At 58.5% G+C, this 57,671-nt stretch carries 49 protein-coding genes and 1 pseudogene (2 of these 50 cut by a window edge); 29 read left to right on the forward strand and 21 right to left on the reverse strand.

What is annotated here, in order from left to right; translation table 11 throughout:
- From PAQ31011_RS03085 to PAQ31011_RS03115, 7 genes are all read left to right on the forward strand, one after another.
- Window positions 1–74, forward strand: the end of a protein-coding gene (locus PAQ31011_RS03085) for an alpha/beta hydrolase (protein ID WP_150574418.1). 874 nt of this gene lie to the left of the window's left edge; the window shows 74 of its 948 coding nt (coding positions 875–948); its start codon lies off the left edge, out of view; it ends in the stop codon at window positions 72–74.
- Window positions 75–102: 28 nt separating this feature from the next.
- Window positions 103–1,455 (forward strand): efflux RND transporter periplasmic adaptor subunit, encoded by a 1,353-nt coding sequence (locus PAQ31011_RS03090; protein ID WP_150574419.1) that lies wholly within the window; start codon window positions 103–105, stop codon window positions 1,453–1,455.
- A 91-nt stretch (window positions 1,456–1,546) separates the two neighbouring features.
- Complete coding sequence (locus PAQ31011_RS03095) at window positions 1,547–4,732, forward strand: efflux RND transporter permease subunit (RefSeq protein ID WP_150574420.1); 3,186 nt, start codon at window positions 1,547–1,549, stop codon at window positions 4,730–4,732.
- Window positions 4,733–4,744: 12 nt separating this feature from the next.
- Window positions 4,745–6,307: an efflux transporter outer membrane subunit gene (locus tag PAQ31011_RS03100; protein WP_150574421.1), complete on the forward strand. Its 1,563-nt coding sequence runs from the start codon at window positions 4,745–4,747 to the stop codon at window positions 6,305–6,307.
- A 527-nt stretch (window positions 6,308–6,834) separates the two neighbouring features.
- Window positions 6,835–7,242, forward strand: a complete 408-nt coding sequence (locus PAQ31011_RS03105) for an RcnB family protein (protein WP_343031659.1) — start codon at window positions 6,835–6,837, stop codon at window positions 7,240–7,242.
- A gap of 439 nt (window positions 7,243–7,681) precedes the next feature.
- The gene (locus tag PAQ31011_RS03110; RefSeq protein ID WP_174989899.1) at window positions 7,682–8,797 is read left to right on the forward strand and encodes an HPP family protein; all 1,116 of its coding nucleotides are present in this window, start codon (window positions 7,682–7,684) and stop codon (window positions 8,795–8,797) included.
- 166 nt (window positions 8,798–8,963) lie between these two features.
- Complete coding sequence (locus PAQ31011_RS03115) at window positions 8,964–9,788, forward strand: hypothetical protein (protein WP_150574423.1); 825 nt, start codon at window positions 8,964–8,966, stop codon at window positions 9,786–9,788.
- A 90-nt stretch (window positions 9,789–9,878) separates the two neighbouring features.
- Here the strand turns inward: PAQ31011_RS03115 and map are convergent, their stop codons facing one another.
- From map to PAQ31011_RS26855, 3 genes are all read right to left on the reverse strand, one after another.
- The gene (gene map / locus PAQ31011_RS03120) at window positions 9,879–10,706 is read right to left on the reverse strand and encodes a type I methionyl aminopeptidase (RefSeq protein ID WP_174989901.1); all 828 of its coding nucleotides are present in this window, start codon (window positions 10,704–10,706) and stop codon (window positions 9,879–9,881) included.
- Window positions 10,706–10,960 carry a ParD-like family protein gene (locus tag PAQ31011_RS03125; protein ID WP_150574424.1) on the reverse strand — a complete coding sequence of 85 codons (255 nt, stop codon included), beginning with the start codon at window positions 10,958–10,960 and terminating at the stop codon, window positions 10,706–10,708. The genes map and PAQ31011_RS03125 overlap by 1 nt, the downstream gene beginning before the upstream one ends.
- A 93-nt stretch (window positions 10,961–11,053) precedes the next feature.
- Window positions 11,054–15,169, reverse strand: coding sequence for an autotransporter outer membrane beta-barrel domain-containing protein (locus tag PAQ31011_RS26855; RefSeq protein WP_281349975.1), 4,116 nt, complete (start codon window positions 15,167–15,169; stop codon window positions 11,054–11,056).
- A 425-nt stretch (window positions 15,170–15,594) separates the two neighbouring features.
- Here PAQ31011_RS26855 and PAQ31011_RS03135 point away from each other — a divergent pair, with 425 nt between their 5' ends.
- From PAQ31011_RS03135 to PAQ31011_RS03145, 3 genes are all read left to right on the forward strand, one after another.
- Window positions 15,595–15,990 carry a DUF2946 domain-containing protein gene (locus PAQ31011_RS03135; protein ID WP_150574426.1) on the forward strand — a complete coding sequence of 132 codons (396 nt, stop codon included), beginning with the start codon at window positions 15,595–15,597 and terminating at the stop codon, window positions 15,988–15,990.
- A 216-nt stretch (window positions 15,991–16,206) separates the two neighbouring features.
- Complete coding sequence (locus tag PAQ31011_RS03140) at window positions 16,207–18,348, forward strand: TonB-dependent receptor (protein ID WP_150574427.1); 2,142 nt, start codon at window positions 16,207–16,209, stop codon at window positions 18,346–18,348.
- A 133-nt stretch (window positions 18,349–18,481) separates the two neighbouring features.
- The gene (locus PAQ31011_RS03145; RefSeq protein WP_246179308.1) at window positions 18,482–19,411 is read left to right on the forward strand and encodes a pirin family protein; all 930 of its coding nucleotides are present in this window, start codon (window positions 18,482–18,484) and stop codon (window positions 19,409–19,411) included.
- Between the two features lie 37 nt (window positions 19,412–19,448).
- Here PAQ31011_RS03145 and PAQ31011_RS03150 read toward each other — a convergent pair whose 3' ends face one another.
- Entirely contained in the window at window positions 19,449–21,032 is a 1,584-nt protein-coding gene (locus PAQ31011_RS03150; RefSeq protein ID WP_150574428.1) for an MFS transporter, read from the reverse strand.
- Between the two features lie 100 nt (window positions 21,033–21,132).
- Here PAQ31011_RS03150 and PAQ31011_RS03155 point away from each other — a divergent pair, with 100 nt between their 5' ends.
- The gene (locus PAQ31011_RS03155; RefSeq protein ID WP_150574429.1) at window positions 21,133–22,038 is read left to right on the forward strand and encodes a LysR family transcriptional regulator; all 906 of its coding nucleotides are present in this window, start codon (window positions 21,133–21,135) and stop codon (window positions 22,036–22,038) included.
- A gap of 7 nt (window positions 22,039–22,045) precedes the next feature.
- Here PAQ31011_RS03155 and azu read toward each other — a convergent pair whose 3' ends face one another.
- Both azu and PAQ31011_RS03165 read right to left on the reverse strand, forming a co-directional pair.
- The gene (gene azu / locus PAQ31011_RS03160) at window positions 22,046–22,606 is read right to left on the reverse strand and encodes an azurin (protein WP_246179309.1); all 561 of its coding nucleotides are present in this window, start codon (window positions 22,604–22,606) and stop codon (window positions 22,046–22,048) included.
- Between the two features lie 332 nt (window positions 22,607–22,938).
- The gene (locus PAQ31011_RS03165) at window positions 22,939–23,580 is read right to left on the reverse strand and encodes a hypothetical protein (RefSeq protein ID WP_150574430.1); all 642 of its coding nucleotides are present in this window, start codon (window positions 23,578–23,580) and stop codon (window positions 22,939–22,941) included.
- 204 nt (window positions 23,581–23,784) lie between these two features.
- Here PAQ31011_RS03165 and PAQ31011_RS03170 point away from each other — a divergent pair, with 204 nt between their 5' ends.
- The 4 genes from PAQ31011_RS03170 to PAQ31011_RS26665 all read left to right on the forward strand — a co-directional run bounded on the left by PAQ31011_RS03170 (window position 23,785) and on the right by PAQ31011_RS26665 (window position 26,880).
- The gene (locus PAQ31011_RS03170) at window positions 23,785–24,099 is read left to right on the forward strand and encodes a DMT family transporter (RefSeq protein ID WP_039397911.1); all 315 of its coding nucleotides are present in this window, start codon (window positions 23,785–23,787) and stop codon (window positions 24,097–24,099) included.
- Window positions 24,100–24,141: 42 nt separating this feature from the next.
- Entirely contained in the window at window positions 24,142–24,423 is a 282-nt protein-coding gene (locus tag PAQ31011_RS26275; protein ID WP_174989903.1) for a hypothetical protein, read from the forward strand.
- Between the two features lie 12 nt (window positions 24,424–24,435).
- Window positions 24,436–24,795 (forward strand): NADH-quinone oxidoreductase subunit A, encoded by a 360-nt coding sequence (gene ndhC, locus PAQ31011_RS03180; RefSeq protein ID WP_150574431.1) that lies wholly within the window; start codon window positions 24,436–24,438, stop codon window positions 24,793–24,795.
- A gap of 1,761 nt (window positions 24,796–26,556) precedes the next feature.
- Window positions 26,557–26,880 (forward strand): site-specific integrase, encoded by a 324-nt coding sequence (locus PAQ31011_RS26665; RefSeq protein ID WP_150574432.1) that lies wholly within the window; start codon window positions 26,557–26,559, stop codon window positions 26,878–26,880.
- Between the two features lie 544 nt (window positions 26,881–27,424).
- Here PAQ31011_RS26665 and PAQ31011_RS03190 read toward each other — a convergent pair.
- The 4 genes from PAQ31011_RS03190 to dcm all read right to left on the reverse strand — a co-directional run bounded on the left by PAQ31011_RS03190 (window position 27,425) and on the right by dcm (window position 31,056).
- Window positions 27,425–27,721: a hypothetical protein gene (locus tag PAQ31011_RS03190; protein WP_150574433.1), complete on the reverse strand. Its 297-nt coding sequence runs from the start codon at window positions 27,719–27,721 to the stop codon at window positions 27,425–27,427.
- A gap of 189 nt (window positions 27,722–27,910) precedes the next feature.
- The gene (locus PAQ31011_RS03195) at window positions 27,911–29,227 is read right to left on the reverse strand and encodes an MvaI/BcnI family restriction endonuclease (protein WP_150574434.1); all 1,317 of its coding nucleotides are present in this window, start codon (window positions 29,225–29,227) and stop codon (window positions 27,911–27,913) included.
- Window positions 29,202–29,741 (reverse strand): very short patch repair endonuclease, encoded by a 540-nt coding sequence (locus PAQ31011_RS03200; RefSeq protein ID WP_281349976.1) that lies wholly within the window; start codon window positions 29,739–29,741, stop codon window positions 29,202–29,204. Before PAQ31011_RS03200 ends, PAQ31011_RS03195 begins: the two co-directional genes overlap by 26 nt.
- On the reverse strand, window positions 29,683–31,056 hold the full coding sequence (gene dcm / locus PAQ31011_RS03205; RefSeq protein ID WP_150574436.1) for a DNA (cytosine-5-)-methyltransferase: 1,374 nt from the start codon (window positions 31,054–31,056) through the stop codon (window positions 29,683–29,685). Before dcm ends, PAQ31011_RS03200 begins: the two co-directional genes overlap by 59 nt.
- Window positions 31,057–31,637: 581 nt before the next feature.
- Between dcm and PAQ31011_RS03210 the strand changes: the two genes are divergently transcribed.
- The 4 genes from PAQ31011_RS03210 (at window position 31,638) to PAQ31011_RS03225 (ending at window position 34,410) form a co-directional block, all read left to right on the forward strand.
- A complete protein-coding gene (locus PAQ31011_RS03210) occupies window positions 31,638–32,318 on the forward strand; it encodes a hypothetical protein (RefSeq protein ID WP_150574437.1) in 681 nt (226 codons plus the stop codon).
- 10 nt (window positions 32,319–32,328) lie between these two features.
- The gene (locus PAQ31011_RS03215) at window positions 32,329–33,012 is read left to right on the forward strand and encodes a hypothetical protein (RefSeq protein ID WP_150574438.1); all 684 of its coding nucleotides are present in this window, start codon (window positions 32,329–32,331) and stop codon (window positions 33,010–33,012) included.
- 539 nt (window positions 33,013–33,551) lie between these two features.
- Window positions 33,552–34,058 carry a rolling circle replication-associated protein gene (locus PAQ31011_RS03220; RefSeq protein WP_246179312.1) on the forward strand — a complete coding sequence of 169 codons (507 nt, stop codon included), beginning with the start codon at window positions 33,552–33,554 and terminating at the stop codon, window positions 34,056–34,058.
- Window positions 34,051–34,410, forward strand: coding sequence for a hypothetical protein (locus PAQ31011_RS03225; RefSeq protein ID WP_150574439.1), 360 nt, complete (start codon window positions 34,051–34,053; stop codon window positions 34,408–34,410). Before PAQ31011_RS03220 ends, PAQ31011_RS03225 begins: the two co-directional genes overlap by 8 nt.
- 222 nt (window positions 34,411–34,632) lie before the next feature.
- Here PAQ31011_RS03225 and PAQ31011_RS03230 read toward each other — a convergent pair whose 3' ends face one another.
- From PAQ31011_RS03230 to PAQ31011_RS03255, 6 genes are all read right to left on the reverse strand, one after another.
- A complete protein-coding gene (locus tag PAQ31011_RS03230; RefSeq protein ID WP_150574440.1) occupies window positions 34,633–35,529 on the reverse strand; it encodes an anti-phage nucleotidyltransferase in 897 nt (298 codons plus the stop codon).
- A 9-nt stretch (window positions 35,530–35,538) separates the two neighbouring features.
- Window positions 35,539–36,543 (reverse strand): anti-phage phospholipase, encoded by a 1,005-nt coding sequence (locus PAQ31011_RS03235; protein WP_246179313.1) that lies wholly within the window; start codon window positions 36,541–36,543, stop codon window positions 35,539–35,541.
- Between the two features lie 69 nt (window positions 36,544–36,612).
- Complete coding sequence (locus PAQ31011_RS03240; protein WP_150574441.1) at window positions 36,613–37,068, reverse strand: hypothetical protein; 456 nt, start codon at window positions 37,066–37,068, stop codon at window positions 36,613–36,615.
- Window positions 37,068–37,667 (reverse strand): Cap15 family cyclic dinucleotide receptor domain-containing protein, encoded by a 600-nt coding sequence (locus tag PAQ31011_RS26975; RefSeq protein ID WP_425495075.1) that lies wholly within the window; start codon window positions 37,665–37,667, stop codon window positions 37,068–37,070. The genes PAQ31011_RS03240 and PAQ31011_RS26975 overlap by 1 nt, the downstream gene beginning before the upstream one ends.
- Before the next feature lie 246 nt (window positions 37,668–37,913).
- Complete coding sequence (locus PAQ31011_RS03245; protein ID WP_150574442.1) at window positions 37,914–38,918, reverse strand: tyrosine-type recombinase/integrase; 1,005 nt, start codon at window positions 38,916–38,918, stop codon at window positions 37,914–37,916.
- Window positions 38,919–39,916: 998 nt separating this feature from the next.
- On the reverse strand, window positions 39,917–40,972 hold the full coding sequence (locus PAQ31011_RS03255; protein ID WP_150574444.1) for a hypothetical protein: 1,056 nt from the start codon (window positions 40,970–40,972) through the stop codon (window positions 39,917–39,919).
- 590 nt (window positions 40,973–41,562) lie between these two features.
- Between PAQ31011_RS03255 and PAQ31011_RS03260 the strand changes: the two genes are divergently transcribed.
- From PAQ31011_RS03260 to PAQ31011_RS03295, 8 genes and pseudogenes are all read left to right on the forward strand, one after another.
- Window positions 41,563–42,297, forward strand: coding sequence for a Cap15 family cyclic dinucleotide receptor domain-containing protein (locus PAQ31011_RS03260; protein WP_217424832.1), 735 nt, complete (start codon window positions 41,563–41,565; stop codon window positions 42,295–42,297).
- 2 nt (window positions 42,298–42,299) lie between these two features.
- On the forward strand, window positions 42,300–43,427 hold the full coding sequence (locus PAQ31011_RS03265) for a nucleotidyltransferase-like protein (protein WP_150574445.1): 1,128 nt from the start codon (window positions 42,300–42,302) through the stop codon (window positions 43,425–43,427).
- Window positions 43,428–43,662: 235 nt separating this feature from the next.
- Complete coding sequence (locus PAQ31011_RS03270) at window positions 43,663–44,403, forward strand: hypothetical protein (RefSeq protein ID WP_150574446.1); 741 nt, start codon at window positions 43,663–43,665, stop codon at window positions 44,401–44,403.
- A 225-nt stretch (window positions 44,404–44,628) separates the two neighbouring features.
- Window positions 44,629–44,964: a helix-turn-helix domain-containing protein gene (locus PAQ31011_RS26980; protein ID WP_425495082.1), complete on the forward strand. Its 336-nt coding sequence runs from the start codon at window positions 44,629–44,631 to the stop codon at window positions 44,962–44,964.
- A gap of 560 nt (window positions 44,965–45,524) precedes the next feature.
- Window positions 45,525–45,728, forward strand: a complete 204-nt coding sequence (locus tag PAQ31011_RS03280) for a hypothetical protein (protein WP_150574448.1) — start codon at window positions 45,525–45,527, stop codon at window positions 45,726–45,728.
- Between the two features lie 78 nt (window positions 45,729–45,806).
- Window positions 45,807–46,049, forward strand: a complete 243-nt coding sequence (locus PAQ31011_RS03285; RefSeq protein WP_150574449.1) for a helix-turn-helix domain-containing protein — start codon at window positions 45,807–45,809, stop codon at window positions 46,047–46,049.
- 701 nt (window positions 46,050–46,750) lie between these two features.
- Window positions 46,751–46,858, forward strand: a pseudogene (locus tag PAQ31011_RS03290) (integrase core domain-containing protein); the annotation flags it as partial.
- Window positions 46,859–46,983: 125 nt separating this feature from the next.
- Window positions 46,984–47,301: a 3'-5' exonuclease gene (locus tag PAQ31011_RS03295; protein WP_246179314.1), complete on the forward strand. Its 318-nt coding sequence runs from the start codon at window positions 46,984–46,986 to the stop codon at window positions 47,299–47,301.
- A 284-nt stretch (window positions 47,302–47,585) separates the two neighbouring features.
- Here PAQ31011_RS03295 and PAQ31011_RS03300 read toward each other — a convergent pair whose 3' ends face one another.
- From PAQ31011_RS03300 to PAQ31011_RS03320, 5 genes are all read right to left on the reverse strand, one after another.
- Window positions 47,586–49,505 (reverse strand): alkyl sulfatase dimerization domain-containing protein, encoded by a 1,920-nt coding sequence (locus PAQ31011_RS03300; protein WP_150574450.1) that lies wholly within the window; start codon window positions 49,503–49,505, stop codon window positions 47,586–47,588.
- A 516-nt stretch (window positions 49,506–50,021) separates the two neighbouring features.
- The gene (locus tag PAQ31011_RS03305; RefSeq protein WP_246179315.1) at window positions 50,022–51,311 is read right to left on the reverse strand and encodes an anaerobic sulfatase maturase; all 1,290 of its coding nucleotides are present in this window, start codon (window positions 51,309–51,311) and stop codon (window positions 50,022–50,024) included.
- A gap of 59 nt (window positions 51,312–51,370) precedes the next feature.
- Window positions 51,371–52,456, reverse strand: coding sequence for an HAD family hydrolase (locus tag PAQ31011_RS03310; RefSeq protein ID WP_150574451.1), 1,086 nt, complete (start codon window positions 52,454–52,456; stop codon window positions 51,371–51,373).
- Window positions 52,457–52,562: 106 nt separating this feature from the next.
- Window positions 52,563–54,251: an arylsulfatase gene (locus tag PAQ31011_RS03315; RefSeq protein ID WP_246179316.1), complete on the reverse strand. Its 1,689-nt coding sequence runs from the start codon at window positions 54,249–54,251 to the stop codon at window positions 52,563–52,565.
- A gap of 386 nt (window positions 54,252–54,637) precedes the next feature.
- Window positions 54,638–55,390, reverse strand: a complete 753-nt coding sequence (locus PAQ31011_RS03320) for a hypothetical protein (protein WP_150574452.1) — start codon at window positions 55,388–55,390, stop codon at window positions 54,638–54,640.
- A 572-nt stretch (window positions 55,391–55,962) separates the two neighbouring features.
- On the opposite strand from PAQ31011_RS03320, the gene PAQ31011_RS03325 reads away from it, so the two are divergent.
- Together PAQ31011_RS03325 and PAQ31011_RS03330 are read left to right on the forward strand one after the other, a co-directional pair.
- A complete protein-coding gene (locus tag PAQ31011_RS03325) occupies window positions 55,963–56,598 on the forward strand; it encodes a response regulator transcription factor (RefSeq protein ID WP_150574453.1) in 636 nt (211 codons plus the stop codon).
- Window positions 56,595–57,671, forward strand: partial view of a sensor histidine kinase gene (locus tag PAQ31011_RS03330; RefSeq protein WP_150574454.1) — the 5' portion only. Its footprint extends 852 nt past the window's final position; the window shows 1,077 of its 1,929 coding nt (coding positions 1–1,077); its start codon is at window positions 56,595–56,597; its stop codon lies beyond the right edge, outside the window. Before PAQ31011_RS03325 ends, PAQ31011_RS03330 begins: the two co-directional genes overlap by 4 nt.

Here is a 57,671-nt window from a genome sequence, read left to right on the forward strand (position 1 = left end):
CCGCAGCGCTGCGGGAGGTGGCCACCTTCCTGACACGTCGGCTGGCACTGCCTGCCACCGGCTCTACCCAGTGAGTCCAATCCGATCCCGGAGATTTGAATAATGACCACCCTCGCTCGCAAACCCGTACTTATCGCCGCTGCCGCCACGGCCGCGCTCCTGGCCATCGGCACGCTCACTGTCGTGCGCGTCGATGCCAGCACGCCCGCCGCGCAAGTCATGCCAACCGTCGAAGTCGACGTTGCCAACGTCCTCTCGCGCACCGTCACCGACTGGCAGAGCTACTCCGGCCGTCTCGACGCTGTGGATCGCGTCGATATCAAGCCGCTCGTGTCAGGCACCATCACCGCCGTGCATTTCAAGGACGGCCAGCTCGTGAAGAAGGGCGACGCCCTGTTTACGATCGATCCGCGTCCGTACGCGGCGGAAGTCGACCGCGCCGCCGCGCAACTCGCGTCCGCTCAGGCGCGTGACGTCTTCACCAGCACCGACCTCGCGCGTGCGCAGCGACTGATCGCGGATAACGCCATCGCGAAGAAGGACTTCGATCAGAAGGAAAACGCTGCACGCGAAGCCGTCGCCAACGTGAAGGCCTCGCAAGCTGCGCTGGAAACGGCCCGCATCAACCTCGGCTACACGCAGATCGTGGCCCCGGTGGCCGGTCGCGTCTCGCGTGCGGAAATCACCGTGGGCAACACCGTCTCGGCAGGTGCGCAATCGCCCGCGCTGACGACGGTGGTGTCCGTCTCGCCGATCTACGCGGCCTTCGACGTCGACGAGCAAACGTACCTGCGCTATCTCTCGAAGGACACCAAGACGAACGGCGTGCCGGTCGATCTGGGTCTCGCCAACGAGTCGGGTTACTCGCGCAAGGGCACGGTGTACTCGGTGGATAACCGCTTCGACACCACGTCCGGCACGATCCGCGTGCGTGCGCGCTTCGACAACGCCGATGGCGCGCTCGTCCCGGGGCTGTATGCACGGATTCGCGTCGGTGGCGGCGAGCCGCACCCGGCCCTGCTGGTGGACGAAGCCGCTGTCGGCACCGACCAGAGCAAGAAGTACGTGATGGTGGTCGATCAGGCCAACAAGGCGCAGTACCGCGAAGTGCAGCTGGGCGAACGCCACGGCGGTCTCGTGGAAATCGCCGGCGGCCTGAAGGACGGCGAGCGCATCGTGGTGAACGGTCTGCAACGCATCCGTCCGGGCGACGCCGTTACGCCGAAGGTCGTGAAGATGGCCGGCGACACGGGCGACGCGCACGACATCGCACCGACGGCCGTTGCAGCGACTGGGGCAGCGACCGGTGCAGCAGACGCCGCCAAGGCCCCTGCCCCGGCGCCCGCAGCCGCCGCTAACGACGCACCGACTACGCAGAAAACTTCGCAGAACGACAGCAAGACGCAATCGGTTGCCGCCACGAAAGCCGCGGCGAAAACCGCTTCGCGTTCGTAAGTTCGCAACGACTGTCGAGCACTTGATGCGAGAAATGCGCGTGCAGGCACACAGCAACATTGCACGCTGAACGACACCCCAGAGTTTCGTCATGAACATCTCAAAATTTTTCATCGACCGGCCCATTTTTGCGGGCGTGCTTTCGGTCCTCACGCTGCTGGCCGGCCTGATCGCCGTGTTCCAGCTGCCGATTTCGGAATACCCGGAAGTGGTTCCGCCGTCGGTCGTCGTGCACGCTCAATACCCCGGCGCGAACCCGAAGGTGATCGCCGAGACCGTTGCATCTCCGCTCGAAGAGCAGATCAACGGTGTGGAAAACATGCTGTACATGCAGTCGCAGGCCAACAGCGACGGCAACCTCACCACGACCGTGACCTTCCGCCTGGGCACCGACCCGGACAAGGCGCAGCAGCTCGTGCAGAACCGTGTCTCGCAAGCGCTGCCGCGCCTGCCTGACGACGTGCAGCGTCTCGGTGTGACGACGATCAAGTCCTCGCCCACGCTCACGATGGTCGTGCACCTGATCTCGCCGAACGACCGTTACGACATGACCTACCTGCGCAACTACGCGCTCATCAACGTCAAGGATCGCCTCTCGCGAATCAAGGGCGTGGGTGAAGTGCAGATGTGGGGTGCAGGTGACTACTCGATGCGTGTCTGGCTCGATCCGGCCAAGGTCGCACAGCGCGGCCTGACGGCGTCGGACGTGGTGCGCTCGATTCGCGAACAGAACGTGCAAGTGGCTGCCGGTGTGATCGGCGCAACGCCTGCCGGCCCGAACACGCCGTTGCAGTTGAACGTGAATACGCGCGGTCGTCTGAACACGGAAGAAGAGTTCCGCGACATCATTCTGAAGACCTCGCCGGACGGCGCCGTCACGCACCTGAGCGATGTGGCCCGCGTGCAACTCGACGCGTCGTCGTACAGCCTGCGCTCGTTGCTCGACAACAAGCCGGCCATCGGCCTCGGTATCAACCAGTCGCCGGGCGCGAACTCGCTGCAAATTTCGGACGACGTCCGTGCCGCGATGGCCGACCTGCAAAAGGACATGCCCCCGGGCGTGGAATACCGAATCGCGTATGACCCGACGCAGTTCGTTCGCTCGTCGATCGAAGCCGTGGTGCACACGCTGCTCGAAGCCATCGCCCTCGTGGTGCTGGTGGTGATCGTGTTCCTGCAAACATGGCGTGCGTCGATCATTCCGCTGCTCGCCGTGCCGGTGTCCATCGTCGGTACGTTCGCCCTGCTGCTCGGCTTCGGCTACTCGATCAACGCGCTGTCGCTGTTCGGGATGGTGCTCGCCATCGGTATCGTGGTGGACGATGCGATCGTGGTGGTGGAAAACGTCGAACGGAATATCGCGGCGGGCTTATCGCCCAAGGAAGCGACGTATCAGGCGATGCGTGAAGTGAGCGGGCCGATTATCGCCATCGCGCTGACGCTGGTCGCCGTGTTCGTGCCGCTCGCGTTCATGTCGGGGCTGACGGGTCAGTTCTACAAGCAGTTCGCCATGACCATCGCCATCTCGACGGTGATCTCGGCCTTCAACTCGCTGACGCTCTCCCCGGCCATGGCCGCCCTGCTGCTCAAGGACCATCACGCCAAGCCGGACTGGCTCACGCGTCAGATGAATCGTTATCTGGGTGGTTTCTTCGCCGCGTTCAACCGCGTGTTCCATCGTGGTTCGGAGAAGTACGGTCAGGGTGTGACCCGCGTGATCGGTCGCAAGGCCGTCATGATGGCGATCTTCGCGGTGCTGCTCGGCGTCACGATGTTGCTCGGCAAGGTGGTCCCAGGTGGCTTCGTGCCGGCGCAGGATAAGGAATACCTGATCGCCTTCGCCCAGTTGCCTAACGGTGCATCGCTCGACCGCACCGACAAGGTGATTCGCGATATGTCGGAAATCGCGCTGAAGACCCCTGGCGTGAAGAACGCCGTGGCGTTCCCGGGTCTGTCGGTGAACGGTTTCACCAACTCGTCGTCGGCCGGTATCGTGTTCGTCACGCTCAAGCCGTTCAGCGAACGCAAGGACAAGTCGCTGTCGGCCGGTGCCATCGCGGCAAAGCTCAACGGCGAGTATTCGAAGAACAAGGACTCGTTCATTGCCGTGTTCCCGCCCCCGCCGGTGCTGGGTCTGGGTACGCTCGGCGGCTTCAAGCTGCAAGTGGAAGACCGTGGCGCACTCGGCTACGAAGCACTGAACGACGCCACGCAGGCGTTCATCAAGAAGGCTTCGCAGACGAAGGAACTGGGCCCGACGTTCTCGTCGTATCAGATCAACGTGCCGCAACTCAACGTCGACCTCGACCGTGTGAAGGCCAAGCAGCTCGGTGTGCCGATCACCGACGTGTTCGACACCATGCAGATCTACCTCGGCTCGCTGTACGTGAACGACTTCAACAAGTTCGGTCGCGTGTATCAGGTCCGGGTGCAAGCCGACGCGCCGTATCGTGCGCACGCCGACGACATCGGCCTGCTCAAGACGCGTAACGTCAATGGCGACATGGTCCCGCTCTCGTCGCTGGTGAAAGTCTCGCCGACGTACGGTCCGGAAATGGTGGTGCGTTACAACGGCTACACCGCTGCCGACATCAACGGCGGCCCGGCCCCGGGTTACTCGTCGGGTCAGGCACAGGCGGCTGTGGAACGTATCGCAGCGGAAACGTTGCCGCGCGGTGTGAAGTTCGAATGGACGGACCTGACGTATCAGCAGATCCTCGCCGGCGACTCCGCACTGTGGGTGTTCCCGATCTCGGTGCTGCTGGTGTTCCTGGTGCTGGCTGCGCAGTACGAAAGCCTGACGCTGCCGCTCGCCGTGATCATGATCGTGCCGATGAGCATCATGTCCGCGCTGTTCGGTGTGTGGCTCACGCGAGGGGATAACAACATCTTCACGCAGATCGGTTTGATGGTGCTGGTGGGGCTATCCGCGAAGAACGCGATTCTGATCGTAGAGTTTGCGCGGGAACTGGAAATGCAGGGTCGTACGGCCATCGCTGCCGCTATCGAAGCCAGCCGTCTGCGTCTGCGCCCGATTCTGATGACGTCCATCGCGTTCATCATGGGTGTGGTGCCGCTGGTGACGTCGACGGGCGCAGGTTCGGAAATGCGTCATGCCATGGGTGTGGCCGTGTTCTTCGGCATGATCGGTGTGACCGGTTTCGGTCTGGTCCTGACGCCGGTGTTCTACGTGCTGCTGCGTACGCTGGCTGGCAAGAAGCCGCTGCATAGTGCACACGCATCGACCATGCCCGCCAACGTCAAATCCGAAGTCTGAAGGATGCCAATCATGCAAGCGCAATGGATGAAAAGAAGTCTGGGCGTCTCGGGTTTGCTCGCCACCCTGTTGGTGGTGGCGGGCTGCTCGATGGCTCCCACCTACGAAGTGCCGACGGTGACCGACAAGGGTACGCCGACGGCCTTCAAGGAAGCAGCACTGCCGGCGGGTGAAGCCGGCACGTGGAAGACCGCCGAGCCGTCGGAAGCCCTGGCGCGCGGCGAATGGTGGAAGGTGTTCGGCGACGCAACGCTCGACAAGCTCGAAGCCGATGCGTTGTCCGCCAACCAGAACCTGAAGGCAGCAGCCGCCCGCGTGCAGGAAGCGCGTGGCGTGCAGCGTCAGGCTCGTGCGGCACTGTTCCCGACGCTCGACGCAGGCTTCGGCCCGTCGCGTCAGAAGATCTCGCCGGCCTCGCAGTTGCAGCCGGACGGCACGAACATCGCGCCGTACACGCTGTGGCGTGCGCAGGCGAGCGTCGGCTACGAAGTCGATCTGTTCGGCCGTGTGTCGGACAACGTCGCTGCCGCCCGCGCCGACGCCGAGCAAAGCGAAGCGTTGTATCGCTCGGTGCAGCTCGCGCTGCAAGCCGACGTCGCGCAGAACTACTTCAATCTGCGCGAACTCGACGCCGAGCAGGCGCTGTACACGCAGACGGTAACGTTGCGCGAAGAAGCACTGAAGCTGGTGCAACGACGCTTCACCGAAGGCGACATCGGCGAGCTGGACGTCGCCCGCGCCAAGGCCGAGCTGGCCACGGCGCAGTCCGACGCGCTGGCCGTTGCGCGCCTGCGTGCAGCGTCCGAACACAGCCTGGCGATTCTGCTCGGCAAGACGCCGGCGGAGTTCTCGTTCGCGCCCTCGCCGCTCGTGCCCGTCACCGTGCAGGTGCCGGCCGGTCTGCCGTCGGCACTGCTTGAGCGCCGCCCCGACATCGCCGCCGCCGAGCGTGCGATGGCCGCAGCGAATGCGCGCATCGGTGTCGCGAAGGCCGCGTTCTTCCCGTCGCTGTCGCTGACCGGTTCGGGCGGATTCGAAGCGGCCACGCTGGGTGACCTGTTCAACTGGTCGAGCCGCACGTTCCTGCTCGGTCCGGTCGTCGGCGGTTTGCTCTCGATGCCGATCTTCGATGGCGGCGCACGTAGCGGCAATCTGTCGCGTGCCCGTGCGCAGTACGAAGAAGACGTCGCGAACTACCGTCAGCAAGTGCTCGTGGCGTTCCAGGAAGTCGAAGACAACCTGTCGAATCTGCGTCTGCTCGCGCAACAAACGCGTGCACAGGACGATGCCGTGAAGGCGTCGGGCCGCGCCGCGCAGCTCTCGCGCACGCAGTATCAGGAAGGCTCGATTGCGTATCTGGATGTCATCGACGCCGAGCGCACAGTGCTGCAAACGCGCCGCAGCGCGGTTCAATTGGCCGGTGCGCAAGCCGTGTCGACCGTCAACTTGATCCGCGCGCTGGGCGGCGGCTGGGGCGATCTGCCCAAGGCGCCCGGCGAGGGTGCTCCGGCGCAAGGCGCACCGGCAGCCGCGCCGACGGCGAGCGCGACCAGTGCGACGGTGGCCGCACGCTGAGCGACGGCATGGTGAGTTGAGCAGTATCTCGGCGCGTTGAAACGCGTCGTGAATGGTCGGGGTATGTCGTGTTACATGACACGCCTCGGCAGCAGGCGCGGCGTTCTTCCCCCCGGGAACGTCGCGCAGCGATGGATGCATCGAACCGGCGGCCGCGCTCGTGCCCCCAAGACGAGAGGCGCGCCGACCTGCCCCCGACGCGCGCCTGGCGTGCCGCCGGTCTCGATGCGCCTCGTGCGGTGCGCACGCACCGTCGGGCCCCATCCAACAGGTTTCTTCCCTGCGTCCCTGCTTGCCCGGCGCATGCCCTATGTCAAACGACACCCGGCATGTCCGGGCTTTTTTTTGCGCTGCGATGGTAGGATGGACACACGGCTTTCGTCTTTTTGGCCATGTTTTCGCCATTTGTGCTGTTTTGTGCGCGGTGCGAACGGCACGAAGGCGACGGCCGTCGCTGGCAAGTCATCTCGAATGCTTCCCCCGCGTTCGGTCCCTCGACCCTACGATAAGGAGTGCAAATAATGAAGATGCGCAAGACTCTGTCGCTGTGCCTCGCCGCCGGTCTGGCGGTTTCCTCTTCCCTCGTCCTGGCTCAGGGCGGCCCAGGCGGCCCGCCGCCGGGACATCAGCCGGGTGGCCCTCATGGTGACAAACCCGGTGGCCCTCCGGGTCACGGCCCGAAAAAGGGTCCGCACGGCGGTCCGCCCCCGCAGGCCCAACGTGGCCCCGGCGACGATTCCGCATGGCAGCATCCCGACTGGCGCAAGGGCGACCGCGTGCCGCAGCAATATCGTGATGCGCAGTACCGGGTCGACGACTACCGTCAGTACCATCTCGACGCGCCGAAACGCGGCCACCACTGGGTTGGCGTGGGCGGCGACTTCCTGCTGGTCAACGGTTCAGGCGTAATCGTCCAGATCGTGGGCGGGCGCTGATCGCCGATCGACGCCTTAGCCACTTCGTCGGCGTCGTGAATTTTCGCTGACTCGCCAGCCGTACGGCAGGGCCTCGCGCCCTGCCGTATTTCGTTGGATCACCGCTTTGTCTGCCTTGCCCTCTCTAGCTGCGTTATCTGCGTTATCAGCTACATCGGCTTCCACTCGCCTTCACGGGCAAGCGCCGCCCGCCGCTGCGGTGGATCTGCCCGGCAGAATCCTTCCCCGCATAGCAAGCTTCACGCCCTTTCCGTCTCGTTTTCCTCGATTTGGTGCGCCGCTTTCACGCGTGCTGCCTCAGGCCGGTGATTTCGCTGCGTTGCAGCATTAAAATCACGCGCTCCTGCCCTCCCAATTCATCGATATACGATATATCATGCACAAAATATCAAGACGACGCCCCAGAAAGGTGCGTTCGATGGAGCGGGACGACATGGCAATGACACGACGTGATGTGAAGGATTGGATGGCGGGTTTTCTGCCCGCCGTGGTGGCCGTTCACTGGCGCGAGCGTCTGCGCGCAGGCATCGGTGCGCTATGCGGTATCGCGGTGACCGGCGGCCTGATGCTGTGGCTGCTGGGCCCGGTCTCCTATATCCCCTGGCTGGTCGCCCCGATGGGCGCGTCCGCCGTTCTGCTCTTCGGCGTGCCCGCCAGTCCTCTCGCGCAGCCGTGGTCGATTCTCGGCGGCAATCTCGTGGCAGCCGTCGTCGGCGTGACGTGTGCCATGTTTATCCCGACCCCGGTCATCGCTGCCGCGACTGCGGTCGGTGTGTCCATTGCGCTGATGTTCACGTTTCGCTGCGTGCATCCGCCGTCAGGTGCTGTTGCCCTGACTGCCGTGCTCGGCGGCCCGGCGGTGCATGCGCTCGGCTACGGCTTCGTGCTCGAACCGATTGCGCTTCAGTCCGTCATGCTGCTGGGCTCGGCCATCGGCTACCACGCCATCACCGGTCATCGTTACCCTCACGCGACGAAGGCGCAAGCGCCGGCACGTCCGGTCAATGCGCAAGCGATTCCTGTGACGACGGCAGACGCCGAAAAGGCCCTCGCCCGCCGCAGCGAACTGCTCGACATCTCGGCCGACGATCTGGCCAGCCTGATGCGCGACACGCAGCGTGAAGCCTTCGCTCGTCGCGCACAGGAACTGACGGCCGCTGACGTGATGGCCCCGCCGCTGGCGAAGGTACAGGCACATGAGGAAGTACCGGCCGCGTGGCGTCTGCTGCAACGTCACGGACTGGACGCCGTCCCGGTGGTCGATTCGGAAGCCCGCGTGATCGGACTGGTGACACGGCACGATTTGCATACGCGACGTGCGCGCCGCCAGAACTGGCCACGCTTCGGTGTGTCGCTGGGGGCTGGTCAACGCCCGGCCGTTCGCGATCTGATGCAGGGCGATCTCAAGTCGGCCACCGCGGGTATGCCGCTCTCCGAACTGGTCGCGCTGCTGTCGACGCAACGTCACGGCACGTTGCCCGTGCTCGATGATGCCGCACGGCTCGTGGGCGTCGTCACACACGCCGACGTGCTGCGCAAGGTCGTGAACGCCTGAAGCGTCCCCCCGCAGTCGCCTGCGATACCGGTCCGGCGTCGCAGGCCGCCAACACTCCCCTGCCACGATTGTCAGCCCTGACCCGATCTGCAAGAATGGCGGCGTTGTAACGCACTGACGCCGCACAAACTTCGATCAACGAAGTGACCATCGCTCAGGGGGCGACATGGAACCGATAACGTTCAAGCAGTGTTTCGTAGGTGCATGGATCGACGGTTTTAACGCGTTACGTAATCGGCCGCTACTCAGTCTGATAGTGACCATCGTTGTGCTTGTGTCGTCGGCACTCGGCATCTCGCTGAAACAACTCGCCAGCACCGCAGCACAGGGTGGCGACGCGACCTACCGCCTCAACATTGCGCTCATGTCGCTCGGCGTCGGGCTCGTCAATCTCATCGCGTTCGCGATACTCGCCGTTCATATCCTTCGCTATGTCATCCTCGGCCCGGAGGTCGCCCGGCAATCACCCTGGTTCGGTCGCGACGTGTGGCGCTATATCTGGCTATCGCTGCAACTCGTGATCGCCATGATGATCGCGGCCTTCATTCCCGCGTTTATCATCGGGTTCGCGATGCGGATGAGCGGAAGTACGCATTCCTACGCCCTGCTCGCCACGTTCATCGCGTTGATGGCTTGCGCGGCGGTCTTCGTCATCACGCGCATCTCGCTCATTTATGCACAGGTCGCGGTCGGACGCAGCAAGCGCTGGGGCGCCGCGTGGCAGGATTCGCGCGGACATTTCTGGTCGATGTTCGGTACCGTATTCGTGACGTTCCTGCCGCTCTTCGGCACCGGTATCGTGATCACGCTACTGCTGGCGATAGTCCTGAAATTCATGCCCGAAGTCACCATTGCAGTACTTGGCTCGTTAATCCTGAAAACCGTGTTCTCGGTGGCCTGGCTCGCCGTGGCGTGCGGCGTCGGCGGATGGCTGTACCACCGCTATGCCAATCAGTTGCTGCTGATGGACGGCGCGCCAGACGATTTGTAAATCAAGACGCATAACGAAACGGGGGCGCAAACTTTGCGCCCCCGTTTTTCATTTCAATGACGCCCTGCGTCACGACTACGCCACCACCACTCAGGCTGCGTTCGCCGCCGCACCCGCATCGAGCGCACCGTAGCGCGCATACTCACCCAGCCCGTCCGGCCATTGCGTGAGCACCTGAAAGCCCGTCTCGGTGACGGCCACCATGTGCTCCCACTGCGCCGAGAGCGAGCGGTCGCGCGTGACGACGGTCCAGCCGTCCGCGAGTTGCTTCGTGTCCGGCTTGCCGACGTTGACCATCGGCTCGATGGTGAAGATCATGCCCGGGCGCAACGTCAGGCCCGTGCCCGGACGTCCGTAATGCAGCACCTGCGGATCGTCGTGATACGTCGTGCCGATGCCGTGCCCGCAGTAGTCGCGCACGATGCTGAAGCCTTCGCGATGCGCGACCGACTGAATCGCGTAACCGACATCGCCCAGCGTCGCGCCGGGGCGTACCGCGCGAATACCGGCAAGCATCGCCTCGTACGTGGTGTCGACCAGACGCTTGGCCATGATGCTCGGCTTGCCCGCGTAATACATGCGGCTCGTGTCGCCGAACCAGCCGTCCTTGATGAGGGCGACGTCGATGTTCACGATATCGCCGTCGTGCAGCTTCTTGTCGCCCGGAATCCCGTGGCACACCACGTGATTGACCGACGCGCACACCGTCTTCGGATAGCCGTGATAGCCGATGTTGGCCGGGATCGCCTTCAGTTCGTTCACGATGAAGTCGTGGCAGAGACGGTCGAGTTCGTCGGTCGTGACACCAGGCTTCACATGCTCGCCGATCATCGCGAGCACTTGTGCGGCCATTTCGCCTGCGCGACGCGACAGGGCAATTTCTTCGTTCGAGCGGATGACAACGCGTTCGCGCACCATTAGGCCACCTTATTCATGACGGTGACGGGTGCACCGGTTGCTGGAGAAGCGGCAGCGCCGGTCTCACTGACCGGCGCGCCATCGGATTCGATGAGTCGACGGCAGATCTCGCCGTAACTCAGCGTGGGATTCAATTCGGCGAGCATGCCGACGCGCAGCCAGTGTTCGGCTTGCGCGTTGATCGAGCGACTGAGCGCGCCGCTGGTATTGCGCAGCGCCTCATGCATCTGCTCCGATATCTTGACGATACCCATAGGGCGGGTTCCTATATACGAAATAGCTACGAAACGTATATTACCAGCCCGCCGCCGAATTGTCTCGTCTGCGCCGCTAAATCCGGCTCAGGCTCACCACGTCAGGCGAACCCCGGCGTTCCCCTCGACCGTGCGACGGTGGTCGCCGCCCAGATTGAACCAGTAGCCGGCCGTCAGATAGACGCTCACCTTCTGGTTCACTCGCGCATACACCCCGCCGCCGACGTGGCCCTGCGTGGACCCGACGCCTGTCGAAAAGCTGTCCTGCCCCGAGTAGGTCACCGTGTCGGTGCCGCCGAAATAGCGCAGCACGTCCAGCCGCAGATAGGGCTTCCAGTTCACCCCGCTGGCCTGGAACTGCGATTGCAGACGCACGCCGAGTCGGCCGATCCACTCGTTCGCGCTGTTGAAGGTGACCTTCGCCGCCGGATCGGTCAGGTCGTTGATATGCGAGTACTGATAGATCAACTGCGCTTGCGGTTCCAGCGTCACGTCGCGCGCCACCGCGAACGGCAAGCCACCCTCGACCGACGCCGTGAACGCGTTCGCACGCGTCGACGCGGTGTTGCCCTGCAACGAACTCGGGCTGATGGACGACGTCGTCCCCATCAGCACCGTATCGGTGTAAGCACCGCTCGGCGCGATATGCGTCCAGTAACCGCCGAAGCTGAACGCGTTCATCTGCAACGAGCCGACCGCCAGATCGGGCACGCTGAGCGCGAAACCGCTTACGTCGCCACTCGCACGCGCATAGCCTGCGAAAACCCCGTAATGATTGCGATGCCCGCTCTCGGTCGAGGCCGCGTAGATATCCTGCCCGACCTGAAAGCCGAAAATCGTACCGCTGAACGACGGATTCACGCCGCCGCCGAGATCCTGCGAGACATGGTCGCCCCAGACGCGCCCCCATCCGGCACCGAGCTTGCCGTCCTCGGTTAGCAAAGACTGTCCGCCAAGCCGATCGTGGAACGTGCCGATCTGTTGGACGGCCAGTTCGCGCATCAGCGACGGGATCGCGCCGTAGATCGGCACTTCCGAGCGGTACAGCGGCGTGCCCGGCAGGGTCGTCGGCGGGACGACAGGGTCCACGACGAGCGGCGGCAAGGTGCCGCCGGTATCCGGCGTCGTCGAGCGCAGATACCAGTTGTTTTGCGTTCCCGCGCTCACGCCGCCCCGATAGAGGTAGTAGGTGTACGCGCCGGCGCTGGCGTTGCCTCCGCTGAACGCACCGGTGGATGTCGTTGCGCCGTTCGTCGCCTGCACGACCTGAATGCCGTCGCCGAGCGTCTGTGCGCCCGTGCCGCCCGCGTTGACGATGCGCAATGCCGTCGATCCGCTGGCGCTGCCACCGTTCACAACGATCTTGTCCGTCGGTGAATTGTCGGCACCGAGTTGCGTGTTCAACGTCGCCCGTGCGTTCTGGCCGACGTAATTCCCGGCGACGGTGAACGTGTTGCCGACGGCGCTGCCCGCGAGTTGCAGCAGCCCGGCGTTCGTCACCGTGCCCTGCACCGTGAAGTTGCCCGCGCTGCCGGACGCAAAAGCGGGTACGGCGTTTGCGACGGCGAGCGTGCCGTTGTTCTGCACGTTGCCGGTCACGCTGCCGTAGCCGCCGAGCGTGGCACCGTTCGCGACCGTCACCGTGCCGCCGCCAGCGAGTGCGGCCGTCGGGTGCGTCGCATCGCCCACGGCCATCACACCTGCGTTGACATTCGTCGCCCCGGTATAGCTGTTGTTGCCGTTGAGCAGCAACATGCCGGAACCGAGTTTCGTCAGCGCGCCTGTGCCGGTGATGCCTTGCGCGAGCGTCGAGTTGAACGCTTGCGTGTCGACGGTGCCGCCGCCGGTGTCGAGCACCACGGGACGGTTCGCCGCCAGATCGAAACTCGCGCCGAGTTGCAGCGTGCCGCCGTTAAAGGTCAGCGTGCCGTTCGATGCGCCGAGGCTGGCGTCCTGACTGACGACGAGCGTGCCTGCATCGAGGGTCCAGGGCGTGAGCGCCGTGGTCGAATTGTTGAGCGTCCAGACGCTCGTGCCGGTCTTGTTGAATGCGGTAAAGCCCTGGTACTGCGCAGTGGGACCGATCAGCGATGCGTCGAACGCTGCGTTCTGCGTTCCACCGAGGATGAAGGTGTTCGTGCCGGTATTCGCGTTCACGGTGCCGCTGATCACGGAGCCCGCATCGATTTCGAGCGAATTCGTGCCGCCCGTAAAGCGCACCGCGTCCGTCTGCACGCCCGCACCCGACAGCCCGCCATTGATCGTGCCGCTGTTCACCACGGTAATGTTCTGCCCCTGAACGCCGACACCGCCCACGCCGGCCGGGCCGCCCGTTCCACCGGTACTGATGCCGCCGCCGGTGCCGCCATTGATGGTGCCGGTGTTGACGATGCGCCCGCCGTTGTTCGTCACGAGCACCCCGGCACCACCCGCGCCGCCCGTCCCGCCGACGCTGCTCGCGCCACCGCCACCACCGCGATTGCCGTCGCCGCCGGTGATGGTGCCTGCGTTGGTCATGGTGCCACCGTCCGTCACGATCACGCCCGCGCCGCCGACGCCGCCGTTGCCACCGGCCGATGTCGCATTCCCTGCGCCACCGCCCGTGCCACCCGCGCCGCCTTTGACACTGCCACCCGCCACATTGGTGACGGCGCCGCTACCGCCGATGCGCACGCCAGCGCCGCCCGCACTGCCCGAGCCACCGGCGGTATTCGACCCGTTTCCGCCGTTACCGCCCTCGCCGCCGAGGACCGAGCCCGCGTTGGTGACAGTGCCGCTGCCGGTCATCGCGATGCCGTCGCCGCCGACGCCACCGCTGCCGCCACCGCCTGCGCTATCGTCACCGCCCGTGCCGCCGACGATACGACCCGTCGCATTGTTGGTCACCGTGCCGCCGCTCAGCGTAATGCCGTTGCCGCCTGCGGCCGCTTCGCCACCAGTGCCCGCGCCCGTGCTGTTGCCCGCACCGCCGCCCCGGTTGCCTGCGCCGCCGAGAATCTGTCCGTCGTTGGTGACGGTGCCGCCGCCATTGAGCTGGATACCGTCGCCGCCAGCCCCGCCATCGGCACCGACGCCGCCGGTAATGTTGCCGCCCGGCGCGACCTGACTCTGCGCGTTGCCACCGCCACCGGTGCCGCCGTCGCCGCCGCGAATCGTCCCGCTCTGTTGATTGATGACGTTGCCGCTGGCGTTGACCAGCACGCCGATGCCGCCAGCGCCGCCGAGACCGCCGTTGCCTGCGATGGCCGATGTTCCTGACGTGGCGAGTGCGAACCCGCCGTTTTCGCCGTTGCCGCCGTTACCACCGGAGATCGTGCCGCTGTTGGAGACCGAGCTACCGCCCGAGAGTGTCGCGCCGTTACCGCCCGCGCCTGCGTTACCGCCGTTGCCGCCGTAGGGCGTCACGCCCGCCGCCGCGCTGACGGAGCCGGAGCCGCCGCCGTTGCCACCGTTGCCGCCGGTGACGCTGGCACCCGCATTGTTGGTGAACGTCCCGCCTTGCGCGGAGACGACGGCGTCACCGCCCGTGCCACCGTTACCGCCATTGCCAGCGATGAGATTGCCCGCGTGACCGGCGCCTTGCTGGGTGGTGTTGCCAAAGCCGCCGCCGCCGCCGCCGTTCCCGCCATTGCCACCGACGACAGCGCCGCTGTTGGCCGATTCCCCGGTCGACGTAAGCACGACGCCTGCGCCGCCTGCGCCACCCCCGCCGCCATTCCCGCCGCCGCCCGCACCGAGAGCGTCCATGCCTCCGCCGCCACCGCCGGTGCCGCCGTTACCGCCCGTCACGGTCGTGGTGTTGGTGCCACCCGCGGAAAGCACCGCGCCTGCGCCACCTGCACCGCCACCACCACCGCCAGCCCCGTTGCCGGTCGCCCCCGTGGTGTTGGCATTACCGCCAGTCCCGCCGGTGCCGCCCGCACCGCCGGGGAAAATCGCAGCACCGGAGCCCGCCGTGCCGCTGGCACCGTTACCGCCACCGCCCGCCCCCGTGCCGCCTGCACCACCCGCGCCACCGTTGCCGCCGTTGCCATTGGCGTCGACACCACCGCCACCGCCCCCACTGCCGCCCGTCCCGTTGGCGTCGCTGGCATTCCCGCCCGCGCCACCGTTAGGATTTCCCGCCGTGCCGCCCGTGCATGTTGCACCGGGCGTCGCAGAACAGGCACCTGAACCACCCGCCGCCCACGCGACCGGTGCTGGAAACACAGTCAAGCCGACAATCACACTCCACAACACGGTTCCGCGGGTACGACATTCGATACTGGGGGGCATATCGCAAGTCTCCATCGCCGTTAGGATGCCAATGCAGTCTAACAAAGCCTTACACGATGCCTAATGCGAATTTCTCGGGAACTTCTTTGAAGATGAGCCGAACTCCTAACAAATAGTTATTTAAATTACGATTTCGACGTTTTCGCGTCTCGAAACACGAAACGGGCACGCGTTTTCGCGGGAAGATTTCACGACCTTGTTCAACAAGACTCAACGATTCCACACGCGCTTCCCCGTCGTTGCAGTGACCACGCGACAAATTGCCGCAAGGCGTCGCATCCATCGTGAATTTGTCCGGGACAACGAATTGTCGTACGTAACTGCGTGATAGCATCGCCGCTCGTCGTCACGAACGCGGCTTGTCGCCGCGCGCCCTGAACATGCCGGTATGGTCACGCAGCAAACGCATCGCATGGGTCGGCCTGGCCGCCATGTGGATGCTGCTTTGCGCGCCGCTGATCAGCCAGTATCTGCGTGCGCACCCGTCGTCGATCGACGACGCGCTGTCCAGCGCGTTCTGTACCAGCCTCGACGAAGCAGCAGCACAGGGCCGGCACACGCCGGTCACGCATGCGACGAGTGCCGCCTGCGGTTACTGCTCGCTGCTTGCACACACGCCGCCCCTTCCGCCGTCCCCACTGACACTGGCCGACATTCGTGTTGGCGGACCTCGACTGACTCCGTCGCCAGCGCTGCCCCATAGCGGCACGCCGCTGCGTCTCACCCCGCCGTCGCGCGCACCGCCGCACGCCTGACGTCCTCCGGTCGTTCGTCTCACCGATGTTCTGCGCATCGGCATTGCCCGTATCCATGGCGATGCCGAGGTGCGGGCGTTCGACCGTCTCATCGCATCGACTCCGAATTTCTATGGCTGCCGTTCCTCGCTCAGTTCGTCGATGAGCGACGAACGGCGGCCGGCACACGCCGGCGCATAGCGCGCGTGTGCCCGACAACGATAACCAGACAGCGTCATGAAAACGTCAATTCCAGTGCGCACCGCCATCGCGGTGGCCATTGGCTCGCTGTGCGCCCTCGCGCACGCTGCCGACAACAGCAACAACGCCAACACCAATGGCGCGCAAAACGTCGAACTCCCTGCCACGCAGGTGCAGGCGGACGTCGTAAAAGCGCTCGACGAACCGGTGCAGACCGGCAGTCGTCTCGGCCTCTCGATCAAGGAGACGCCGGCGAGCGTCGAGGTCATCGACCGGCGACAGCTGGCGGAGCGCGGCGATGCGAACATCGTCGACGCCGTCAGTCGCGCGACCGGCATCAACGCGTCGCCCCACCCGGGCAATGGCGGATCGGAACTCGGCGCGCGCGGCTTCGTCGGCAGCGCGTCCGTCACACAGCTTTACGACGGCGTGCGTCCGTACGGTGCGATCGGCGTCACGTTCCCGTTCGACACATGGTCCGTCGAGCGGATCGAAGTCCTGCGCGGTCCGGCCTCGGTGATCTATGGCGAGGGTGCCATCGGCGGTGTGGTCAATATCGTCCCGAAGAAACCGGAGCAGATGCCTATCGAGAACGAAATTCAACTCGGTATCGGCACCGAAAGGACTGGCCGCGCGGCGTTCGGTAGCGGCGGCGCGATCACCGACAAGCTCTCCTATCGCTTCGACGCGAGCGCGAACAGTTCGAACAACTGGGTCGACCGGGGCAACTCGCACAACGCGTCGTTCTCGGCCGCCATCAAGTACGACTTCACGCCGCGCTTTTCCGTGACTGCAACACTCGCCGAGGGCAACCAGCATCCGATGCAGTACTTCGGTGTGCCGCTCGTGAACGGGCGTCTCGACCCCGCGACTTATCAGAAGAACTACAACGTGGGCGATTCTCTCATCACGTTTCGTGACAGTTGGGCGACGCTGTCGGCAACGTGGCGTCCCATCGACGATCTCACGATCACGAGCACGCTGTATCGCATGAAGAGCAAGCGCCACTGGAAGGACGCCGAGTACTACAACTATGTACCGTCGTCAGGCCTCGTGCAGCGCAGCAGCTACACCGAGATCCTTCACGATCAGGAACAGATCGGCAACGTCACGACCGCGACGCTCAAGGGCCACATATTCGGCATGGAAAACGCCGTGTCGGCGGGCTTCGAGTTCAATCACACGACGTTCCAGCACACCAATAACTCGCCCTACTCCGGCACGTCGCTCGTCGATCTGTACAACCCCGATCCCGGCAGCTTCATAAACGTGGCGGGTACCTTTCCCAAGTACCGTTCGCAAGCGAACCAATACGCGTTCTTCGCCGAGAATCGCCTGAAGGTCACGTCGCGCTGGTCGGTCATCGGCGGCGTGCGCTACGACCATGCCAGCATCAATCGCGACGATCTGATCGCCGGCACCGCCTTTTCCAAGGACCTCAGCTACACCGGCTGGCGGGTGGGCACGGTCTATGACGTGACCGCCAACACAAGCGTGTACGGCCAGTATTCGGTCGCCGCAGATCCCATCACGTCATTGCTCTCGCTTACACCGGCCAAAGCGAAGTTCGATCTGGCGACGGGCAAACAGATCGAATTCGGCGTGAAGCAGGATTGGCTCGACGGTCGCGTCGACGGCACGCTGTCCGTCTACCGCATCGTCAAGAACAACCTGCTGACGGTCGATCCGCTCAATCCGTCGCTCAGTCTTCAGGTCGGCCAGCAGTCGTCGCGAGGTGTGGAACTGACCCTGGGGGCGCAGTTGACGCGCGACGTGCGCATCGACGCCAATGGCACATGGCTGCGTGCGAAGTACGACCAGTTCGACGAAAGCGTGGGGGGCGTGTCGGTCTCGCGGGCGGGCAACATTCCGGTGAACGTGCCACAGCAGATGGCGAATCTGTGGTTGAGCTGGCGCTTCGCACAGGCGTGGACGGCCAGCGGCGGGCTGAAGTACGTCGGCAAGCGTTACGCCGATACGGCAAATACGCTGACGCTGCCGTCTTACACGACCGTCGATCTCGCGCTCGCGTGGAAGCCGCGCCGCAATCTCACATTGACCGGACGCGTCTACAACGTCTTCAACCGGCACTATGTGCAGACGGCCTACTACAACAACACGCAGTGGCTACTGGGCAACGATCGTCGTGCGGAGCTGGTGATGAGCTACCGGTTCTGAGGCATTGGCCGCATTCGGCCGTATTCGCCATCGCGATTGTTCCGTCTGCGTAACTTCGAGTTACCGAACCGCCTATATTCCGAGGTGACTCGCGTCGCTATGATTGACCCCATTCAAGATGCGGGGAGATGACATGAGCAACGTCGGCAATAGCAGCGAATTCGTGCAGATTTCGGAAGTCGTGAGCGGTCACGACATGACCATTCGCGATGGCTTTCGCGCCAAGCATTTCGCCGAACAGACGTTTGGCGGTCTGATGGACCCGGTCGTCATGCTGGATCATTTCCACATGACGGCCCCGACCTTTGCGCCGCATCCGCACGCCGGGATTTCGGCGGTGACGTACATGTTCGAGGATGCCGTCGGCGCACACGTCAACTACGACTCGCTCGGCAACTACGGCCCTATCGCTCCGGGCGCGTTGCATTGGTTCGCCGCCGGACGCGGTGCGGTGCACACCGAGCAACCCGAAGGCGACAACCATCATGTCCATGCGCTGCAAATCTTCGTCAATTTGCCCGCTTCGCAGAAATACGATGCGCCGTATGCGTTCGATGTCGAGCCCTCGGAAATCCCCGAGGTGGTGTCGCCCGGTGTGCGCGTGCGGGTGGTTTTGGGTGCGAGCAATGGCGTGACGGCGAAGAAGAACGACGACCTTCCTCAACCGTTCACGTTGCTCGACGGTTTCCTGACGGATCGCGCCGCCTTTCACCACGATGTGCCGCGCGGCTGGAATGCCACCGTCTGCGTGGTGTCGGGACATTTGCAGGTCGATGCCGACGGCACGTCGCGGCGACTGGGTGCAGGCGAAACGGTCGCCATCGGTCTGAGCAAGCGCGCCAAGGCCGATGTCCTCACCATCAGTTTGCTTGCCGGGCCGGACTGCCATTTCGTGGTGTTATCCGGACCGGCGCTCGGCGAGCCGTTGGCGAAACACGGCCCGTTCGTCATGAACACCGTCGAGCAGCTCAACGACCGGATGTCCGCCTATCAGCGCGGCGAATTCGGTTCGCTGGACGACGAGACGTTCCCTCAGCTCAAGGCTTACCGGACGCGGGCATAAGCGCGTTAAGAGATTAGCGAGTTAGCGCCCCAGCACGTTACAGCGTCGGCTCGCACACTCGCTCGGCGGCGGCCGGCGCTGGCTCGCACACACGCTCGACGTCGCGACCGCCCGCGCCGAACGCCACCACGCTCAGCAGCGCGAGCACCCACGCGCCCACCACGCCGTACGTCATCACCCCCCCGAAGCCGTGCACCAGCGCAGCCTGCACGATCTGCCCCTGCGGGTCGGCCGTCGCGAGCGCCGCGTTGTTTTGCGCGAGGTGTTCGAGACTGCCTGCGGCGACTTTCTCCGCGAGCGAGCGCAGCGACGCCGCGTCGAACACGCCCGGCAACGCGTTTGCCAGCGACGCACTCACGCCCTTGAGCAAGATGAAGCCCATCAGCGCGATGTTGATGGCGAGGCTGATCAGTCGAGCGCTCATATCGATCCCCGACGCCATCCCCGCGCGATTGGCCGACACTGCACCGGTAGCGGTGTTGGTGACCGGCGTATTCGTCATGCCCAGACCCACGCCGCAAAGCAGACTGCCGGGCAGCATCGTGAGCCAGCTGGCATGCGCCATGCCTGAGCCGATCTTCATCAGCAGGAAGCCGAGGCCGATGGTGAACAGGCCAAGCGGAATGACGCGACGGGCGTCGATGCGCAACGACAGACGCTCAGCGAACGGCGGCACCACCAGTGTCGGCAAGGTGTAAGCCAGCAGCGATAGCCCCGCGTTCACGCTGCTGTAACCGAGCGCCCCTTGGAAGTAGATCGGCAGATAGATCATGAACGACCAGTAGCTGAAGTTCATGCCCATCGAACCGAACATCGCGCCGGAGAAGCGGCGGATGCGGAACACGGAAAAGTCGAACATCGGCCGCGGGCTTCGCTTTTCGATCCAGAGAAAGGCGATGAAACTGACGAGCGTCGCCGCTGCGATGCCGAGCGCCTGCGGACTGCCCATGCCGAGATCCGGCCCCTGCGTGATGAAGTACACGAGACCGAACGTGGCGAGCGAGAGCGTGACGATGCCCGGCACGTCCAGATAGTTCGCATGCGGGTCGCGCGATTCCTGCACGCCGACGAACACCAGCCCTAGCGCGACGATCGACAGCACCACGTGCACGAGGAAGACCCATTGCCAGTCGGCTACCGCGACGATCATGCCGCCGATGATCGGGCCGAAGCCCAGACCGATACCGAAAATGATGCCCCATGCGCCGAACGCCTTGCTGCGCTCGCGCCCCTCGCGGAACTGGTGTGAGAGCACGGCCACCTGGCAGATCAGCATCGCGCCGCCGCCCATCCCCTGAAGGAACCGGCTGACGATCAGCACCGGTGCGCTTTGTGCCAGCCCGCAGGCGAGCGACGTCAGCGCGAACACGACGATGCTGATGACGTAGACGCGACGTCGTCCGAACCGGTCGGCGAGCGAGCCTGTCGCCATCAACACCGTGGTGCAGGCGAGCGTGTAGGCGTTCATGATCCATTGGATTTCCCGGAAATCCGCAGGCAGTACACGTTCCAGCGTGGAAAGGATGGTCGGCACGCTGGAAATTTCAAGGCCGAACATCAGCGATGTCAGGCAGACGGCGGCAAGCGCCAGAGCATTTTGGGATGCGCGAGTGGGTGTCATGGGATTCGCGAACAGGAATGAAGTCAGAGGTAATATATCGGGAACCAGATTCCCGATTACTGATATTTCTTCCCGCAATACGCGACTTTAGAGACCCAATATGACGAACAAACTCGACGGTGTGGCCGTCTTCGTTCAGGTCATCGAAGCCGGTAGCTTTACGCTCGCGGCAGAGCGCATGCATCTGACGCGTTCGGCCATCGGTAAGGTGATTTCGCGACTGGAGGCACGGCTCGGGGTGCGTCTGCTGCATCGCACGACGCGCAGTCACACGCTCACGGAAGCGGGACGCGTCTATTACGAGCGTTGTGTTCGCGCGTTGGCGGAACTCGATGCAGGCGCTGCGGAGGTCGAGAGCGGGCTGAACGAGCCACGTGGACGATTGCGTGTGAGCGTGCCCATTGCCTTTGGTCATCAATGCGTGGCACCGGTGCTGTTCGGGCTGGCGCGTCAGTATCCCAAGCTGCAAATCGACATTTCGTTTTCCGACCGGAGCGTCGATCTCATCGAGGAGAACATCGATCTGGCGGTGCGTATCGGTGAGTTACGCGATAACGCTACGCTGGACGCTCGTCGCATCGGCACGCAGTACATGAGTATCGGTGCGTCGCCCTCGTATCTCGCGGAGCACGGCACACCCGTCGAGCCAGACGATTTCGCGGAACACACGGGCATCTCGTATTCGCGCAGCGGCTCGATGGCGCGGTGGCACATGCTCGACGACGACGGCATCGAGCACGAGTTGCAGATCACCCGTCAGCTCAGTCTCGACGATGTTCAGGCGATTGCCGACGCGGGGATTGCCGGGCTTGGGCTGGTGTATTTGCCGTGCTGGTTTCTGGAGAAGCACGCCTCGGCGGGTCGGCTGGTGGTGGTGCGCAGCCGTTGCGGCGTGCGTCCGCAAGCGATTCATGTGGTGTGGCCGAAGTCACCCTATCTGCCGTCGAAGACGCGCTGCGCTATCGACGCGCTTTCGACGGAGATTCCGATGCTCAGGATTGGGTGAGGCACGGTTAGTCGATGGATAGCGTGCCGCGCATCATTTCGGCGTGAGCCGGGAACGAGCAGAAGTACGTGTAGGCGGTGCCGCGCGGGAGCTTCGATACGTCGAACGTGACGGACGTTCGTTCACCGCCGCCAATCATTGCGGTCTTCGCGATCACGCGTTCGTCACCCTGTTTGATCCAATCGTTGTCGGGACCTGCCGTGAGACCGTCGGCAATGGTGGCGTGGACGTCGCTCTCGCGGACCAGCACCCAGTTGTGCCCGGCGGCCGCCTTGGGTTTCTTGCCGGTATGGATCAATTGGACGGTGAGTGTCTTGCAGGCCGACGGCACGCTAATGTGCGTGGGCGAGAACTTCTTGCCGGGACGGCCCTGAACGTCGATCTGACAGGCTTCACCGACATCCTTTGCGACGGCGCTGACGTCGTCGCCCTGAGCCGTCATGGCCATCATGCCCGTGTGCTCGACGCCTTGTGCAAGGCCCGGGACCGGAGCGCCAAGACACGCCACGAAGGTCAGATTAAGTGCGCGCGTCCGCGCCCCAAACAATGCGAATTTTGCCGACAACACGATCTCTCCCAACGATACGAAATCAACAGACGACGCCGCTTCGGATGTCATCAACCTGCTTGCGACGATAGCCAGAAATTACGTTGGGAGTTTGTTGGTCGTTCTCGGTTTTGTATTGGTTTGTATTGCTGATCGGTTTTTGTATTTTTTCGATCTGTTGCTGCTCGTTCCGGATTCAACGCCGCGGGGGACCAGGGCCCTATTCCGCCCCTCAGACATAGACCCAACTCGGTTCAGAACAGGGCCCTGATCCCCCACTCATCGCACCTCTCACGTCGGCGTTCTTACGTCCTATTGCCCTGCTGCTTCGATTTATCGTGGTTGCATTTCCGTCACGCTACGGCTACCGACAGCGCAAACTGGCGGACGGTTTGCGGGATGCCAGAATGCTCACTGACAACACCGCTCATACCGCTCTCGATGGACACTGTAACGCTGGCCGCCCTTCTGAATCGCGGACGGCAGACCAGCCGGATATCAGGGACGAGTTCGCCGGGAATCGCGATCTCGTTGGCAAGCACGATGCGCATGCCCGCCAGCACACCGGCCGCATCGGCTTCTTCCGCTCGCGCAATGACCATCAGTGCTTCGATCGCAGCGATTTCCGCACGCGCCGACGCGAAAGGTGCCTTACCGGACCGGCCGATGTAGTCGCAGAAACTATCGCGCAGCGAAGATAGTGAGGCGGCGTATCGACGCGTGTTGAGCATCCTGGCCATGACGCCATTTCGGGCGAAGACGTCGAGTACCGCGTCGTCGATAAAGAAGCGATGGTCCGTGAGCAACTGTTCGAGTGTCCGGCGACGCAGATCGGGAATGGCGCGCTCGGCGACGCGTGTGACGGAAGTGCGATACCGCGCGCGCAGTGCGACGTCGCGTCTGGCAAGACCTTCCAGTTCTTTGCGGGACTTGTCCATTGCAGCGGCGAGGCGTTCGACGGCCTCGCGCATATCCTGGCTTCCGGGGTGCTCCATTGCTGCTCCGACCACTCAGGACACACTGACGATATGCCAATGACGATCCCGATCATCTGTCGCCAGCGATCGTACCCATCAATCTCGGATAAATCGTGGAGAGATTGCGCAGAATTGGTTGAAATCGTATAGTGACGGGCGTGAGGACGACCTCACCTGTGACGAGACATTCCGGGACGGCCCGGCTCTTTTAAGGAGAGCCATATGGCTTGGATCTATCTCACGCTTGCAGGTGTTCTGGAAGTCCTTTGGGCCTACACGATGAAGCAGTCTGCCGGCTTCACGAAACTCATCCCGTCTGTAGTCACACTCGTGACGATGGCCGCTAGCTTTGGTTTGCTATCGGTTTCTATGAAATCCCTTCCGCTGGGCACGGCTTACACGATCTGGACTGGCATTGGTGCCGTTGGCGCATTTGTCGTCGGCATCTTCGCGCTCGGCGAAATCGTCAGCACCGCCCGCATCGCCGCCGCAACGTTGATCGTCAGCGGCCTGATCCTCATGAAACTCTCGTCGTAATCGACAGTCACTTTTCTGCTTTTTTTCGAACCGGCGAGGCGCTTGCGCTCGGCTGATGGCTGCGCCTTTGCCTTTGCCTTTGCCTTTGCCTTTGCCTTTGCCTTTGCCTTTGCCTTTGCCTTTGCCTTTGCCTTTGCCTTCGGCTTCGGCTTCGGCTTCGGCTTCGGCTTCGGCTTCGGCTTCGGCTTCGGCTTCGGAATACAGGATTTTGGGGTTTGGGATTTAGCTCAATACCAGTTTGGGATTGGCCTCTGCGCTGGCGTCGGCGTGTGCCAATGTTTGCGCTCGCACAATAGCGCTGCCGTCGACGCGCGCTTCTTTTGATTGGATTGCTTGATGGACGTCTCTGAATACTACCCAGCACTTCTCTTTTTCGTAGTGGCATTACTGATGGGAGTCGGCTTACTCTTCGTAGCCAAACCCATCCGACCGGATCGGCCTGACGATGCAAAGAACTCCGCTTACGAGTGCGGATTCAACGCCTTCGGCGACGCGCGCAAGAAGTTCGACGTCCGCTTTTATCGCGTCGCAATCTTCTTCATCATCTTCGACATCGAATTGGCCTTCACCATCCCCTGGGCCGTCTCACTGCGCGAAGCAGGAATGGTGAGCCTAATGGCGATGATCGCGTTTCTAGGTGTGTTGGTCCTTGGCTTCGCTTATGAATGGAAAAAGAAGGCGTTTGAGTGGGAATGATTGGTCCCCGTTGACGCCAATGCATGACGCAAAAAAAGCCCCGACGGCGAGATCGTCGGGGCCAAGACCACTACATGGACGGGAAGGAACGACCATGCAAGAGCGAGTGTAGTGAGCGCCATCGCTCACGGCTCATATCCGTAATTTGGGGATGCGGCGTTAGCAACGCCATCACGAAGTCGAATTCCCTCGACATCACCACCGCGCGCGGGTTTGACGGGTTTTCACGATCAAGAACATGCGTCGGCCGACAAAAGAAATCTAAGAAGAAGACCAAACGCGACCGACAACTCGCGTACATCGCCCAGACATAAAAAAGCCCCGGCATTCGTCAATGCCGGGGCAAGCACTTCCTCTCACGACACACACGACAGAGGACTGCCATGCATGAGCAAAGTCTAGGGTGCAGATGTTCGGATGGGGTGCGTGGGGATGAAGTACCGAGCCGCAAGTGCGATCTAGAACGCGCCAGAATCCCGAAAACTAGCGCCAATGCTGGGTTTCGCCAGTTAGACGTGTGTGATATCCGTCGAATGAGGTTAGCGCAAACTAGGACAAAGACTATGAGCTAGCGTGAATGTGAGCGGACTGCGTAGTTAAACCGAAAAAAATCACTTAGGTCCGCCGACTCCCTTCTTGGGGGTCAATCGCTTGGGCTGGAGGATGCCGCGCTCCTGGCGAGGAAACGCCCCCCGATGATGCGGGCGTAACGGCCGCCAGTGTGATGCGCTTCAGTGATTAAAAACCTGCCAAGCCAAACACGAGACAACCAGTGGCACATATGGTGTCCAGAACCGAATGTCCCAACGTCGGCGTTGACCCGCAGACATCTCTGGAATGTATAAATTTCGGTCGCGCAGGCGTTGAAAACGGTACACGTACATTAAGCCGCCTAACGAAGTGAGCAGTATCAGAATTTTTACCATTCCTCCTCCTCGTTCCAAAGGCCCGCACGAATCCCGGACTGTATTCACAAGACACATGCTCTGATTTGTTTCCAGCACCTTCAAATCAGCAGACCCGACGGCGGCGCGGCGTCGACACATAGCCCGTAGTTTTGCGGGCATTCGGGTCGGCTCTCTTGAGGGTGCTATATCCACGATCTCTGGAATATCCCCTTGAGCAAGTACCAGATGCTCGCACCGCCCGAGATTATGCCGCCGAGAGCGTGAAGACCTGCCACATAGAAATATGCGGTACGTCCCTCCTCAAACCGATAAGTCTTGGGCGAAAAACGTCCCCAAGAGAGCGGCTTGTGAAACTCTAAGGCTCCATACGCTTCGGAAATCGCGTAGAAACTGATACCTAGGAACAGCGCCGACCCGGCTAACGAACAGAGTCGGATCCAGACGGCACGCCTTCGCCGGTCTTCGGCGGACCACATCAAGTGCTCATTGGTGTCCCAGCGCATCAGCAGCTTCCCAAGTGTCAGTTCGAGAAAGTATACGCGCGGCCTTGGCCGAGCAGTTAGCCAAGCTGAGTAGCTCGGCTCGATCCCAGTAGCCCGCTCCAATCTCATTTACCATGCCACTCATCGTGCTTCTGCTGCCGTTCCTCTGGGCGCGAGCGGCAGCTTACCCGCGCGCTTTCCGCTCGACGCGGCGGCGCATTCGATCAACGACTAACCCGACGGTGCCTATCCGATTACTCGCCCCGGCCCTCGATCCGTTGCAAGCGTAGAAGGCCCTCACCTTTCTAATCGAAGCCGACGGACCGATATTCAAGTTACCAAGAGACGAGCGATTCTCGGGTTCTCATCAAGTGTGGACGTTGTGGAACTCAGCACTGAAACGCGCGGGCGTGAAATACGGAAACCCATATCAAACCCGACACACATACGCGTCAATGATGCTGTCGGCGGGGGAACACCCGATGTGGGTAGCGAAGCAAATGGGACATGCAGACTGGACGATGATCGCGCCCGTCTATGGTCGATGGATGCCGACGGCGGATTTGAAGGCGGGGGATAAAGCCGTTGAGAAGTTCGCCAAGAATGCTGGCACAGATGCTGCCATTTCAAAAGAAAAACGGGCAAAACCCGACTATATTTTTGCCGCGATTAAAACTCAACCCTATGATTTTTAAGAGTTTTTTGGTGCGAGGAAGGGGACTCGTGATTCGTTTGGAATCAAGGGGGTTAGGGAGTTTTGGGGAGGAGATGGGGACGGGGGATTGGACGCAGATTGCGGCGGTTCGAGTCCGGTGACGGGCATCGAACCCTTATCCCCTCATGCCTCCCGGAAAACCAAGCCAGCCAAGGGATGACGAAATCCCTTGCCGTCACACCACCGCTGCGCAGCGATCAATGATTTATCGCCCTGTGAGTCCCGATTCCGGCACCAATTGCCGCGCCGGATGCGATGGCATGGCCTCCCCCTCATTCTTATGGGCAGGGCCGCGTCAGAACGCACCGGGAATTGATGCGTCCGTCCATCGCTGAGCGCGTGATTGTGGGGACACCAACCACACAGAGTTTCCCTGCGGCAAAAGAGCAGCCGCTTTACTCGGCGTCCCTTCACGTCTTCACCTAGACTAAAGCATCAACCTCAGTTTCCGAGAGCTCGGTATCGCAACTCCGGCACGAATGCCTTCGGGCCAAGGAGGCAAGATGAACCTAGGGAACAGAAACTCAACCGTTGTTGACGAATGTTCCGAATGTCGACACGGTCTCATCGTCGATAACAAACTGATATGTCTCGGGCTGCTCGCGCCAGCTTCGCAGAAAGCTATCTAGAATTTTTGTAGCGTTTTGCTCCAGGACGGACACCGGCTCCCCGTCGCCAAGCTGTTCAAGAGCGGAGTCCATCGCGACGCCCCTGTACTTCCACTCGCGCCCAGCGTTTCTGATGACAACGGTGAAATTGACCTCATCCGCAGTCAGCGATACATGAGCGTTCATGATGTTCGCACCAAAAACTTCAGCCATGTCTCCCCCCTCAAAGTAATTGCGCGCGTTTCAGCCCAACCGCCAATGAGTCGACCTATTGCTGTAGACAACATCAAGGCGGCATCGCTCCCATTTAGTCGACAATGATCACTCAGCGAGCGCATCGTTCATGTGGCACTCATGCTCCAACACCCTCCTTTGGCACTGCGCCGAGCCCGTCATCGCGAATCAAAGCTTTACTGCATCGAATTTTCGATACAAACAGCCAAGGTCCTTCACGCCCATCCGGAACTGACTTCTAGCCTTGGTCTTTGAGTTTGCTTCACTCGCTCGTTCGAGCTTCGGGGCTGGGTCATAGATGACCTTCTTGTCCATGAGCGCTTTCAAGAACAATGAAAACTCCGTCCCCTCACCGAGCAGTATGGGATTTTGATAGTCGTACCTGATCGGGCTGTCATCCAACACCTTATACGGAACGTAGGCCGCAGCCGCATGCTTTCGCCCCCATTGCTCAACAAGTCGGGCAAAAGTCCACTCCGCCGAAACCTCTCCATCACCATCCAAAAGGCGGATACCACCAGTCACATCCGTAATCTTTCCCGAGTCGGAGTCAAATCCAACCGTAACGAGCGTTTGACCCGATGTGGGGCTAGGAATATTGGCCTTATGCGATCCGGTGAAATAAATCTTATCGTCCGGCAGTTGGCGCCCATACTTGCGAAGGAACGCTTCCACTCCATGTTCGCCGTAATAGCCAGCGTCAGGCTCCGGCGTCATCAAGGTGATCCGCGACCCGCTGAACGCCTTAAGCTCCCAACCCATGAAGTCCGGAGCTGAACGTCCATTCGGAATAATGTCGAAAAGCGCCTCCAGCGTGTACCCACCACCATTTTTGGCAGCGTAAGGCATACGTTCACCGCTGCGGTTAAGTCGCATTGATTCGTGTGGGCCGAGGTTCTGAATTTCTCGCAACCGCGCCAACAGCAAATCCTTGCTACTCGGCCCCTTCCTGAGCCTAACCTTACGCAGCGTACCTGCATCGAGAGGGGTTTCGTCGACCAAATGGTCACGGATGGCACTAGCAACCGTGCTCCCCCCGTCTGCCAGATACGTAAAAACCTCGTCGTCGGAAACCCCGAAAAAGAGGACACGACCGTCCGGACCATTATTGAACTGACGCTCAGCCTTCGGAATCGGGCGCAGATACGCGCTCGGCGCAAGCGGGCAACCTTTAAGAAAGCCAGACAGGCGAACTTCGGGGTATTGCGGATAGAGAATTAGCTGCGCGCCCGGCGCAGGCGCGACTTGCCCATCTCCGTCTACCCAAGAGAGGGGCACACTGGCCTTGAAATTTGGGACACTCAGGCTGGCGTCAGCACGAACGTTTCCAAATACAAGCTGCTTCAGAACCTCGAAGCTACCGCCCAAGTAAATTTGTTGTTTGCTGTTGTCATTCTCTGCAAGGAACTTGCAGTAAACATTTCGCGCCCCCAACTGCTCTAGGCGTTCAAGCAACGCATCAAGTGACTGAAACTCTTTCAACACTGCCCCCCGTCAACTCCAATGTAGAAGCTCCGGGAGTGTCAAGCCAGCCAACAAGCTGATCAAGCAAGGCATCGAGCGGAATTTTGCATTTCCCCTTCAACGCACACTCCCAGACTATCCCGATGCGCCATCCAAGCGCGCTCAATTCTTCCTGCGCGATTATATCTCGCCGCACATTGGCATCGATTTTAGTACTCCAAAACTCAGTACGAGTTTTCGGGAGCTTGAACAGATGGCACCCATGTCCATGCCAAAAACATCCATGCACGAAAATCACGGTCCGGTATTTCGGAAGTACCAAATCGGGAGAACCTGGCAGACGTCCAACATGAAGGCGGAACCGAAGTCCCCTCTTATGCAGGCCTTGCCGAATCAGCATCTCCGGGCGAGTGTCTTTCGCCCGGATTGCACTCATATTCCGCGAACGTACGGCGGAGGAATGAACGTCTGTCAACCTATGCAGCTCTCGTGAGCTTTTGGTTTCGCTTACGAGCGCCAAGTGCGCGCTTTGCATCAAGAACCTTAGGCTTCATAAGCTTTGCAACCGCTGCAAACACCGGAACCACGACAGAATTTCCAAACTGCTTGTACGCCTGAGTATCAGACACGGGTATTTTGAATTCCGAGCGGTCGGCGGCATCGTAGCCCATCAGACGCGCACACTCACGAGGCGTCAGACGTCGGGGCCTGTTACGCAGATTCTCGGGATCATGAAAATCTTTCTCGGACTTAAACCCACGATCGATCAGAATCTCTGAACCGTCCTTGTAATATCTCGCAGACAAGGTGCGAGTGATGTCGTCACCACCGACCAATCCATATCCGAATCCGTTGCCTTTAGCCTTATGTTTTATCGAGTAATTAAACAAATACTCCCACAGCTTCGGGGTGAGGATGTACTTGTCATCGACAGATTTTTCTAAGATGTCACTGAGTTTCGGAAGTTTGGAAGGAAACTGCTCCTTGACATCAACCAAAGTAAATCCATCGTGAACCCCTAGATCCTTGCGGAAGCCAACGAGCACGATCCGCTCGCGATGCTGGGGCACAAAATGGCGTCCATCAATGATCTTGGGATCGTCGGGCCCTTTGGCATCTGCATCGGCAATCCAGTACCCAAGCTCCTCAAGCGCGTCCATGATTACTTTGAAGGTTCGCCCCTTATCATGGCTCTTCAGATTCTTCACGTTTTCCAGAACGAATGCCGCCGGCCGCTTCACGGCGAGAATGCGAGCCACGTCAAAAAAGAGTGTCCCCTGCGTTTCACATTCGAAACCATGCGCTCGTCCCAGTGCATTCTTCTTCGACACCCCCGCAATCGAGAATGGCTGGCAAGGAAATCCGGCAAGAAGTACGTCGTGATCTGGCACTGTCGCATCAATATGCTTGTACGCCTCGCCTTCCGAAACTCCCGGTTGATCACTCAGTGTGACCTTACGGATGTCATCGTTGAACGTATGAGATTCCGGATCGGAGTAATAATTGGCCTTGTAAGTCCGAACGGCGGGCTCGTTCCACTCACTGGTGAACACGCACCGTCCCCCCTCGGCCTCAAAACCTCGCCTGATTCCACCAATGCCAGCGAAGAGGTCGATGAAATCAAACTCATAATTTGTACTATTGTCAGGTGGGCTTGGCAGAAGCTTTTGCAGCGCAAGAAACTCTGCATGTCCGAGCCGGGGCGAAGCCTTACCGTTCAACCATCGATTGATGGTCTCGCGACACCACGCCCCTGGCGCAACACCATTTAGGTACTCCGCCACATATTTTTGATCGTAAATTTCTAGCACGCGCTTGAGCAACGCGAGTTCTTCTTCTCGAGGATCCATAGCAACACATTCTGGGTTGATTGTGTGAAATGGTATCACTCATTTGACCCAGCGACACGCACCGCGCAACGAAGCGTCAACCGACGTGAAAATGCCTCGTCCCCCGCACCGTCTCGGCAGTCAGGCACCGACTGGGCGTGCCATCCCGCCTTCACGAAATCCAGTCGTTCGTTGAACCACGAAGCTTGCGCCCCCGTCGACTTCTCACCGAATTCGTACTAGATTCCCGCCGCCCGCCATGCAATCGCATAGGCGCAGGAAGAGGCATACGTCGCGCCCCTCCCTCAGGCCAGTCAATCAAAGTCACGCGGCCCACGACCCTTCTCCATGACAAACCAGGGAGCTCAGGACCACGCGAGGATCGGGAAAAGTGAGACAAATGGGAAAAATGGGAAAACCTGCTACAATGCACTTGTTGATCAATAAACTCTTGCCGTCTCCCATCAGGGGAACCGAGCAGTCGAGCAACGGTGTGCCTCGCAAGAAGCATCAAGCCCCGGCGCACATTCGAGCCTCCCGCTCCTGGCAAGGCCCGCCCCTTGGTGCCCCGCCCTTCGTCTGTCAACCGTGAAGGAGAAAACATGCAACTGACAGCCAAGCGAATCAAGCAGTCTCCAGCATCAGACTTCGCTGCGCTGATGAATGGACAGTACCTGGGTGACGAAAAGGTGCTTCTCGACCAAATCGCGCTCCAGTTGCTGAAGCGTACGCTTGCGACACTTCGGGACATGCACCACCGTGACGACTCAGCGCTACTTAAGAGCCGCGATACGCAAATTGCTCTCGCCTGCTCGCTTGCAGCGGTGCTGCTAACTGATTCCGGACGAGTCTCCAAGACACGTCCGACAAATCTGTCATTGCCTGTTTCAAATTGGGGGCCTGCGGAGGTACTCAAGCACACAGGCATGTCCAAAAGCACTCTTTACCGTGGAGATCACACTAAGTTCTACAGCGTGATTCCCCCGGGGATGCAAAATGGTCGAGCCTATCCTGCATGGCAATTCGTGGGCGACGCCCCCCTTTACTTGCCACAGGTGCTGAGCGTCCTGAACAGGAAATCGAGATTGCAGGTCAACACTTTTCTAGTTTCCGAGCAAGATGCTTTGAACGAATTGTCGCCAGCGGAGGTGCTGACAGGCCTATCGTTTGAAGACAGAGGTGCTCTCGGCGTGCCTCAAAAGCGGATGCTTTCACTGCCGGCTGAAATGCGGTTGGAGAAAGTTATCGCGCTCGCGAAGCTGGAGGTGGCAGACCCGGTTTGAACAACCATCGATGCCAACAGAAGATATTGTTAGGAAATCGCTGCCGAGTTACCTCAGAGCCATCGTTCCCACACCAGAGCAAATTCACCGCGCTCTCGGACGACAGCGGAACAGTTTTAGCGTTGACACGACTTTCATTCGGGCGATAGACAACCCTTCGTTCGTTGGATCGGCATCCCCTTTTGCCTCACATCGGTTTGGCCCTCCCGTCCCCGAGTTTCTAACGGAAAAAAAAAGGCTTGCATTCACCTGGCTCTATCTCGCACTGTCCGAAAACGTAGCTGCGTGGGAAAGCCAGTTTGCGCGGAACAACCGGGGTGCTGGTAACGGCTTCCACATCACTCGAAAGGCAGAGGTCAACGGCTTCATCGCTTCGATACGCTTCCAACGTTCGTTGAAGCTGTGGAATCTTGCAGACGATCACAGTAGCCGACTAGGTATTCATGACATCGTCTCAAGTGAAGATCACGAGGCATGTCAGTGGTTAGGTGAGGTTGCGGTACGCGCCACCGCCTACGAAGTGACTCGAAGCACCGAGCACGGTTCTGCGTTTCAGCTTGCGCTCGATCTGCTCTCGAAAGGCTTGGGGCTATCTGTTCAAGTCACGGGAGAAAAGCTGAGTAACGCGGTTCGTATCAAGGCACCCGAGAGGTCAGCACCGAGATCAGCCTCCAGGACGGCGACGTCATCCTGATCGGAGGACTTACGACCAATAAGGCGTCAGACAACAACACGGGGCTGTCCTTCCTGCCGCGATTTCTCGACAGCCATTCCGATACCGCGTCGGCCACTGAGATTCTGCTGGTGCTCCAGGTTGAGCGCTTGAGGACGTCCAGCGTCGGGAGTGTCGGCGCCGATGCCGGAGCCGAAGGTGTCCACCGTAGCATCTGCAACGTCCGGACCGTTGACGCGCGACTCAGCGCGGCTCGCGCGACCGAGCAGCGGGTGGCACCACTGGCAAACGCCGAAGTGCCGCCGTCAGGTACACCCCCTCTCATTGAAAACCGTCTTTCCTCTTCCGCCGAAGAGGTGGAGCCCCCCCCAAGAAGAGCAAGACGCTTCGCGCGACCGCCGCCGCCCGCAGGGCCGAGGACGGCGGGGGCGCGCGAAGCGCGCCCTAGATTTATATCAGTAACACTTAACGTATAAGGAGGACGCAAAGCCCCACAGGGAAACGACGGCAACACGTAGGTCCTGACGAAAAAAGGCCCCGATGCGGGGCACCGGGAGAACATGCAAGACCGCGAACGCTTGAAGCGGGACTTCGATGCCTTACGTCGCCGTTTGGGCAGGTTTCAGGACTTCCAGTACGTCGCGGTTTCGGAACGCCAGAAGCGAGGCGCGTGGCATCTTCACGTTGCGGTAAAGGGGCGACAAAACTACCGCTTGCTTCGCACCAGGCAATCCGTCGTCGGCGCAGACAACGGTAACGTCGACGTACGTAACCCGTTCCGTCAGAAAGGCCTGCGCCACAAACTTGCTGCGTACCTTGGCAAATACCTCACAAAAGACTTCGCCGAACACAAAATGAATGAAAAGCGCTATTGGACAAGCCGTGGAATCGCCGTCCCAGAACGCCACCCAATTAACCACATCCTTAGCGATGACGCGCCAACGGCCATAGCTCTATCGTTTGAGGCGGCACAGGAAGTCGGTGCGACCTTAGATCAGTGTCAAGTATTTTGGAGTCAGGACCTTGGCTGCTTTTGGCTGGCTACGCGGGAGGGCTCCGATGAATAATTCCGAACAGTCCAACACCGGCTTCGAAAACAATCACCTGTTGGAACGCCTTGCTCAGTCACTGGCAGACAGGCTTGCACCGACGCTACCCGTGTCGATTCAGCTATGGAACGCCAAGACAATCGCGGTGTACTTGCAACGCTCTCCAGCAGTGGTGCTTGAACGAATAGTTACTCTGCCCGACTTTCCAGCGCCAATCCGCTTACCATCGACACGCGCGAAATCAAGAAATGAGATTGGCCAGTCCATTGATCGCGCCACAGGGCAACCTCTTTGGAAAGCGATTGAAGTCATTGCATGGGTAGACTCACACCGCGGGAAACGAGTGGGCCGTCCTCACAACGTGAACTGAACGAAGAAAATACATTCCGCTAGCCCACTCGGGACAAACGTTAGACTCAGAGCGTACGCGACGATGCCAACAATGGTCCGACTTGAGACGGTCAGGGCAGATGTATTTTGACGGCTGCGATACCCCGTTTTTGGCCAGCGCGAAGGGGAGGCTTGCGGTCGGTAAACAACTATCCGATGGAGGGGAGGAACCAAGCCCTCCCCCACAATCCAAACGGATATCTCACCAGCCGTTCCAAAGGTTTACAATTCCTTGCATAAACGTCGTGCAGTCATTGCCGTTCCAAGTTACGTCGCGATTGCCATCTAGTAATGGATATTGATGGTTTGCACAAAGTAACTTAGAACGATCGGACGCAAGCAGCCAATTGATCGAATTCAGCATTGAATCGGTATAGGAGTCACCGAAACAATTCGCTGGCACGTTGTAAAGCAATCCTTCGAGATAGTACGAGGGCGCCACGCCAGCCTCAATATGACCGCGCACTATCATCTGTTCGCGGGAATTCTTGAATATTCGGACGATGTGCTTGAACCATTCGTTCGTCTGTTGATTCTTTGCAATGAGATTTTCTCGATGGTGTCGCGGATAATTTATTACGCGAGTGCCGTCAGCTTTCTGAAAGCTAATGCCGAGCACGTAGTCCTGACCTCCGTCATGGTCTGACACGTACCAGTTATACTTCCTGTGTTGGGCCGCGATTAGCACATCCGCCTTGCGCCTATTATGGAAGGGCTCAATCGTTACCGCCTTGGATCCGGGCCGAACGTGGGCACCAAAGCGTGCCCTTAAGGCTGCGAGCACGTCATTGCGAAAGTGGTCATGGGTATAGGTCGCGCTACCATGCGACGATCTGAACGCCTGTTGCTGATCGGGTGGCAACGCAGATAAATCATAAGTAAAAATTGAGTCGAGCCGAATAACGACATCAACGTCGCTTTCCTTAATGATATTAGTGTCGTTACCGTAAGATCCCTGCAGAAAAATCTTGAAACTCTTGTCGTCGTAGCCGGTTCCGTCCGCCTCCAAAGCAAGTTTCACCGTTGCATACGTCTCTTTCGATGTGGTCTGCGCACCAATTTGGGCCATTCGAGTCAAATCAGCTTCCGGAATCGCCATGCCTTCCCCTCAGGAGAGTAGTTGTTCGAGTTGACGCTCATATTTGCCAAACGATTCAAGGCCGCGTCGATAGAGCAGCTTCAGCTTATCGATGTTGTGCTCCATGAGATCAGCGGCCATATCCGGCGTAGTGAAGCTATCGCTAACGCGCACCATAGGAACGTCCGCGCACAGCAACATGGCAAGCTGCTCAAGAGAGTGGGTGTTTATTCCCAGCGTTTTGTGCAGCAAACGGACGAGGAAAAACTTCTCGATGGCCCACCTATGCCAATACTTGGGAGGTTCAGGGTAATTGCCAACACCGAGACTAACGACACGCAAATCGGTGTGCCCGTATCCCAATGCCTTCGTGGCGTCAATGATGGCGTAAAGGGTGGGGTTGTTGGCGCAGTAACCCCCATCTATGAGCTCCACATCTCCGTCGGAAGTCTTAACCCGTTTGCGATTGAAGATCGGATAGGCGGAACAGGAGGCAACAACAGCGTCGGCCACTGACGCACCGAAGCCGGGTTCAAAGGTACCCTTGCTTCCGTGAGATTGGCCAATGTCCGCCTTGAATATCATTGGCTTTTCTTCCAGCCAACGGGCTGTCACGATGCCAATCCGGGTCTTCATATCATTGAACGTAGCGCCATCGAACACCCGCGCCGCCAATGCTTCCAGCGCTGCAGATCGAGCGTTACTACCCCGCATGCTCATTAATGCCGGCACCTCATTCGCGTAAAGCTCTCGGATCTCATCAACCCTGCGCCCCAAGGCAAGCAACGTCGCGATGATCGCACCTGTGCTCGTACCAAAGATGAGATCAAACTGTTCGCAAAGCGGTGAGTTACCGAGCTTCGCTTCGAGCTGTTTCAAGATGCCTAGCGTGTAGAACCCTTTTGCCCCCCCACCGTCGAGGCTGAGTATGCGGAAGGTATTTCTGCGATCGCGTTCGTCTGACATCAATGCAAGGTACCCGATGATTGTCTGCGATTTGAAGCGGTACCGATTCTCACGGCAAGCCGTGGCCATCGACCGGCACGTCCGCCTCGTGCGCGAGGAATTTCATCTGTTCAATCCGAACTAGGCACTCGATCCGGTTCACGTAGGATTCGCTTGGGCTTCCAATGATATTTGACGCGTATCAAGTTGGATATCCACGTGCACGCCCTCCCCGATATGGAGGACGTCCACAGTCTCCTGAGAAAGAATGCGGTAGACCAACATCTTAATTCCTAACGAAAGCACGGTCGGTCCGAACGGCACGAGGTAGACCGTTTTCCATCGTTTCGCCTTAAGCATTTTCGCCACGCCGACCAGCGCTTCCCGTATGCCCTTCTCCGCAGTCTCTCTCGAACTAAAATCGAGACTTCCCTGCGATGCAACAAATATCTCGCCTCTCAGAAGATCATCACGCAATGGATGGACTCCTCCGTTGGCCACGATAGTTAATACTGAGGCCGAATTGTTTAGTCTATTCGTTAGGGCTGCCCGAAGTTCAGCCGAACCGAATCTCACTATATACTCGTCAACAATTTCCTCCATCTCGCGATCCATTATTTTTTCCTTACAAATTCCATTTGCCCATGAGTATCGCGACGTAGCTCAGTATAATATTTCGCCTGACAGGGTTGATCAAACAAATGATCATCACTTATTAAAACCAACTCCGTTACGCCGTGATGCCGATGAATTTCCGATGCCGACGCGCTGTATTCCGCAGAATACTCGTAACGAAGCTTAAAACATTTCGGATCCTCCATCTCTATTGAAGCCATTCTCGACATACTACGAGACTTATCCGTTTCGAGCCTTACACGAATTTTTGTATATGTCTGATGTATTGTAATTTTAGCATCAATAGTCTGATTTTTATTATTAGAACTCGACATTTTCCCCGACCAGACGCCATTTAGATTCGGTATCTTTACTAGCCCCCACCTGTAAAATATTGAACACTTTATGAGCGCATGATCCAGCCCGAGCAATATCAACGTAAACACAGCCAACCCCGAAGGGCCTGCAATTATCTTTCCCGATATAACAGACAATTTTCCAATAGCGAAAGTAATTATCACTCCAATCACCCCCGAAATTGTAGCAGCCACGTAGTACGTCAACTTTCTATCGTGATAAGTCAATATATATTCGTGCATTTTTTATCTATATTATTTGCCTGCCACATCAAACCCAGTTCGATTACCGGCCGATGAATCTCATTAAGAAAAAATGAGCATCACACGGCAACCACCCCGCATTTTATAGTGAAATTTTCCTCCCCGATACACGATAAATGCCTGCTCGCAAGACCAGCCGGATGGACGAACCACAATTGCCAGTAGATTCTACATTGGCTGTCTCGACAGATTTTTCGCAAAGAAGTGCACTCTGCGAGGTGACACTTAGCCGAGGCGCCCCGCTATATCTGTCGCCGTCGGGTTGTAATAGGTCATCAGTTCAGAGAGGTTTCTATGACCGGTCATTCGGGCTAAGTCCAGCGGTTGCAATTTCTTCGCTAGGCGCGTAATCGCTTCATGACGGGTATCGTGAAACGTTACGTCCGGGATCTGCGTCCTGTCGCGTGCCTTACGGAAAAGTGCGTCACGGCTGGATGCCGATAACCCGAATAGTGCTTTGCCTTTTTCCACGGTCGGCAGCATCTTCAAGAGTTCAATTGCACGGGATGACAGTGGCACATTTCGCGCAGTGCCATTCTTGGTCATCGGAAGCCGCGCGAACTTGCCTTTGTAGTTCACCGACGAAGCCGTGAGGGCCAGGATTTCGCTAGAGCGCATGGCGGTCTCTATCGCGAAGAGAAACGCCACAGCTACGCGCTGCATCGGCTTTTCTATGGGAAGCCCCTCTTCGTACCCCAAGCTCGTAAGCAGCGACTCGATCTCCTCTTCGGATATCAATCGCTCACGACCCGGCGCATCTGGCGGCCGCTTCACTTCCGCCATCGGATTCGTCACCAGCCAGCCCCACTCCTTCCGGGCCACGAGAAAAGCATGCGACATCAACGACATTTCCCGCGACGTCGACGCCCCTGAAACCTCCCGCATCCGAGCATCCCGCCAAGCCGCTATATGGCCAGGCCGCAGATCCGCCAGTTTGATATCCCCAAACTTCCGCCCGCCGATCACCCTGCTCCCAATCAACGGTAGCCGCAACTTCTCCCACCTAGCTCCACGCTTAGTCGGACTCACCTTCAGCTCATACTCCTTGAGCACATCGCCAACCGTCAGCGTCTTACTCCCTGCGCCGTTAGCAATCGACCGCAGCTCCGTCTCCCGCTGCGCACTCCAGGCCATCGCGGCCGCCTTCGTATCAAATGTCCTGCTATCGCGCTGACCATCGACCATGACTTGCACACGCCAGCCCTTCGCCACCTTCTGAATTGATGCCATCCGTGGGGAATCCTCGGGTAAAAAATGGGGGACCGGCCACGATTTTAGGTGTGAAGAGGTGAGATTTTGCGCCTCAGACGAACAATCGGAATTGACGCAAAAATCCCGGCCCGCCTTATTCGGCGAGCGTTTGCGAGACATTGCGGGAAGAAGTGAGACCTACTGTCGAGTTACCCATAAGTTGGCGCGCTTCAGACCCATGAGTTGGCGGACTCGTACCCTAACGCCCTCACTTTCCGCACTTCGCACACCTCCTACCACCCAGAAGCGCACCCACAAGTTGGCGCAAATCCGTGAATCGCACCCATGAGGTGGCGCAACTATTTTCGGCAACACCTTGATTCAAAAACGCAAAATTTCACGAAGACGCGAAGACCTGTTTTCTCGCCCCGGATTTCGGCGTCTTCACGGCAGTATAGGCACGCCAACCGCCGTTTCTCGTGCTCAAAGTCGAACGCAGCGGTGCAACACGAAAATCTCGCTTTCATCTGAGGGAAACTGACCTAGCCTACGAGTGTGCTTTCACGCGTTTCACAGGAGGTCATCATGCCCATGTGGAAAACACGCTCCGTCGACACGGAGCCAGTCACCCATCTCGTTCGTTGGCGTGTCTTTGAGGCTAGCGACTTCACACGGCACTTTGTTGGATGGGCAATCGAAGGGATGGCCGGGCGCGTGAGCTCGGCTATCCAAGAGTTCGATCTTGCGCGGGGTGAAGGCAGGACACGTTCGGGTCGCGTCTACCGACTTGAGGGCCCATCGGGTGAGGATGGAGACGCATCGTATACGTGGGATAGATGGTGTACGCTGAACGCTGTGGTATCAACGCGCGACGTTTCCAATGAGTATCGGGAGCACGTGGCGGACGAGGGACGCGTGTGACCTCGCCCACCGATATCCCCAAGTTAGTAAGTCTGCCACGTCTAAACAGGATGCCTCTAGAAAAATTGGCACGCACCAGACGAACTTCTTTTCGCTGACAAGCGTGCCACCGCCGACTAGAGCCGGCCTGCGATTATCTCGCGCAATCGCTTGTCCATATCTGCATCTAAATCGCTGAACCACCTTCCGTCTTCTTGCCATATTTTCACAAGCTTTTCTTGGCTCGAGACGAACCTAAATGTTCTGTCTCCCACTTTGATGTTCAGCACCTCAATCACCGGGTCGGGAACAACAGTGTTGATGTGTTCTTCAAATCGCCCCCGAGGAAATGGCGCGGCATCCCCGCCAATCTCGTAGCAATCCTGCCACACGAAGCTTTTTGCCTCGTCCGCCCCCCATGTGATTCTCCGTGCGACTAGCACGCCATCCACATACTCGTGATAGAAGGACTTGGACAGAAACCAGGCAGCCAGTCCTTCGACAAGCGTGATGGCAAGGAAATGATGAATGGTTCGGTCAAGTTTAACGAAGCTTTCACCATCAAAATATGTGACTTCGTAATACGCCCCGAAACGCCTTCCGAGCGTACTCTGCGGAACAGACGCGTCGAGTTCTAAGGCGGCATTTACGAGACACAATGCCCGCCCCAAGGTCGCCAATCCGCCCTCGCCGGAGAATGGTAACTCGGCATGCTCGGTTACCAACCTTCGTATTGTGCTCTCCCCGGAACCGCCGATAATCACAGCCCCGTAGGCGTCTAGCGTCATCCGACGGCATGTCTCAGTCGCCAACACCAACAGTTGTTGATATTCGACGCAATGCGACATAAACACAAAGTCGAGCTCGTCGACATGGCGCGAGCACACGTCGAGAACTTCGTCGATGCCCGCCGCTTGCTCTACCTGTGTACGGAAACTTAAGACTGTTTGAAGGCCCCCCGCAGCCGCGATGCACTTTCCGTCGGGCAACAGAAACGTCTTTTGCATCATCCCAGAAATAGCCGCGTTAGGACCCACGTGGGGAAAAGTTCCACCAATGCTCGGAATGTAGGTGCGCTCATAGCGCGGCTTTTTACCTGACGACCAGCCGTCGTCCGTAACGAGAACGTCCGAAATCAAAATCGGCTCCTCGCCTTTGGATACATCGGAGAAAAGAACACAGAAGACAGTCATAAGTTCTGAAGCGGAGAGGGGGTTTCATACCGAGTGAGACAACTTGCAATGCTTCTGCACCGGCCCCCGCCGCCTGGCCTGCGTGTTGAAATCTGTGCGTAGTCGCTCCTCCCGATACATGACGGGGTGCCTAGGCCTGTTGCCGTCGGGCGGAACGTGAATGCCACAATGTGCGGTGTCCGACGAGAGGCGACCGGGAACTGGCCTCATATCGCGTCGCGCAAGGAATGCGCTCGTCGCTCCGAGACGAACAAACGGGGATTCTCTTTGATATTGGTGCGGGTCCGCCTATAAAGCCTCCAGCCTACCAGGCAGGTCAGCGCGGCAACGACCTCATGCAAGCATTGAACTGACTGACGTCTATCTGGTTTCATCCCATATTGATTGCCCCGCTCTGGATTTCGTCCGAGCAAGCAACATCTTCCGCAATCTGTGGGCCCTAGTTCATGCTGTTGGAGACCGGTGCTCCAGATAGATGAGCCGATATCAGCCACGATGCCCTTCCTTTCGACCTCTGCCATCCAGTTAGCGATGAATCGCAATTCTTATCTATGTATGCGATATGTACGCAGATAAAAGCAGCTAAAAATTTGACAATTCACAAACGATTTTCTTCATATACAATTCTCATTTGTAAATTAATTATTAAATTTTTTGATAAAAATAGTCTAAAAAATTTGTATCTTCGGGGGCTGTACTTGGAACACGAATACTCCGTCCTTGGTGGACTGAACCGTGCCGTCATCGGCCGATATTTAAGCATCATTTCAGCGGCAGTCGCTTCAGCCATTGGTGTTCTAGTTCTGTGGCTGGTGGACTTGGTGAAGAGCCTTGGAATCGCTGACCATGTGCCGGGCTTGGTGATGTGGCCTCTCACGGCCGGTCTTATCTACGCAGCACTCTATTGGGTGTTCGACAGGTACGTCTGGAAAATCGACGTCATCGCCAAGTTTCTGAAGGTGCCCAATTTAGCCGGCAAGTGGCACTGTGACGGGCAAACCATCAATCCGGATAAGACTCCCGGCTGCAAGTGGGAAGCCGAAGTTACGATTATCCAAAGCTGGGACAAGCTTCGAGTGCGTCTTAAGACGACCCAATCAGCGTCCAACAGCATCGCAGCTGCCTTGGTCTATGACCAGGCGGATGGGTTCAGGCTTCTTTACAACTATAAGAACGAGCCAAGACTCGGCGAAGCGGAACTTGTATCGCATCGCGGGGCGGCCGAGTTCACCTTTGGCCCCGACCTAAAAACAGCAGAAGGCGAGTACTTCAATGGGCACGGTCGGTTCACATTTGGAACTATGAAACTCACGCGGAAGAACTAAACATGGCACGCGATATTCAGAAGCGTCTGCAATCCCTAGATGCACGCCGACGGGGTAATGATCGAAGTGAAATGACTTTCGACTCCGCCAGAGAAGTGCGCGCTGGAGTCCCTACGCTTGAGTCATATCAGAAGCGGAGCGCATCAACGGAGTTTACGAAATACGCCCTTGGCGCAATGCAGGCTGTGGGCACTGAGTACACGCGAATAGGTGTCGAAGAGGCAACCAGGGTCGGCAAACAGCTTGCTGCTGGGCTTGAAAAGCTGGGCATTGGCGTCGACTTCCGCCTACAAGGTTCGGTGCCTTGCGACATCCATATTCGCGGCGCTAGCGATGTAGACCTGTTGGTGCTCGAAGACCGCTACTTTCGCTATGACTCCGATGGAGTGAAAGCCAAGCGAGGCGAATATCGTCACCCGGTTTCATATGACACATTGGCGTCGCTATGCAACCTCCGGGACCAGTCGGAGGCAATCCTTACCGACGCGTACCCGGCAGCGACGGTTGATACGTCCGGTGCGAAGGCGATTCATCTCTCGGGTGGTTCACTTCGCCGGGACGTAGATGTCGTTCCGTCCAACTGGTTCGACACCATTGATTACCAACGGACTGGATGGGAGGCCGACCGAGGTGTTCAGATTCTCGACAAGCACGCTCGCGAGCGAATCAAGAATATGCCGTTCCGTCACATCGAACGCATCACCGACCGAGACCGCGAATGCGGCGGGGGCCTGAAGAAGGCTATTCGCCTGTGCAAGAACGTTAAGGCTGACGCAAAAAACGAGGGGACGAATATCGGGCTATCGAGCTTTGACATTGCTTCGATGCTTTGGCACGCGGACGTGCCAGCACTCACCGTAGGTGTTGCTTACGAGTTGGCTATTTTGGCCGAGGCAACCCGCTTTGCGGACTATCTTGCGTGCAATCACGATGAAGCGAGGCAATTGCTTGTTCCTGACGGCTCGCGAGCTGTGTTCGATGCACCCGAAAAGTTGGAAGCCCTCACTCTGCTTTCGCTGGAGTTGGACGACCTATCTGAAAAGGTGACTCGCGAGCAGTTTCCGACTCTGGGGAAAATTCCGTTTCAGCAAATCAACGAGGCACTACGCAAGGCCCACATTGCGGCCTAAGAAGGGTTCAGCCGAAATGCTCGGGCGGCTCAACCGGAATAGTTGTCGGGGGTATCGAACTCGTGTAACTCGAGGTGGGACCCTCCATCCCTAATGTTCTGTATACCTAATTGACGGTTGTATAATTGGTCAACTTCGTCTTTTGAGTCACCAATTGAAGCCACTCCTTCCTTTGGAATATCAGCAGCTCGTCGTCCACGCACAGCGCTTAAAGTCGCTTCCGCGTAGAGAGGTAATGCGCGACCCTTGGGCCAAAACCTTGCTGGCGCCCGACGGGGCCCGCCGGTTTCTGGCCGGGCGCGCCAGCTACGGAGACTCGGGACGCATTAACTTCGTCACCCTCGTTGCCGAATGCATTCTCGCCGCACCAGACATTTCGGTGCGCGCCTCAGTCGCGAGTCCCCGGAAAGCGTCACAGATTCGGTCTGCGGCCAATCGTCTGCACAATACAGTTGCAGATGTTGCAGACTTAACGCACGTAACTCGAGACCCTGGATTTCAATCGGGATTGGAGTCATTGCGTCACTGGTCCCCTCCCCCCGAGCGGTCATCGGGCAGCCAGAAGGGCCATCCTGAGCGACGCGCGTTCATCGAGTATGTGGCGATGCGCTTTTACGAGAATTTCCGAGACATTCACACGGAAGCGGTCGGCGAAATCGTCATGCAAGTCTGGCCGGACACTCAAGACCGAACTGTGCGAAACGTGCTTTCGGCTAAACGCCGTGCCGAACTCATAAAAGAGTTCGAATCCGGCCAGCGTCGACGCGATGGGGCAGATACTGTCACGCAAATTGCCTTGGCCCGTATGAAAACGGACAGAGGAATTCAGACGCTTGTTGCTGAAGAGGATAGGGTTGTGGCGGCCATTTTGCAGTTGGACCCAACGAAAGGCGATACCGAGCTAAGAAAAGCCCTGCTTGCTGTTGTTGCGGCACGTACATCGTCCGCTCTAGCACAACAGAAAGCTTCCATTTAGGAAACGAAACTGCAGAATTCTGCAATTTGGTTTCCGGAAAGCGGGTTGCAGGTTCACGCAGATTGTCGACCTTCGTTACCTGGACGTAACGGGCGACCATTGCAACCATCCAAACACCACTTGGAGGTTGCGTTGCTAAATTTCGAGCTCTTCCCCAACACGCTCACTCTCGAAGCGGACGCCCGTCTTACGGCAATTCCCGTTGACCGTTCCGCAACGTTCGAAATGCTTCTCGAACGCTACCCCGGGAATGGCTATCGCCAGCAGTGCACCCGGATGGCGCAGGCCCTGTTCCTGCTGCGCGCAGTCTCCACTCACGAGTGCCGAGCACTCCTCGATATATACTACCCAAACGCACGCAAGCACGAGCTCGCCTTGGCGGGAATGCGAATTGCCACCGAGCGTGGCTCGATGCGCACAACCTGCGGTGACGTTCGGCACATCGGGGTGTACGTGCTACGCGACCGAAATGCGCAGCCAATTCAACTGGAAATTCCCCTTGATTCCCCATCTCCGACTGAGGCGCCGGCTTGTCTGAGAGGAGATTGGGCGCATGGATGAATGCAAACTGTCGGCCGCTGCTGGTTTCATGGACACTGAGATAACGCTAGCTGTCGTACTGGCGATTGGCGTGGTGCACTCGGCCGCGTGGGGGGGCCTGAAGGTGGTTTGTTCTCGGCTGAGCTCCCTCCTGAGGTCAGATGCAGCGGGCTGTCCGTCGCTGTCCAGGTTGGTGCCGCAATCGGTGCAGGACTTGCGCCCATCGTCGCAACCTCACTTCTCACGTATGGCCACGGGAAGCTGAGTATGGCTTGCTCCGCGCCGACCAGCCCAGTCGCTGGACCCCAGAGCTGAATCGCCGTTCTATACACGAGGAATTCCAAGTCCTCAGCCGTCAAGTCCAGCTCCGCCATGAGGGAGAAATCTTGCCAACGGCTTACTGTGCCTCCTCCTGGCGTACCCCGCACTCTCCCGCCCCAGCCGTTCCTGCGTTTCTATTAGCTCGGTGTACATCGGCATCTGACATTGGTTTTCGACGTATCGGAAGGTCTATTCTATATACGATGGGCCGCCACGCCGGCGCCCGCAAATAGCCCCTAATTCCCAACGGGAGCGCCGCGATGGACTCGGATGAATGGAAGTCCCGCGTCGTTCGCACGGCCAGTCCGCTCTGTCCGAAGTGCGAATCGACCAAGCTGACCATGGGTGCGTGCGCAGTTGGTGCCAAGACCGTCCACCAGGAACTGGTCTGCGAAAAATGCACCCACGAGTTCACCGCGCTGTTCGTGCTGATCGGTTACTACGATGGCCTGCCCGATACGTAGCCGTAGCTCATATTCAATTGTCTTCGTCGGAGGCTTAGTCTAGGCTCAAATCGTGTATTGGCCACCAAGGACACCACCATGTCGAAAGTCGAGAAGAAGTCGAGCCGAGAGGACGACAAATACATGTCCACCGCGGACGCAGCGAAGATGCTGTTCGTCTCCCAGGCGCACGTCGCCAAGCTCATCGACCAAGGCAAGCTCAAACTGCACCATATAACCGGGAACAACCGTCTTGTGAGAATAGACTCGGTGCTGGCATATCAAGCCAGCCAGCAAATCGGAATAGAGGCCTACCACGCCGCGGCGTCAGACGAAGAGTGAGTCGGCGGCAAAGGGATCCGGGTGACGCAACAGTGGATTTCGGCAAATCTGGCGACATACATCACCACATGACTTGTCCTCCACAGTAACCTTGTAGTGGTCCAGTCAATCCAAACACTCTTTTAGGCGAGAATGTTCGTCATGAAAAGGCTCCATGGAAAGAACAAGGTCATTCGTTTAACCCCAGCGGGAGCGGACACAACACTTGGCGTCGCGTCCGGGGTAGATCGAACATTGCACACATGAGATGGCACACCCTCGCCTTACAGACCAATGGATTCATCGGCATCTTCCTAGACTGGTCGGCCAATCCCATCCCCAAAGACGAGACTTTCTGCAGAGCCTATCGCTTAACCCTCGCATTCGTTAAAGAACTCCGTTCGCACGGGGCCGACATCCTTCGCAAAACGCTCGAGTAAGTCGTAGGCGACACGTACTGTGTATGCAATGACCTCGGGGGTCGCTCGATGTCAATAGATTGCCCTTGACAATCGCTGACACAAATTCCGCCGGAATACCGTTAATCGTTTGCGCCGGCGAAACGTGGTGCCCAGACATCCTCCGTTCTGGGAAGCACGAGAAGTGTCAGCACGGTGTCATACGTGTCGGAGACGAGTTTCATCTCCCGCAAGAGCGTGCCAGGTGAGGAGTCAGGGAACCAGATTTTGGCAGGCAACAACTGCCCCTGCTTCTCGCTGGTGATCGAGGCTTGGCGGCGGGAGTACAACGAGGAGCGGCCGAAGAAATCACTGGGCGGATTAACACCGGCGACCTACGCGCGGAAATTGGCGGAAAAACAGTTACATTAACCCTCGGACTCTAAAGCCTAGCGCTACTGAAGACGGGGAGACGTCGATCGGGGCAAGGGTATGCACGAACCTCGGTCGAGCACGAACTGAACCTCTGGCAGCCACTTATTCGTGAGCACAAATCGGTGCGCTCCTTCAGGGCGTTCGTTGAACGGCAATATGGTCAATTCGGCGTCACACTCTCCACGATTCACTCCGCGAAGGGTAAGGAATGGGATCACGTCATCGTAATCAACGTGACCGAAGGTGCTATCTCGCACATTAGGGAGATACAGAAGCAGAACGTCGAGGAAGAACTCCGCTTGCTCTATGTTGCCACGACGCGCGCGAGACAGCACTTACATCTGGTCCAAGCACCGATACGTCGAGGTACCGTACGCTACTCAAAGCTATCCCGATTCGTCAGTGACCGTACTTTTCGCAAGCTAAACGCACGGGATTGAAATGCGAAGAACCCGGAGACCGGACAGTTCGACGAAGTCTTCGCCCACCACTAGGTTCCGCGCTTTCAAACACCAATGACCATTTGGCTGCAGCGGCATGACTACCGCGGTCCCGAATCCGCTTTGGGGTGTAAAGCATCTGCAGCATTCGCTCATATGGCGGGACTGAACGCCCCGGCAAAGAAACCGTAAAGCCAGAGAGTTCCGTATCTGATCGGCATTAGTTCTTGAGGGGGGCCTAGCGCAAAACAACCCGCAGTGCGTTCACACCGCCCCCCGTGCAATCATTGATTTTTGAGCGGGACGCCCGGAGGAAGAAGCAAATTCACATCGTTCGGTGTGATGACATCGAACAACGAAAGGAAAGTTTCGGCGGTCCCTCGATCGCCCTTTACAGCCACGCCATCCGCCAACTTGCCCGTTCCGATGGTTTGGAGAATTGCCGCTTTCGGCCCACTGATCGTGGCTTGCGCATCCGGCAAAGGCTCGCCACTGAAAGCAGCAATCTGGTTACGCACCGAAAATCCGGACTTCTCTCCGGTGTCGGTTACCTCGAATCCCACGTTCATCTTCTTGCCCGCGGCTCGTTTTGCGTTAAGTCGCACACTCAACGTTTCAAGGAACTGGTTCGTCGGCAATACCTTGACGATCGCGGGGTCTGCGAAATTCCAGGGCTTCGAGCGGTCAAGGCTTCCGTCAAGTTCCTTCGAACCCGTAATAGCGAATGCGCGCCAGTAAATATTCGTTTGCGCGTATGCCCACTGCCGCAAGGCCTGCGCTTTCAACTTGCGTGCTTCCATATCGCTCGGGTCGATTCTAGTCAGGTGCGTGAGAACCTCGGCTGCCCACCCGTAGTTACGCTCGCTGATTGCTTTCTTGCCTTCGGCTAGCACGCCCTTTCTTCCACCCATTGCGCGCACGTATTGGCGGGAGGTTTCGATAAATCCGGGCTTGGCAAGCTCCGTCGCGTCCCCTGACCACCATCCCAGGTACCCGTCGTAGATATTGCGTACCGAGTGCGCCACAGTGCCGTAGTACTCTTGCAGCCATGGGTCGCTCGCATAGGGCTCAGGCAGCACCACCATGTCGGCGAGCTGGTCACGCTTGTAGCCAAGGTTGATCAAATAGATCGACTGATCGTGCACATATTGGATCGCGTCGCGGTAATTCTGTATGCGGTCCACAATAAACTGGTTTCCCCGCCACGCTCGCATGTGCGACCCCGAGTACGTATCGGACTTGCGCGCATATTGCAACGCTCGGGCAACACCCTCCATCCAAAGCTGAACATCTCGATAGGACGTGCCTCGCAGAGTGTATAGATTCGGGAACGTCTCACCTTGAATGGTCTCCGACCCATGCAAGTGCCGGAATTGGGGGAAATAAACGTCAACTTCATCCATGCCAGCGTCGCCGTAGGCTGGAAAAACTTCCATCTCCACTCCGGCAATCGTCGTTTTGAGCGGCTTATCTTCTGCCACTTTCACCGTCGGCAAGAAGAACGAAATGGGGCCTGCGCCGAATGCCGGACCAATGCCGAAGTGGACTGGGCCGTCGGGACCCGGTGGCACGTACCCTGCTGCATATGCCGTTCGTTGGGTGAGAATATTACCGACTACACCGACATCATTGACCAGATCTTTGACAAAGTTCACGGAAGCAATAATCTTCACCTTGCCCGAATCAACATCCGCCTGGGTGACTCCCCATCCAGCAGAACCGAACGCGTGATCCGGGTGGCGGTGCGTATAAATCACCGCAACCACCGGCAACTTGGCGGCGCCCGGTACAGCTTCTACGAATGCGGCTCGGCTGGCGCGGGCACTGTCGTCATCGGACCCCGGGTCGATAACGATGAGGCCGTTGTCTCCGACGGCGATCATAGTCGACGCGAGCTGGAAACCGGAGGCTAGATAAATCTTGCCAGGCACAACCTCTTGGATCTTCTTGTTCATCATCTGCGCATAGGCGGTCTGTGCAGGATGAATTGTGGAGGCCCCCTTGGTGTACGCGAGGTTGTCGCCCTGCCAAATTATGGGCGAAAGATGATCGAGGACTGCTTTGCTATTGAAGTTCGCGGGGTTCTGACTGCGGACTGGACTGTTAAGTGGCCCAAGTGTTTCCGACAATGCAACAGTGCTTTGAAGAAAAATGGCGGCTGCGGCGATAGCGATAATCGAGAAGCGTCGGTGCGTATGCGGCATGTTTTTTCCCCAAGAGAATAAAGCGCCGGGTTATTGATCCGTACAAATGACGGCTCACACGAATATTCTTGGGCATTACCCTGCAAGACAGCAATTGGGGAATTGGGCAATGCAATTGCCCTCACGGGCAATTAGTCCACAACAGTCCGTTCGCTTATCTACTGCGGTCGCTTTCGCTTCGCTGTACTGCCGTCTGTTTGCGGCGTGCCCGTTTGGAATTCAAGCTTTTTACCTAGTTGAAGACGAAGCAGCCGCTGCTGACACACGGTGCCTCTGTTTCTCGCGGCATTAGACGGATCATTATCAAACCGTAGCGGTGTCGGCGGATCGCAGATGGCGCTGAGTTTATCCAGGCAGGATGGCACGTTCAGTGTGTTGCTTTCAACGACTCGCGCGCAACGATGTTCAGCAGAAGGGATTCGGATGGCTTCCTAACTACGCGATTGGTGCCGAATTGGCTCGATACTCGAGCGGGGGGATGACTCTTCGGTGTGATGACACGTAGCCATAAGTGAGTCACATAGATTCGTTCGCCAACTGTCTCAATGCCCAGCTCGCATGGTTGTAGAACTTGCGGATGCCCGAGCATAGATAGTTCAGACCCGGTTCGCCGTCCGGGCTGCGCACGAATCGATTCTTCGGGCATTCCCCCCAGCACAGCTTTAAATACGTGCATTTCTTGCAAAAGGCAGGAAGAGAATCTCGCTTGGCATACCCAAACTTCTGCTGCCGTTGCGAAAAGGCCATCTCGCCCAGGTGAACATCACGGATATTGCCGAGCGCGAAATCGGGATAGACGTAGTGATCACAAGAATATACTTCGCCGTCATGTTCGATGGCCATTGCCTTACCGCAGAACTCGGCAGTCACGCACGTTTGTGCGGGCCGTCCCATCGTTTGCACCACGGCGGTCTCGAATAGGTTAACCAGGACATGGCCCACGTCCTTTCGATACCACTCGTCGAAAGTTCGTGACAGAAAGTACCCCCAATCCTCCGGGTCGACGGACCAGTCCGTCACGACGGAGTCAGGGTTTCCTGGCTTCGCGCCATCGCTTCCAATCATCGGCATCGACTCAGTCGGCCAGTGTTGAGGGGCAATGCTGCGAAAATCCTTTGGCTCAACGCACGGAATGAACTGGATATAACTCGAGCCCACTTCGTTGCGCAGGAAGCGATAAACGTCGAGCGGCCGCTTCGCGTTGACCCTGTTCACCACCGTGAGCGTGTTGAACTTCACACCGTGTTTCTTCAGAAGGCCAATGCCACGCATGACACTTTCAAACGTGGGCCGCCCCTTCCGATCCAGGCGGAACGTGTCGTGCAATTCGCGAGGTCCATCGATGCTTATACCGACCAGAAAGTCGTGTTGCTTCAGGAAGCCGCACCAATCGTCGTCCAGCAAAGTGCCGTTTGTCTGAAGATCGTTCAGTATCCGACGACCGGCAGGCGCACATCGCTTCTGGATTTCCACGATATCGCGGAAGAAGTCGAGACCGAGCATTGTCGGCTCGCCCCCCTGCCACGAGAAAATAATTTCGTCACCGTTCTGGGCCTCGATGTACTGACGAATGTAGCGTTCAAGCATTGACTGCTCCATCCGGCGCCCCCGACGCTGATCGAGAAGTTGCTCCTTGTGCAGGTAGTAGCAGTAGGCGCAATCGATGTTACAGGTCGAGCCGATTGGCTTGGCCATCGCGTGAAATCGCCCCTTCTGTCGCGGCGCCATCGGTTCCTTCGCGGACGATGCACGTGTCTCGAACCATTTCACCGGTTGCTCGCTGGTCATGCCCTCGATGCTGTGCATGCTGTCTCTCCAGATGTCAGACGTTCTCTCTCCCGACGCGGGTCGACCGTCTATTCCGGCTACTGGGCAGCGGCGGCCTTCGGTCCCGGATATACCGAGTTCCAATCACGCTTCATGCTGACAACCACCCAGCCGCGCGCTACCGCTTCGTCCCACGCCTTGTCGAAGCGTGCCAACGGCGATTTCCGGTCATAGGCAAATTCGCGCTCTGCATCGTCGTGATGTATCAGCAGCGCAAGGCTGGGACCGGGCCCCGTCGCGGTGTACTCGAGCATTTCTCGATCGCCATCGGAGTTGCCGAACGCAAGGATTGGCCGCCTGCCTATCGCGCGAAAAATGCCAACAGGTTTCCCTGCGCCGTCATCTACGAAATCAAAGCCGGGTTGGCGCATCAGTACACCTTTTCCGTCACGCACTACGTATTTAAGCTTCTCCTGAGTACCCACAACCTGCTCAGGCGCAATACCATAGGCTCGAGTGACCCATGTGCGCATGAACTCTGACGTTCCGCCAGAGACGATCCAAATTTTGAATCCATTCGCTCGCAACAAATCGAGCAATTCGAGCTGCGGCTGGTACACGAGATCGGTGTAGGGTCGATGGAGCGTAGGGTGTTTCGCACTCGCTAGCCATGCGCGGATCGATTGATCGTATTCTTCCGTCGTCATCGAGCTATTGGCCACAGACAGCATTTGCAGCAGTTCCTTCCTATTCTTCGCGAGCGCCGAGACATCGTGGGCCATTAGCGCCTTAAAAGCCGGACTACGCTGCCACTCGGGATGCGACGGAGCTGCCGACTTCAATTGGTCAATCATGAACGCGAGTTGGAATGGGATTGGCTGTTCGCTCCAGAGAGTTCCGTCGTTATCGAACACTGCAATGCGGGCTTCGGTCGGCACGAACGATGGGGCCCCCTCGCGTGTTACGTCAGAGATAAATTTCAGAATCGCGCTGCGGGCATTGCCGTCCTGCCAAGACGGCAACACCGACTGCGTCGAGACATACGCTGGCTGCGAATTGACCTCCGCGCCTGCGATGGGTGCCGATCCTTGATTAGCGCAGGCGGTCATAAGCGCGACTGCACACGCGCTGATGATCAGTCGGGCCAACGTCCGAAACATCTGTCGCAACACCGTGTTGTTCATGTCGAATCGCATACATATCCTCGCAAATTGGGCAGATAGCGAGCTGGTCGTATGTACGGCTCCCGAACGATAGGAATACCTCGATCGCTCGGGAGCCTGCCCCCTTTTAGTTGCCACTCGGTAGCGGAATGCTGAAGCCGTTTTGCTGGAGCTCGTCCCGGATGTACTTGAATCGCTGATATTCGGTCAACGTAATCGGACCGGCGTAGCCTTCACTCTGTAGCTTGCGAGGCGGATACTTTACATACGTCTGCATGAGGTCCCGTACGGCCACATTGAACGTCGGCAGCGTCCACGTGTGTTCCGTGTAGTTGTTCATGAAGATGTCGTAGCGTTCCTGCGGATCCTGATAGAGATCAAACACCTGTGGGACCGTCGCCACATAGCTCTCTGGGCCCTTCCATCCCAGATTCGAATCCACTGCTAGACCGCCCGTTTTGACACCTGCGTCACCTCGGAGGTTGAACACGGCCTTGAACTGACCTACGCGTACGGCACCTGGCGTCAGTTCGTTTTCAGTGAAGTAGAACCATTCATTGCGCTTGCTCTTTCCTGTTCCGAACAAAACCGGGGACATGTCGTAGCTGTCAAATACGATCGGTTTGCCTTCGCGGTCGTTCTTGGGCAAATCGACGCCTGCGAGTGCAGCGAACGTCGCCATGCAATCGAGACCGCCGAGAATGTCGTAGTTACGCGAATGGGGTTTGATCTTGCCGGGCCACCAGGCGATGGCCGGTACACGCGCGCCACCTTCTCGGTCGGTTCCCTTGGTGCCTCGGAAAGGCGTATAACCTGCATCGGGATAAACGTCTTGCCAGGCGCCATTGTCCGTCGTGAAGAAGACGAGAGTGTTCTTGTCTAACCCCTTCTCGCGCAGCTTGTCCATGATGCGCCCGACACGCGCATCAAGTTCCACGAGCGAATCCGCGAATTTCGACTTCGATAGCGACTTTCCGATATAGTCGGGGTCGGGCATGTTCGGTTGGTGAACCTTCATGAAATTCACATTGATGAAGAACGGCTGTCCGCGCTGTGCGGCGTCATCAATGTCATCGAGCGCGGCTTTCTCGATGTAGCGATCCACAAACGGAATGCCGACGATGCCCTTTTCCGGTTCGTTCTGGTATTGACCATTCAACTTGAAGTCTTCGCGGGGCTTCTCTCCGGCCTTGCCCGAGAGCATGCCGGTCGTGACCTTCACGAACATGTCGCGGGTCTTCTGATCCATGTCGGGAAACCACTTCGGATCGGAATACGTGTAGGCGTTAAGGTGATATAGCCCGACGTACTTCATATCATCGTAGCCCTGCGCATTGGGAAGTGCGTAGTCGGATTCGCCGAGGTGCCATTTGCCCGTAAAATACGTATTGTATTTGGCGAGTTTAAGTACCGAAGCCAGTGTCCACTCTGCCTTAGGTAATCCACCGCCCTGCCCTTGGAATGCCACCGTTGTCATGCCACTTCTGTTCGGATTACGCCCCGTCTGAAGCGCAGCGCGCCCAGGCGTACAGCTAGGCTGGCCATAGAAGTCAAAAAATGTCATGCCTTCGTCCGCCATGCGGTCGAGATTGGGGGTTGGGATGCCGCGCCCCTCTCCGCCACCATACGCGCCGAGATCACCCCAACCAACGTCGTCGCCAACGATCAGTAGGATATTGGGGCGCGTTCCGCGTTGAGCGTCAGTCTGGGCATGTCCGTTGACCGCCAAGCTCAACAGTCCTGCAGTCACTATCGCAACGGGTGCCCGTTTAATCGGCGAGGCAAGCGCCGTTAAGCAACGTTCAAGATTCATCATGTTCCCCTAGATGCAGAGTTTCTATTCCTAACCAGTGGTGATGAAGCAAGCGCTGAACGTCCATGTCGTTCGGGATCGAACGCGGCCCCCTAATGAGGCCGTGATCCACTTGCCAATTGGAATTTTCTGCTCCGAATAGCGGCCAGCACTATAGGGACTTGGGGCAACTCATTTTCCCTTCAGGGCAATAGAGACAGTGGCTTGTCGGAAATTTGAGGCGCGGTGGGCGCGAGATGCAACACATTGAGCGTCGACTTGGCGCAGATACATTCATGCGGCTCTACGGGTGGACTGAATTTTCTGTGAAGCCGCGTATCGACTTACATCCGCCCAGATTCACGATCGAAATGTGAGGCGCTTCGCCACCCAATTTGTAGCCCCAACGATCAGTCGAGGAACTGCACGTTCAGTCCGAAAAAAATTTGCCATCTCGGCTGTCCTGGCCCTCGGTCGGCAACCGAAAACTGCGGCTCTACGAAACCGTTGTACACGGTCTTTCCTCGCTTGATTACCTGACCGATACCCACGCCAAGGGGGATGCTGTAGCTGCCATTATCTAGATTGAACGCCCATATCGGAGCGGCCCGAAGATACGTTCCTCCACCCAATTGGTAGAAAGCAAAAGGCTGAAATGCTGCAACGCTTACCGTCTCTCGATCGCTTATCCCAGCAAAGCTCTGTTGCCAGGAGGCCAGATACCCGAACTGAAATCTTGTCGAGTTGGCATTGAACAAAACATTGACCAATCCCGCCGACCACTTCCCTGAGCCCAACCTTGTGTCGCCCGCCGTAGGAGCGGTTAGTTGCGGACCAATGCCGAAGCTGATCGCAGGATTCCCCAAGTCAAGCAAGTAGGCCGAAAAGAGGTTGAGGTCGCCAATGGATGTATGCCTTCCAAACGTCGGAGCGACCGGTAGCGTATTTACTGGTAGCGACGCACGCAGTATCCAGTGAGTGTTTCCGACCACGAACGGCTTTGCATATCGCATCCAGAACTGATTACCGCTTTGCCCCGTCTCCGTGATGTTGCCGATGTAGTAGTTCTGCAGATTGAACGCTGTCATGTTGGCAAGTGGGTTATTAGCCTGAGCGGCACCTCCCTCTTGCCCCCTTGCTGGTGCTTGAATCAATGCGAACATCAAGCAAAGCGCGAGTCGAATGGCTATAGCAACGCCCTCCTTGGAGGGGCCCAGACGTAGTTTCCGCCCGGCATCCCCGACCGACCTACGGCATCGAGGTACTTCCATAGATTGTCTCCCGGCATTCGCTTGCGCTTCCAAAAGGTCCTCAATCACGTTCAGCAAATATTGGAACACTGAATCAAATTGACGCCGAAGACATTCTCCACTTACATCGCGGTCGGCGACATAGGTAGTTGGGGCAACGCGCCCTGCATTTCAACTAGTCGCCACTGCGTGGAACGTAAAATGTTCGTTGGAAGGCGGCATCACCGAATTTCGCCGCGCCCCTTGGCCGGCCGCTCTCGCGAAAATCTTCCAATTGAACTTTACGAATATGTCCGGAGATGCTATCAATTTAAATAGGTCAAGGTTTTCAATGATTAATTCAAAATTTACCCAGAGGATAATAATTAAAAATTTATATTTTCATCAGAGTAATTTTAATAATTGAAGTAAGAGTTATTCCTACATAAAGATAGAACCAAATGGTCGGGGAGATACTAAAGATTTGCCTGCAAAGCGGAGCTGCCATGAACGCCTGTCATGAATCGGTTGTGCACGTAGTCGACGACGACGCCTCCATGCGATCTGCATTGACCCGCCTGCTGTGCGCCTCGGGTTATCGCACGAAGGAATATGCTTCGGCAGGGGAGTTTCTCGTGAGTGAGCCAGACGAGCGCCCAGGGTGCATCCTCATCGATCTTGAGCTGGGTGGGCCCAGTGGGCTTGAATTGCAGCGAGCGCTACGACGGCAGGCATCTCCGTTGCCGGTCGTTTTCATGAGCGGCTACGGTGACGTGTCGCGCTCAGTCGAAGCGATGAAGGCAGGCGCCGTCGACTTCCTCGTCAAACCCTTCGGACGCGATGTTCTCATTGGCGCGATAGAGATCGCCATAAGTCTGGTACAGACGCTCCCCTCTACCCTCCCGTTGGAAGCGACGGACGGTACACTCAACCACCGCGAGAAGGTCGTCCTGGAGGGCATTGCGAAAGGACTTCGCAACAAGCAGATCGCAGTCGAACTGGGGCTGTGCGAACGTACGATCAAAACGTGCCGAGCCGAGCTTATGCGCAAGTTCAACGCTTCTTCGTTAGCCGAACTACTCCGGAATACCGACAAGCGCATGACTTCCGACGTCTCATCAAGCGTCGCGCAAATGTCGTGAGCAGTGCCATCACACGGGCCGTTCGGCGAAGTATCTCACTCGCGGTCTTTGTCACGTGTAGCTTCGTCGTTCTTGAAGCGTTTGGCGCGGATCCACCCAAAGTGGTTCTCCTCACGGGCGGTGATCCGATGCAACCTGCGGCACTTATGCAGACGCAGGCCATTCGCACCGTATTGAATGCCACCTTGCCGCTGGGCACCGAAACCTTCCTCGACACGCTCGACGGCTTGCGCTTCGGTTCCGATCTGCTTACTCCCGAGCTTTTTGCGTTGCTGCGCAAGAAGTACAGCGGTCAGCACGTCGACCTCGTGATCGCTATCGGCAATTACGCAGCGGAGTTTGCCCGAGCGCATCATGAAGCCATCTGGCCGGGTACGCCCATCCTAGTTACGAGTGTGCCGGATGTGTGGTTGAAGAAAGTCGGTGCGCTCCCATCGACGTTCGTGATGATTCCGTACCACATCGAGATCGAAAAAACGTTTTCCATCGTCGAGTCGCTTCAACCTAGTGCTACCCGTCTGGTGGTCATCGGAGGAACCTCGGACCTCGACAAGCGCTTCTCCGACGAGATCGTCGAGGCCGCAGGGAAGACCGCTAGGCGTTGGGTGTCGATAGAACGATGGGAGGGTTTCTCCGTCCAGGAACTCAAAGCAAGGCTAGCGCTGCTCGACAAGCGCACCAGCGCCGTGCTCTACGGCACCCAATATCGCGACCGCGAAGGCCGGCGCTACTTCCCCGTCGAACTTGTGAACAAGATTGCAAGCGACGCACCGGTTCCCATCTACGGATGGTACGCCAACTACATCGAGCAAGGCGCCGCCGCCGGCGCTGTGTACGACCTCGAGGAGAACGGTCGCACGACGGGCAACGTCGCCGCTCAAATGCTGCTTTCCAGTGGCCAAACTCAGCAATTCGATGCATCGCTGCGGACTTTGCCCGCATTACCGGCGCGGTGCACGGCGAATATCGCTATGCTCAAGCGCCTCGATATTTCCGAAAATTTGCTGGAACCGGATTGCAAACGGCTCAACGCGCCACACCCGGCGTACCGGCAGTACTGGAAGGAAATCGTC

Source organism: Pandoraea aquatica (assembly GCF_902459565.1).
GTDB lineage: Bacteria > Pseudomonadota > Gammaproteobacteria > Burkholderiales > Burkholderiaceae > Pandoraea > Pandoraea aquatica.

Bases quoted from the DNA above. Each gene is read 5' to 3' on its own strand.
- PAQ31011_RS03090 (WP_150574419.1), top strand. From the start codon at position 103: ATGACCACCCTCGCTCGCAAACCCGTACTTATCGCCGCTGCCGCCACG.
- PAQ31011_RS03095 (WP_150574420.1), top strand. From the start codon at position 1,547: ATGAACATCTCAAAATTTTTCATCGACCGGCCCATTTTTGCGGGCGTG.
- PAQ31011_RS03100 (WP_150574421.1), top strand. From the start codon at position 4,745: ATGCAAGCGCAATGGATGAAAAGAAGTCTGGGCGTCTCGGGTTTGCTC.
- PAQ31011_RS03105 (WP_343031659.1), top strand. From the start codon at position 6,835: ATGCGCAAGACTCTGTCGCTGTGCCTCGCCGCCGGTCTGGCGGTTTCC.
- PAQ31011_RS03110 (WP_174989899.1), top strand. From the start codon at position 7,682: ATGACACGACGTGATGTGAAGGATTGGATGGCGGGTTTTCTGCCCGCC.
- PAQ31011_RS03115 (WP_150574423.1), top strand. From the start codon at position 8,964: ATGGAACCGATAACGTTCAAGCAGTGTTTCGTAGGTGCATGGATCGAC.
- map (WP_174989901.1), bottom strand. From the start codon at position 10,706: ATGGTGCGCGAACGCGTTGTCATCCGCTCGAACGAAGAAATTGCCCTG.
- PAQ31011_RS03125 (WP_150574424.1), bottom strand. From the start codon at position 10,960: ATGGGTATCGTCAAGATATCGGAGCAGATGCATGAGGCGCTGCGCAAT.
- PAQ31011_RS03140 (WP_150574427.1), top strand. From the start codon at position 16,207: ATGAAAACGTCAATTCCAGTGCGCACCGCCATCGCGGTGGCCATTGGC.
- PAQ31011_RS03145 (WP_246179308.1), top strand. From the start codon at position 18,482: ATGAGCAACGTCGGCAATAGCAGCGAATTCGTGCAGATTTCGGAAGTC.
- PAQ31011_RS03150 (WP_150574428.1), bottom strand. From the start codon at position 21,032: ATGACACCCACTCGCGCATCCCAAAATGCTCTGGCGCTTGCCGCCGTC.
- PAQ31011_RS03155 (WP_150574429.1), top strand. From the start codon at position 21,133: ATGACGAACAAACTCGACGGTGTGGCCGTCTTCGTTCAGGTCATCGAA.
- PAQ31011_RS03165 (WP_150574430.1), bottom strand. From the start codon at position 23,580: ATGGAGCACCCCGGAAGCCAGGATATGCGCGAGGCCGTCGAACGCCTC.
- PAQ31011_RS03170 (WP_039397911.1), top strand. From the start codon at position 23,785: ATGGCTTGGATCTATCTCACGCTTGCAGGTGTTCTGGAAGTCCTTTGG.
- ndhC (WP_150574431.1), top strand. From the start codon at position 24,436: ATGGACGTCTCTGAATACTACCCAGCACTTCTCTTTTTCGTAGTGGCA.
- PAQ31011_RS03190 (WP_150574433.1), bottom strand. From the start codon at position 27,721: ATGGCTGAAGTTTTTGGTGCGAACATCATGAACGCTCATGTATCGCTG.
- PAQ31011_RS03200 (WP_281349976.1), bottom strand. From the start codon at position 29,741: ATGCAAAGCGCGCACTTGGCGCTCGTAAGCGAAACCAAAAGCTCACGA.
- dcm (WP_150574436.1), bottom strand. From the start codon at position 31,056: ATGGATCCTCGAGAAGAAGAACTCGCGTTGCTCAAGCGCGTGCTAGAA.
- PAQ31011_RS03210 (WP_150574437.1), top strand. From the start codon at position 31,638: ATGCAACTGACAGCCAAGCGAATCAAGCAGTCTCCAGCATCAGACTTC.
- PAQ31011_RS03215 (WP_150574438.1), top strand. From the start codon at position 32,329: ATGCCAACAGAAGATATTGTTAGGAAATCGCTGCCGAGTTACCTCAGA.
- PAQ31011_RS03220 (WP_246179312.1), top strand. From the start codon at position 33,552: ATGCAAGACCGCGAACGCTTGAAGCGGGACTTCGATGCCTTACGTCGC.
- PAQ31011_RS03225 (WP_150574439.1), top strand. From the start codon at position 34,051: ATGAATAATTCCGAACAGTCCAACACCGGCTTCGAAAACAATCACCTG.
- PAQ31011_RS03230 (WP_150574440.1), bottom strand. From the start codon at position 35,529: ATGGCGATTCCGGAAGCTGATTTGACTCGAATGGCCCAAATTGGTGCG.
- PAQ31011_RS03235 (WP_246179313.1), bottom strand. From the start codon at position 36,543: ATGGCCACGGCTTGCCGTGAGAATCGGTACCGCTTCAAATCGCAGACA.
- PAQ31011_RS03240 (WP_150574441.1), bottom strand. From the start codon at position 37,068: ATGGATCGCGAGATGGAGGAAATTGTTGACGAGTATATAGTGAGATTC.
- PAQ31011_RS26975 (WP_425495075.1), bottom strand. From the start codon at position 37,667: ATGCACGAATATATATTGACTTATCACGATAGAAAGTTGACGTACTAC.
- PAQ31011_RS03245 (WP_150574442.1), bottom strand. From the start codon at position 38,918: ATGGCATCAATTCAGAAGGTGGCGAAGGGCTGGCGTGTGCAAGTCATG.
- PAQ31011_RS03255 (WP_150574444.1), bottom strand. From the start codon at position 40,972: ATGACTGTCTTCTGTGTTCTTTTCTCCGATGTATCCAAAGGCGAGGAG.
- PAQ31011_RS03265 (WP_150574445.1), top strand. From the start codon at position 42,300: ATGGCACGCGATATTCAGAAGCGTCTGCAATCCCTAGATGCACGCCGA.
- PAQ31011_RS03270 (WP_150574446.1), top strand. From the start codon at position 43,663: ATGCGCGACCCTTGGGCCAAAACCTTGCTGGCGCCCGACGGGGCCCGC.
- PAQ31011_RS26980 (WP_425495082.1), top strand. From the start codon at position 44,629: ATGCTTCTCGAACGCTACCCCGGGAATGGCTATCGCCAGCAGTGCACC.
- PAQ31011_RS03280 (WP_150574448.1), top strand. From the start codon at position 45,525: ATGGACTCGGATGAATGGAAGTCCCGCGTCGTTCGCACGGCCAGTCCG.
- PAQ31011_RS03285 (WP_150574449.1), top strand. From the start codon at position 45,807: ATGTCGAAAGTCGAGAAGAAGTCGAGCCGAGAGGACGACAAATACATG.
- PAQ31011_RS03300 (WP_150574450.1), bottom strand. From the start codon at position 49,505: ATGCCGCATACGCACCGACGCTTCTCGATTATCGCTATCGCCGCAGCC.
- PAQ31011_RS03305 (WP_246179315.1), bottom strand. From the start codon at position 51,311: ATGCACAGCATCGAGGGCATGACCAGCGAGCAACCGGTGAAATGGTTC.
- PAQ31011_RS03310 (WP_150574451.1), bottom strand. From the start codon at position 52,456: ATGAACAACACGGTGTTGCGACAGATGTTTCGGACGTTGGCCCGACTG.
- PAQ31011_RS03315 (WP_246179316.1), bottom strand. From the start codon at position 54,251: ATGATGAATCTTGAACGTTGCTTAACGGCGCTTGCCTCGCCGATTAAA.
- PAQ31011_RS03320 (WP_150574452.1), bottom strand. From the start codon at position 55,390: ATGTTCGCATTGATTCAAGCACCAGCAAGGGGGCAAGAGGGAGGTGCC.
- PAQ31011_RS03325 (WP_150574453.1), top strand. From the start codon at position 55,963: ATGAACGCCTGTCATGAATCGGTTGTGCACGTAGTCGACGACGACGCC.